Below are 56057 nucleotides of genomic sequence, written 5' to 3' on the forward strand. Positions count from 1 at the left end.
AGCGCGAGCACGTCGATGTGCTCGCGCAGCGGCGCAAGCAGCGTATCGAGATCGGCGGCAGTGGTCTGCGCAGCACACGCTGCGTTCCACAGGCCCATGTTGAAGGTCGTATGCTTGCCGCCCATGAAGCAGGCCGTACGCACGCCGTGGCTTTGGCGCAGCGAGAGCGGCAGCAGCATCAATGGCGTGTGATCGGCGTCGCGGCCGATCACGATGAAGGGCCGCGCGCCCTCGCGCTCGCCGACCAGTCGCTGCCAGGGGCTCAGCAGATCGAACCGCTGATAGGGCGTGAAGAGATGGCCGGGCTCCTCGAAGGCGCGCCAGACCGCCTCGGCGGCGCCGAGATCGGTGACGATATCGACATGCGCGATACGGCTCGCTTTCGACCGCGCTGGCGCTTCTGCCGTCCGGCTTTGCATCGCCGCAGCCATGGTCATTCGCGAAACCTGTCGAGAAATCAAATTAGACGTAATTCGGCCTGTGGCCGACCTTTGCAAAGAAATGTCAACAAAGGGTAAGGACAATGGAGAGGGAACGGGCGCCTTCAGGGCGCGAAGGGTCAAGATTTTGGCATCCGACGACAGATGGCTGGAACGGCTGCGCCTCGAGCTGGCCTGGTTCACCGGCCAGGCTGCGCTGCGCAGCCGCGGTGCCGGCGCCATCCTGCGCTTTGCGCGGGTGCGGCCACGGCGGCGCGGCGGGTTTCAGCCGCTGCGCGCGGACGAGGTCACGCCGCAATTTCTCGACCGCGCCATTCGCGCGTTGAAGCGCTGGAACTACGATTTTCTCGGCATGGACGAGGTCTGTCGGCGCGCGGTGACACTGCCGGAGAAGCGGCGTTTCGTGGCGCTCACTTTCGACGGCGCGAACAAGGATCTGATCGACTTTGCCTATCCGGTGCTGGCGCAGCACGCCGTGCCCTTCACGATCTACGTGCCCACCGCGTTTCCCGATGGCGTCGGGCAGGCCTGGTGGCTCGGGCTCGAACAGGTGATCGCGCGCGAGAGCCGCATCAATCTGATAATGGGTGAGAAGGAGCAGCGCTTCACCGTCACCGGCAATGCCGAGAAGCAGGCGCTGTTTTCGCATATCGAGAGCTGGCTGCGCTCGCTGTCGCCGGCGGATCTGTCGGCCGCGATCGCCGATCTCTGCACGCGCTACCGCATTGAGCTTGCCGCGCTCTCGCGCGAGGCGTCGATGGATTGGGAGGATCTGGCCAAGCTCGCCGCCGATCCGCTCGTCACGATCGGGAGCGCCACGGTGAACTATCCGGTTCTCGCCAACATGAAGGATACGGCAGCCTCGCGCGAGATGGCGATGGGCAAGGCCGTTGCCGAAGCGGCCTTCCGTCGCGATGTCAGGCATCTCGCCTTTCCGTTCGGCGATCGTACCTCGTTCCGGCGCAGCCATGTTGTGATGGCGGAGGAGGCGGGCTTTGCCAGCGCGGTGTCGACGATCCCGGGCATCGTGGACGCGGAGGGGCGGACCAATCTGCGCGCGCTGCCGCGGATTTCCTGGGATGGTCGCGTGCGCTCCCTGCGCATGCTGCGCGTACTGGTGTCGGGTGTTGCGTTTGCGCCGGTGAGGCCGACCGCTACGAGCCAGACTTGACGCGATCAGGTCGCTGCATCCAGCTCACGATCGGCATCGCCGGCAGCACCCAGCCCATGCCGACCACCACGTAATAGATCGCCTGCCGCCAGCCGGACTCGGCGATCCACGGCATCTGCGCCGCCGCCATGCCGAGCAGGGCCCAGACCGTGGCCAGCACCAGGAGCAGGATGGCGCCGAGGAACTTGCGGGTGCGGATCGTCATGGCTGACTATTACGGCCTTCGCGTAACTTGCGCTGCGGGAGCGGGGGACTATAAGGGGCACGCAGTCCGGTTCAAGCCCTGGTTTTAGCGCCTTGACGACGAATTCCGTTCCAACCAACTCGCATCGCGCCGTGCGCTGGTGGCTGATCTCCGTCGCCGCGCTGATCGCGCTGATGGTGCTGGTCGGCGGCGCGACGCGGCTCACGGAATCCGGCCTTTCGATCGTCGAATGGAAGCCGGTCACGGGCAGCGTTCCGCCACTGTCGGAGGCGCAGTGGACCGAGGCGTTCGAGGCCTACAAGAGAATCCCGCAATATCGCGAGCTCAACGCGGGCATGAGCCTGTCCGAGTTCAAGCAGATTTTCTGGTGGGAATGGAGCCACCGGCTGCTCGGCCGTTTCATTGGCGTCGCCTATCTCTTGCCGTTCCTGTTCTTCCTGTGGCGCGGTGGCCTGTCCGGTGAATTGAAACGTAGACTGTGGCTTCTATTCGCGCTTGGCGGGCTCCAGGGCGCGGTCGGCTGGTGGATGGTCGCCTCGGGTCTCACCGAGCGGGTCGAGGTGTCGCAATATCGGTTGGCGACGCATCTTGTGCTCGCGCTCCTGATCTTTGCTGGCATCGTCTGGACGGTGCGGCGGCTCAAGGAGCGGCCGCAGATCGCGGCGTCTGCGCGGTTGCGCTTCACGGGCGCGCTGCTCCTCGTCGTGACGTTCGTGCAGATCTATTTCGGTGCGCTGGTTGCGGGCCTGCGCGCCGGGCGCGCCTACAACACCTGGCCGCAGATCGACGGCGCGTTCATTCCCTCGGCCGAGCGGCTGTGGTTCGAGACCCCGTGGTGGCGCAACATGTTCGACAATGTGCTGACGGTGCAGTTCGAGCACCGCATGACCGCCTATGCGCTGTTCGCGCTGGCCGCGCTGCATGCGATCGACGCGGTGCGTTCGCGCGCAGGTGCGGCCGCAAGCGGCGCGCTCTGGCTGTTCGCGGCGGTGAGCCTGCAGGCGGTGCTCGGCATTCTCACGCTGCTCAACCAGGTGCCGATCGACCTCGCGCTGTCGCATCAGGCCGTCGCAATCGTCGTGTTGACGCTCGCGGTGATGCAGGTGGAGCGGCTCGCTTCGCGGCGATCTGCGGAGGCGCAGCCGCGTGCGGTTCCGATTAGCCAGCCCGGCTGATCAGCAATAGCCGTAGATGCCGCACGCGTAGGGTAGGCGCCAGAAATAATCGACCTGCTTCCCGCCGTAATACGCGCCCTGATAGTCGTAGCTCCAGGGGCGGCCGTAGTAGCCCGGCAAGGTGTGCGAGCCCGGCAGCAGCGGCGTGCCCGGCAGATTGCGGATATAGCTGCCGATGCCATAGGCCGGCGAGATCAGCGCATCCGGGTCGGTATCGACATAGACCTGCGGCGGCTCCTGTGGCGGAGCGGCGGCGCGCCGCTTCGGCGTGGCCGGCAAGTCAGCGGCAACGGCGGCTGAAACCGTCAGCATCGCCGCAAGGGCAGGCACCATCCAGCGCAGCATCGTCGGCTCCGAATCAAAAGGGCGATCCAAGGACGATGTATGGGGCAGATATGGTTAATGACTGTTAACCGGGACGTCATTCCGGGGCGCATTCAGGCGTCCCGGAATGACCGGGAAAGCTACGCCCCCAGCGCCTGTTCCAGATCGGCGATCAGGTCTTCCTTGTCCTCGATGCCGATCGAGAGCCGCACCACGTCGGGGCCGGCGCCGGACTTCACCTTGGCGGCGTCGTCGAGCTGGCTGTGCGTGGTGGACGCCGGATGGATCACCAGCGAGCGGGTGTCGCCGACATTGGCGAGATGCGAGAACAGCTGCAGTTTCGACACCAGGCTGACGCCGGCGTCATAGCCGCCCTTCAGGCTGAAGGTGAACACGGCGCCCGCGCCCCTCGGTGCGTATTTGCGCGCGAGCTGGTTATACTTGTCGCTTGCCAAGCCCGCATAGCTAACCGACGCCACCGCCGGATGGCCGGCGAGGAATTCGGCGATCGCTTTCGCATTGTCGCACTGCTTCTGCATGCGCAGCGGCAAGGTCTCGATGCCGGTCAGGATCATGAAGGCGTTGAACGGCGACAGCGCGGGGCCGAGGTCGCGCAAGCCCAGCACGCGGCAGGCGATCGCGAAGGCGAAATTGCCAAAGGTCTCCTGCAGGCGGATGCCGTGATATTCCGGCCGCGGCTCCGACAGCATCGGATATTTGCCGCCCGTCGACCAGTCGAAGGTGCCGGCATCGACGATGATGCCGCCGAGCGAATTGCCGTGACCGCCCAGGAACTTCGTCAGCGAGTGCACGACGATGTCGGCGCCGTGGTCGATCGGGCGGATCAGGTAGGGCGAGGCCAGCGTGTTGTCGACGATCAACGGCACGCCCGCCTTCCGCGCCACCGTCGAGATCGCCTCGATGTCGGTGATGCTGCCGGCGGGATTGGCAATGGACTCGATGAAGATCGCCTTGGTGCGCGGCGTCACCGCGCGCTCGAAGCTTGCGATATCGTCGGGATCGGCCCACACCACGTTCCAGCCAAAGCTCTTGAAGGCGTGCGTGAACTGGTTGATAGAGCCGCCATAGAGTTTTCGCGCGGCGATGAACTCGTCGCCGGGCTGCATCAATTGCTGCAACACCACGACCTGTGCGGCATGGCCCGAGGCCACCGCAAGCGCGGCCGTGCCGCCTTCGAGCGCGGCGACGCGCTCTTCCAGCACCGCGTTGGTGGGATTGCCGATGCGGGTATAGATGTTGCCGAACGCCTGCAGACCGAACAGCGAGGCGGCGTGGTCGGCATCGTTGAACACGAACGACGTCGTTTGATAAATCGGAGTCGCGCGCGCGCCGGTGGTGGGGTCGGGCTGTGCACCGGCATGCACGGCGAGGGTTGAAAATCCCGGAAGGCGATCGCTCATTGAGGGCGTCCTGTTCTCTTGGTCTGAAATCGCGCGGCATGCTGATGGGCGCCGCGCTCGGCGTCAAGGCGCCGTGTCACATCAAGACCATTTGGGAATGATCTTGCTACGCATTGTCGCGTTGGCAAAATGAATCCCTCGCAATTGCGTCAGCTTTGCTCGGTCTTGTTTTTGGCGGCACGATCGGAGGCCGCAGTGTCGCCGCCGCCGACGCTCATTCGATTGAGGGATAGCCGCATGCCTTGCGTCGGTGCCGGCGCGCGCTTGGAGCTGAGCGTGCGCGAATTCACGCCCATCCAGGAGATCTCGGACGACAGGCGGCCATATTCGATCTTGGGGCAGCGGTTCATCACCACCTTGATACCGACCGACTCGGCTTTCGCTGCCGCCACGTCGTCACGTGCGCCAAGCTGCATCCAGATCACCTTCGGCAGCGGGTCGAGCGTGAGCGCTTCCTCGACGACAGGCATGATGTGGCTGGAATTGCGGAAGATGTCGATCATGTCGATGGGACGGCCGATGTCGGACAGCGAGGCGATGAAGGGCTTTCCGAGCAGCTCCTTGCCGACATGGCCGGGATTGACCGGGATCATGTCGTAACCGCGCTGCGCCAGATATTTGAATGCGAAATAGCTCGGCCGCACATTGACCGGCGAGGCGCCGACCATCGCGATCGACTTCACGCTGTTGAGGATGGCGCGGATGTAATCGTCGGAATAGGAGTCGTGGTTCATTTGTTCTTTTTCCTTGTCATTGCGAGGAGCGAAGCGACGAAGCAATCCAGTGTTTTTCCGCGGAGGGATTTCTGGATTGCTTAGCTTCGCTCGCAATGACGAATTCTATTCATCCCGCCATGTCGGCGTGCGCTTCTCGATGAAGGCGCCGATGCCTTCCTCGGCGTCGCGCGCCATCATGTTCTCGGTCATCACCTCTGCGGCATAGCGATAGGCATCCGCAAGGCTCATCTCGGCCTGGCGATAGAACGCCTCCTTGCCGAGCTTGACGGTGTAGGCCGATTTCAGCGCGACCTGCTCCGCCAGCGCGATCGCGGCGTCGCGTTCGGTGCCGGCGGGCACCACGCGGTTGATGAGGCCGATCTCGCGGGCGCGCGCGGCCGTAACAGGCTCGCCCGTCAGCAGCATCTCCATCGCCTGCTTGCGCGGCACGTTGCGCGATAGCGCCACCATCGGGGTCGAGCAGAACAAGCCGATGTCGACGCCAGGCGTTGCGAATTTCGCGTCCTCCGAGGCGATGGCGAGATCGCAGCTGGCCACGAGCTGGCAGCCGGCCGCGGTCGCGATACCCCGGACGGATGCGACCACAGGTTTTGGCAGGTGCACGATCGCCTGCATCATCGCGCTGCAGGCGGTCATCATCTCGGCAAAGAAGGCGCGGCCACGATCGGGGTCAGTGCGGCGCGCGGTCAGCTCCTTCATGTCGTGGCCGGCGGAGAAGGCGGGACCGTTGGCGGCGATCACGACACCGCGGACGGCCTTGTCGCTGCTGATATCATTGAGCTCGGCATGCAGGCTTGCGATCATCGCCGCCGACAGGCTGTTGCGCGCGGCGGGGCGGTTCAGCGTCAGCACGGCGATCGGGCCTACGGTCTCGCGCAGCAGGATCGGCGGTTGCGGGGAGGGGGCGCGGGCAGCCTGGGCGGACATCGAAGCGTTTCCGTTGGATTATTGCATTTGAATGACGCAGATAACTTAATGTAACAGGGCAAGTGAAGCGAGGGTGGGGAACAGCATGGCGTTAGCGAAAATGAGCGTGGCAGAGGTCGAGCAGTTCCTCCGCCAGGAGTTTCCCCAGGCCTTCAGCGGCGACGACATCACGATCGAAAGCGCGGACGGCCAGACCTGCCTTTTGCGCCAGCGCTACAGCGAAAGGATGCTGCGACCGGGCGGAACCGTGTCCGGCCCGACGCTGATGGCGCTGGCCGATTTCGCGATGTACGTGGTCCTCCTGTCCGCGATCGGGCCGGTCGGGCTCGCCGTCACCACCAATCTCAACATCAACTTCCTGCGCAAGGGCGGGCCCGGGCAGGACGTGCTGGCGGAGGCGCGGCTGCTCAAGCTCGGCAAGCGGCTGGCGGTCGGGGAGGTGAAACTGTTGTCCGGCAGCTCGCCCGATCCGATCGCCCATGTCACCTCGACCTATTCCATTCCAAATGTTTGAGCTTTTTGCAGGTAATATAGCACCATATTTTTAAGTAATTGATGTTGCGGTACTAATTTCCGCTGCCGGGCATTGACCGTTGCGTGTCTCTTCTCTAGAAAACCGCGCAGTCCGGTGCGGTGTTCGCGCCGATGCTCCCCGTCCACGGAAACTCTGACATGAAAACCTTTTCGGCAAAGCCGGCTGAGGTGACGAAGAAGTGGGTGCTGATCGACGCCAAGGGTCTGGTCGTCGGCCGCCTCGCCACCATCGTCGCCATGCGCCTGCGCGGCAAGCACCTCCCGACCTACACCCCGCACGTTGATTGCGGCGACAACGTCATCATCATCAATGCGCAGCATGCGGTCCTCACCGGCCGCAAGCGCGAGCAGAAGACCTATTACAAGCACACCGGCTATGTCGGTCACGTCAAGGAGCGCACCGCGCGCCAGATCCTCGAGGGCAAGCATCCCGAGCGCGTGCTCGAGAAGGCCGTCGAGCGCATGATCCCGCGTGGCCCGCTCGGTCGCGTCCAGATGGGCAATCTCCGCGTCTATGGCGGCGCCGATCATCCGCACGAGGCACAGACGCCCGAGAAGATCGACATCGCCAAGTTGAACCGCAAGAACACGAGGGCCGCATAACATGGCCGAATCCATCCAGTCGCTCGACCAGCTCTCGCAGCTCAAGACGGCGGCGGCGCCCGATGCGCCCAAGCACGAGAAGAAGGTCGACAAGTTCAACCGCGCCTATGCCACCGGCAAGCGCAAGGACGCGGTCGCCCGCGTGTGGATCAAGCCGGGCGCCGGCAAGGTCACCGTCAATTCGCGCGAGGTCGAGGTCTATTTCGCCCGTCCCGTGCTGCGGATGATGATCGAGCAGCCATTCTCCGTGGCCGCGCGTTCGGGCCAGTACGACGTGATCTGCACGGTTGCCGGCGGCGGCCTGTCCGGTCAGGCCGGCGCGGTCCGTCACGGCATCTCCAAGGCGCTGACCTATTTCGAGCCGGAGCTGCGCTCTGTGCTCAAGAAGGGCGGCTTCCTGACGCGCGACTCCCGCGTGGTCGAGCGCAAGAAGTACGGCAAGGCCAAGGCCCGCCGGTCCTTCCAGTTCTCGAAGCGTTAATCGCTTCGGTCACATTCGCCGCGAAAGCGGCTTCAATGAGATGCAAAAGGGCGCTGATTTCAGCGCCCTTTTTGTTGTTCGTTTGTATGCAAATTGATGGCGTGTTTCCCGAAAACTTGGCCTCCCGCGAAAACCTGAATGGAACTCGCGCGACCTAGCGTCGCATTCGGAAGGGCGCGCAAATCGGCTGGGCCGGTCGCGTAACTGCTATGTTCTAGAGGGGGCCGACATGATGTCGCTCGATAGCATCACGCTCTATTTGGTCGCCACCATGGTTGCCGCACTGCTCGGCGCCATGATGGTGTTTTTCGGCAGGCAGGAGAACAGCCCTGCACTGAAATGGTGGGGCACCGCGTATCTGCTCGGTGCCGCCTCCGTCGCGCTGTGGACCGCGGCCGGCGACAGGCTGGGCCCGCATCTTTACCTTGCGCTGAACGCGGTCGGCTTCGTCGCCTGCGGCATGGTGTGGAATGCGGCGCGGGTCTTCCACGGCCGCAAGCCGAACTGGCCGGGTCTCGTGCTCGGCGCGCTCGCCTGGGTCGCCGCCGTCACGCTGCTCGACCCCGAGGCATCCATGTTGCGGATGATCATCGGCGCCGGCATCGTCTCGGTTTACGCGGCATTGACCGCCAGCGAGCTCTGGACCGAACGGCGCAAGAGCCTGCAGCGGCGCTGGCCGGCCTTCGTGATGCCGGTGATGCATGGCTGCGTGTTGATGCTGCCGGTCCTGATCGGCAGCTTCCTGCGTCCGCACGATGCCGGCTTCTCCCAGAGCATCTGGGTCAAGGTGTTCGCGGTTGAACTCATCCTCTACGCCGTCGGCACCGTGTTCGTGATCTTCATGCTGGTGTCCGAGCGCACCGTGACCGCGCACCGCACCGCCGCGTCGACCGATCCCCTGACCGGCATGCTCAACCGGCGCGGCTTCTCGGAAGCCTGCGGCCGCGTGATCGAGCGCGAGGCCAAGGCCGGACGTCCCGTGACCGTGATGATCTTCGACATCGATCACTTCAAGTCGATCAACGATCGTTTCGGCCACCCCGCCGGCGACGAGATGCTGAAACTGTTCTCCACCGTCGTCGTCAGTAATTTGCGCATCACCGACATGTCGGGCCGCATCGGCGGCGAGGAGTTCGCCGCGCTGCTGCCGTGCTCGCTGGAGGAGGGCGTGCTGGTCGCCGAGCGCGTGCGCGAGGCGTTCGAGACCTCCGGCGTCGTAGTCGACGAAGGCCCGGTCGACACCACCGTCAGCATCGGCGTCGCCGGCGGGCCCGCCGGCACCGAGCTCGAGGTGCTGCTGGCATCCGCCGACACTGCGCTCTACCAGGCCAAGCGCGGCGGCCGTAACCGCGTCGAGGCGGCGGAGGAGCTGCCGCTGTCGCTGGAGAACTGGCGCCGACAGAGCGCCGCGCGGATCAGTGCGCCGCAGCCGCGTCCGGCTACCGCCTGAGACGCAAGGCAGCACCCGCGGTAATCCCCTGTTTACCATTCGATCCCTACCATTGCGGTCATGGAATCGATCCGTCGACAGAACCCGCAAGCTGCCCTGATGTCGCTCGAAGCCGCTGCGGCCTCGGCACGCAGCGGCTTCGCCTGTCTGTTCTCCACTGCGGATGAATACGAGAGCGCGCTGATCACCGAGCGCCGCGCGCAGGGGCGTTACACGCAAGGCCGCCGCAGCTACTGGCCGCTCGCGCTGTTCATCGGCTGCGCCCTGATCGTGGCGGGCACCGTCCTGCTGCTGATCTGAGAGACCTGCATTTTTTGGCCGACCAGGGCGCCGTTTCGGCGCCTTTTTCTTTTTCGCCGGCTGCGCTAGACACGCCCATCGAACAAAAAGGGTGGAAACCGATGATCACCGAGATCGCGCAAATCGACGTCAAGCCGGGCAGCGAGAAGGACTTTGAGGCCGCCGTCGCCAAGGCCAGGGCCGCCTTCGGCCGCTCCAAGGGCTTTCACGGCTTCGAGCTGCACAAATCGATCGAGAAGCCGCAGCGCTACCGGCTGATGGTGAAATGGGCGACGCTGGAAAATCACACCGTCGATTTCCGCGGCTCGGAAAACTTCACCGAATGGCGGGGCCTCGTTGGCCAGTACTTTGCCTCGCCGCCCGAGGTGGAGCACACCGAGACCGTGCTGACGACCTGAGGGTTTATTTCTGGAGCATGATCTTATCGGAAAACCGCTGCGCACTTTTCCGGATCATGCTCTAGGCCGCTTCTGCCAAAGGCGGCGCCTCATAGGTCTTGAAATGGTCGATCATGACCTTGGCGATGGCGACCAGCGGCAGTGCCAGCGCCAGGCCCCAGATGCCGAACACGACGCCGAGCACGATCTGGAACGCGAACAGGGTGGCCGGCGGAATGTCCAGCGCCTGCCGCTGCAGGATCGGTGTCAGCACGTAGCTCTCCATGGCGTGCACGCCCATGAAGAGCAGAAAGGCCGATAGCGCCGGGATCCAGCCCGAGGCGAGGCTCGCCAGCACCACGACGACGCCGGCGATGATGGCCCCGATGGTCGGGATGAAGGCGAGCAGGCCGGCCTGAATTCCCAGGATGAACGAGCTGGGGATGCCGATGATGGCAAGCCCGATCCAGGTCACCACGCCGACCGCGAGCATGACGATGATCTGCGCGATCAGCCAGCGCTCCAGAGTCTCACTGATGCGATCGATGATGAGGGCGACGCGGGTGCGGTGCCTGGCAGGCGCCAGGAATAGCAGACCATCGTGATAGACGGCCGGCTGGGCGGCGAAGGCGAAGCCCAGGAACAGCACGATGAAGATGTTGCCGACACCGTGGATGGTGCCGAGCAGCAGCTTGAAAGTCTGGCTCACGATCGCCCCGCCACTGGAGGCCAGCGCGCCGGCGCCGGGCAGGGGACCGCGCGAGGGCGCTGCTGGTGCGGGCGCCGTCTCCGACGGCGCAGTGGCCGAGGCGTCGGTCGCGCCGTTGCCGAAATCGAAGAAGCTGGTGTCGATGCCGTGGTTGTCCAGGAAGGACTTCACGTTCCCGATCTGCGACTTGATGGTCTTGCTCAGCAGCGAAGCCTGTTCGGCAATGGTGGCGCCGCCGAGATAGGCGATGCCGGCCAGCATCAGGGCGAGCGCGGTGCAGACGATCGCGAGCCGCACCGGATGCGGCAGGGGCACGCGGCGGCCGAGCGCGCCTGTCAGCGCGTTGAGGCCGAGACCGAGCAGCATGCCGGTGAAGATCAGCAGCAGGGTGGCGGCGAAATACCAGGTGAAGGCGAGCAGCGCGGTGAACAGCACGACGCCGATGCCCCCGACCGAGATCGCCCAAGCGAGGTCGCCGCGGGTCCGGGAGCGTTCATCTTTGGACGACATGGTCACATCGGGTCCTTTTCAGCGCAATGCGCGCTGCACTCTCCGGGCAAACGCGCTTCGGATCAAGACCGCGTCAACACGCTGGTTTGACGTCGGCGTGCCGACGGTGCAGAGCGATGAGGAAAGAGCAATGGGGGCGGTTTGAGCTTCATCAGCAAATGGGCCGGTCTGCTCGGGCTTCTCGCCGTGCTCGTGGTCGGCGACCAGATCCGGATCAACCGGCCCGGCCACAAATTTCGTCTCACGGTCGAGGTCACGACGCCTGACGGGATCAAGGCCGGATCCGGCGTTCTGGCCGTCGTGCCCGACCGCAACTATAACCGTGGCGGCCGCACCACGATGCGCGGGGAGGCGGTGTTCGTCGATCTCGGTCAGAGCAAGAATCTGGTGGCATTGCTGGCGCACCGGCAGGACGCCAAGCTGGACTTCGACGACATCAACTATGTCGCGCTCCGTGCCTATGGCGCCGCGCGCGGCAACCGCGTCTCGTTCAACGATATCCACCGGCAGACCGGCGTTGTCCCGGTGCAGGCAGACCTCGTGCCGGTGCTCGTGAGCTTTGGCGATCCCAAGGATCCTAAGACGGCCCGCCTTGTCGCCGGCGACCATGCGGAGGCGGTTCTGGGCGAGGGCTATGCGATCCGGGGCATTACTGCCGAGGTCGAGCCCAACGGGTTCTGGCCGATCGATTTCGGTGGGGTGCTCGGAGAGCCCGTGACGCGCGGCATCGATGCGAAACTGCCCTGGCTGGCCGCCCCGGGCGATCCTGCCGCAACCGCACTGCAGGCCGCCGGGCTGCCCGCCGGGGGCGAGGCCCGGGAGGCATTTGCGCGAAAATAGCATTGCCGTCCCGCGATCCCTTCTGTTGAATTTGTTCCAGCCCAAGGGCATGTTTGGAGAATCTTCTTATCGGAGAGGCGCGGAACGACAGATGAGAAAGCCGGTCGTCGGCGTGATCGGGAATGCCTATCGCGTCGAAAATCGATTTCAGGTCCAGATGGTCGGCGAGCGCAATTTGCGCGCCGTGGCCGAGGTTTCCGGTGGCCTGCCGATGATGTTCGCGGGCGCGCCTGATATCACCGATATCGGCGCGCTGCTCGACGTGGTCGACGGCATCGTGCTCACCGGCGCCCGCGCCAACGTCCATCCGACCCGCTTCAATGTCGATCCCTGCGAGCGCCACGAGCCGTACGATATCCATCGCGACGAGGTGGCGCTGGCGCTTTCGGTCGCCTGCGTCGCCCGCGGTGTGCCGCTGTTCGGCATCTGCCGCGGCCTCCAGGAGATGAACGTCGCCTTCGGCGGCTCGCTGCATCCCGAGATCCGCGAAATTCCCGGCCGCATGAACCATCGCATGCCCAGGCTCGAGAACGGCGAGATCCACCCCGATCCGACCGTGGTGTTCGCCGACCGTCACGACGTCGAACTGACGCCGGGCGGGGCGTTCGCAAAACTGCTCGGCTGCGAGAAGATCAGGGTCAATTCGCTGCATGGCCAAGGCATCCTCGATCCCGGCAAGCGCGTGCTGGTCGAGGGCGTCGCCGAGGACGGCACCATCGAGGCGATCCGGATCGCGGAAGCCCCGACCTTCGCGCTCGGCGTGCAATGGCACGCCGAATACGATCCCCAGCGCAATCCGGTCAACCGCAAGCTGTTCGAAGCCTTTGGCGAGGCCCTGGTCGCGCGGCAACGCGCGGCGGCGTAGGGTACTCTCGTGTCCCGGACAAGCTGCAACGCGTATGCGTTGCGGCGCAGGGCCGGGACCCAGCGCCGCACCGCGCACCGTTGTGACGTGGGCCCCGGCTCTGCAGCGCACCGCTAAGGGGCGCTGCGCTGCGTCCGGGGCACGAGAGGCGGCTGAGGCGCTTTCTCCCACCGTCATTGCAAGCGTAGCGACTTGTCCGCCGAAGCCTTGGCGAAGGCGGAAGCAATCCAGAATCTTTCCGCGGTGGGATTCTGGATTGCTTCGTCGCAAGAGCTCCTCGCAATAACGGAGCAAGGTGCATCGTCGGCATCTCCACGCTCTCAGCGCAACTCGCAGACACGCCTTCGCGCTCTCGCGGCGCGTTTCGCCCGAGGCTTGCTGTCGTTCGCGCTCCTTGAAGACCAAAGGGCGCAGGGAAGGCCGGGCGCCGGCGGCACCCGCAAGTCCGTGCGCGACGAAGATGCACACGGGGTGGACCACAGGTGATGCCGGTCGCCCGGCCTTCCCTGCGCGGCTGGTTTTAACGGTGTCCTTCGTGCTCTCCTCGGGAGCGATGCACTATTGCCCCCGTCGCCTTGCGGGATGATCGATGCGCGTGCCCGGTCGGGCCGCCGCATCACCGCAAGCCTTGACGCACAGACCCCGGGCGTCAGGACCACACGACTTCTCCGTCCGCGGACGATCCCGCCGAAATCCCGGAAGGCTTGCGTGTGCTCGCCCTCTGGCATCGACGAAACCGCTGTGACCGCGCCGTGTCGTATCGCGTGGCCTGAGGACTCACGGTTGCCCGCCCTGTCATCATGCCGAGCCGCGCCGGCGCTACCGCGTCCACCGCCACCCGGCCCGCATCTCGTGACGATCGCGAAGCGCCCCTTTGGCAGGGGCCGGGATGGGCGAGGGTATGCCACAAATCCGAAATTCGGGAAAGCGGAATATTTTTGCGCCAAGGGCTTGACCGGGTGTTTTGCCCGACGCGTCTCGGGGAGTGATCCCCATCGCTGACCGAGCGGACCGGAAGGGATTGCGCTATCCCAATGCCGGTAGCTGCTTTATCGGGAAGACTTGTTTGGTGGATTTGGCAGATACAACTAAAGTTCTGCCCCAAGACGGAGGATGACCTTCATGAGCAGACCTGTGAAGACGGAAAGCGAACTGATCGCCATGGCGAAGGCCGAGTTGAAGGTCCACGCCGATTGTCCCGATGGAATGACAATCTCGATCCTCCGAGATGGTACTTCCTGGGAGTTTCGAGCCAGCGCGGACCAGGCCACCTCGGACCGGCCCGGCTACCCTGAATGCGTTGCCATGCTGGTCCAGATCGGTGATCACCTCTGCAAGCAGTACGACGTGGAAGGGTAGGCGCGCCCGCGCTTCGACCATGCCCCGCAGGTCAACCCGTTAAGCACTGCGACGATGTTTTAGACCCCGCTGCGGCAAACTGTCCAATTTTCCTGTTGACCCGGAATTGGGCGACGGTAATGGTGGCCTCGCTTCACGCGGCGGGCGAGACCTGAACGTGTCTTGTCTTGCCCAAAACAAGAACGGGCGGAAGCATCAGGAGGGGAACTAGCTCCCGCGCAGAAATGGAAGGCTGCTGCTGCAGCGCCATGGTCCTGCTCGCCTGGGGGGTAGCACTCAGCGAGCGGGGAAAAGGCATCGATGCGCCCATTGTTGGCGGTAAGTACGGCTATCGACTGGCTGAATGAAAAAGTCGGCAACGTCTGCAACGTTTTGGTGCTCGCGGCCTGCGTGGTCAGCGCTGCAAATGCGATGATCCGTTATGCCTTCAGTTACAGCTCCAACAGCTGGCTCGAGACGCAGTGGTATATGTTCGCCGTCGTCGTGATGTTCGGCTCGTCCTATACTTTCAAGCGTAACGAGCATGTGCGCGTCGAAATCATGTACCTCATGCTTTCCGAGCGCGGCCAGCTGTGGCTCGACCTGATCGGGACATTGGTATTCCTCGTCCCGGCGTGCCTGCTCCTCAGCTACCTCTCATGGGCGATGTTCCACAACTCGTTCATCATCGGCGAAATGTCCAACAATGCCGGCGGCCTCCTCCGGTGGCCGATCAAATTTGTCCTGCCTGCGGGATTCTTCATGCTGGCTTTGCAAGGTGTCTCGGAGGCCATCAAACGCATTGCGGCCTTGCGTGGTGAAGTCACGATCGATGCGAAATACGAGCGGCCGACCCAATGATCACGATTGAAATGATGCCGCCGATGATGTTCGGCGGGCTGGTCCTGGCCATGCTGATCGGATTTCCGGTCGCCTTCACGCTGGCCGCTCTCGGGCTTTCGTTCGGATTTCTCGCGATTCACGAGGGATTTTTCGGGTTCAGCTTCCTCCAGGCCATCCCGGAGCGCATCTACGGCAGCGTTCTGGCCAACGAGCTGCTGCTGGCAATTCCTTTCTTCACGTTCATGGGCTCGATCCTCGAACGATGCGGCCTCGCCGAGGATATGCTGGATTCAATGGGGCAATTGTTCGGTCCCATTCGCGGCGGCCTCGGCTATTCCGTGATCATCGTCGGCTTCATCCTCGGCGCCATCACGGGCACCGTGGCGGCGCAGGTCATCGCGATGGCGCTGATCTCGATGCCGGTGATGATCCGGTACGGCTACAACATGCGCTACATCACCGGCGTGCTCGCAGCCTCCGGCACCATTACCCAGCTGGTGCCTCCGTCGCTGGTTCTGATCGTGCTCGCGGACCAGCTCGGGAAGTCGGTCGGCGATATGTATCTGGGCGCCTGGGGCCCCTCGATCCTCCAGATCGCACTGTTCGCCGGCTACACGTTTGCGCTGAGCGTGATCAAGCCGGGCCACGTTCCGGCCGTGCCCAAGGAAGCAAGGACGCTCACTGGCTGGGCGCTCTGGCGCAAATGCCTTTTGGGCATCATTCCGTCCGCCGTTCTGATCTTCGTGGTGCTCGGCACGATGATGCTGGGCCTCGCCACCCCGACCGAAGCAGGCGCGATGGGCGCCGTCGGCGCGATCGTCCTTGCCGTCATCCATCACAAGGATTTCAGCCTGGCTGGCCGCAAGATATTGCTCGTCGGCGTTGCGGCGGCGGGTGTCGGCACCATCATCGGGATCTACTTCACGCCGAATCTGCCGTTCAAGATCGCCTTCGCGATTGCCTATCTCGCCGTCGCCTGGGTCTGCATCGAGGCGGTCAGGATTCCGGACCTGCGCACCCTGGTCAAGCAGGGCTACGAGACCACGATGCGCATCACCTGCATGGTGACGTTCATCCTGATCGGATCGACCTGCTTCTCGATCGTCTTTCTCGGTTGCAACGGTGGTGTCTGGCTGGAGCACATGCTGACATCGCTGCCGGGCGGGGTCTGGGGATTCCTGATCTTCATGAACCTGTTCATCTTCTTCATCGCCTTCTTCCTCGACTTCTTCGAGATCGCCTTCATCATCATCCCGATGATCGCGCCGATCGCGCAGAAGCTGCTCACTCCCGTCGTCGGGGCGGATGCTGCCTTGATCTGGTTCGGTGTCATGCTCTGCGTCAACATGCAGACCTCCTTCCTGCATCCGCCGTTCGGCTTCGCCTTGTTCTACCTGCGGGGTGTTGCGCCGAAGGAGGTTAAGAGCTCGGACATCTATTGGGGCGCTATGCCCTGGATCGGCCTGCAGGCGATCATGGTTGCGGTCGTCATCGCGTTCCCGATCACCGTCACCGGGCTGCTGGACGCTCCCAGGAAGGTGGATCTGGACAAGATCAAGATCGAAATTCCGGACATCGAGCTGCCGCCGCCGCTTGATTTCGGCCAGCCGAAGAATTGAGGAAGTATCTCCGCCCGGGGATTGATCCAAAGATATTGGAGGGCTGCCGGTGACCTGCGAACGCTGCCCTTGCACGGGGAGCGGCGGATCTCGATTGCGACGTCGCAACTGATCAGCAGGCTGGCGGAGTAGACGGTCGCCTCGCGCTGTGGCTAAGTCCGGGCCCAGAGCAGCGAAAGGGGCGCCCGATGCCGTATTCCCGTCTGGACAAGACCGAGACTTCCGCGTCTGCAAGGTGCTTGCCGACCTGTTTTGCGCAATCTTGCTCGGGACCTTTTCCATCGTCTTCTTCGGCTGGGTCGGCGGCATTGTCGCGTTCGTTGTCCTCGAAGTGTGCCTGATCGGGCTCGATTGGCTGATCCCGAGCACGAACGACGCGGCTGGCGTTGTTCGCTAAGGGCAGCGATGAAGCGCAGCGCCACCGTCACGGTCCTTCTCCTGCTCGCATCCTCCGCATTTGCCCAGAGCGGGCCGTAGGGCGGATTAGCCGAAGGCGTAATCCGCCATCTTGTCTTGATTGGGCAGCTTCAATGCCAAACTATCGCCGTGCATTTGTTCCGGGTGGTTGCTGGTTCTTCACGGTCAATCTTCTCGACCGCAAGCAGAGGCTGCTCGTCGAGCACATCGCAGCGCTGCGCGCGGCTGTTGCAGCGACGCGTCGGGACTATGCTTTCGCGATCGATGCGTTTGTCGTTCTTCCGGACCACCTTCATGCAGTCTGGACGCTTCCGGACGGCGATGCCGATTTTTCCATGCGGTGGAGATTGATCAAGACGCGCTTCGTGAAGACCTTGCCGAAGACGGAGCCTTTGACCGCGGTACAGATCGCAGGACGGGAGCGTGGCATATGGCAGAACCGATTCTGGGAGCACCTCATCCGCGACGAAACCGACTACGCACGCCATGTCGAGTATTGTTACATCAATCCCGTGAAGCATGGTTATGTGACCCGCGTGTTGGACTGGCCGCATTCGTCGTTCCACCGAGATGTCGAGGCGGGCCTGTTTCCTGAGGATTGGGCAGGAGAGAGCAGCACGGACGGTGACTTTGGCGAACGTGCATGAGCGTCACCAGCAGTCGGCGGATTACGCCTTCGGCTAATCCGCCCTACGTAAACCAATCAGTAGGAATTGCTCCGCCCTGATTTTTGCGGCTCTGATTTGTTCTTTGAGAACGAAGTGGAGTCGGATGCGGAACGAAAGCGGACGGCTCGAAGGCGTCTCACATCGTCCGCTCCATCCGTCGCGCGCGATAGGCCTGCGGTGACATCAAAGTGAGCTTGCGGAACGCCTTGCGAAAGCTGCTCTCGTCCTCATAGCCGGTCGTGCGTGCGATCGCCTTGATCGGCTGTGTCGTCGTCTCCAGCAACGTGCGCGCGTGCTCGACGCGGCGGCGCATGATGAAGGCCTGCGGCGGCTCGTGCGTGAGCTCCTGAAACCTCCGGTTCAGCGTCCGCTCGCTGAGGCCGAGCGCGTCGGCAAGCCGTTTGACCGTCATGGGAGCCTTGCCGGTGCGGCGAACCAGGAGGTCGGCCCTGGTCAGCAGCGGGTCCTGCGAGAGCAGATAGCCGACGGGCATGAAGATCGACTGGGTGCGCTGCGCGGTATCGATGACGACGTAGTCCGCGCATAGTTTTGCGGTCTCCTTGCCCTCGACCAGCTCGATCAGCCTGAGCAGCAGGTCGACCCACGACATCGGGCCAGCTGCGCAGACGATGCGGTCCGCAACCGTGATGACGGCGTCGGCGGCGAGGTCGATGGTGGGATGACGCTGCCGCAGTTCGCCCTGCAGCCACCAGGTGATGGTGGCGCGGCGGTTGTCGAGCAGGCCGGCGCCGGCCAGCAGGAACACGCCGCTGCAGAACGCGCCGATCAGCCGGCCGTTCGCGTGTTGCTGCCGGAGCCAGACGCCGGCCCGGGCATATTGCGGTTGCAGGCGCTCGGCCGTGACGTGATCGACGAGGTTACCGGGGACGAGGATCGCGTCGAAGCGAGTGCGTTGCCTGATCCCGCCATCGACCACGACCATCCGGCCGCCGCCGGCGCGCACGGGTTTGCCGTCGAGCGAAAGCGTCTGCCAGCTGAAGCGGGATTTTGCGCCGCTCTGCTGCATGACGTGATTGGCCAGCGACAGGATGTCGGCGACGCCGGCGATCGCCGAATGCATGCAGCCTTCCAGTGCCAGAATTGCGAGCTTCATGAGCCCCCCCGGGGTTGATGCCGCGATCCTATCCGATCGGGTCCGCGAGCGCGTGGCGGAAATTGCCTGATCTCTGTCTTATCCGCCACTGCCTTGCGGAGAGCGCCCGGTCCAATCTGCCGTCGTCGTCAACCGACATGATTGGAGAGAGACATGCCTTACGTCACCATTTCCACCGTCCGCGGCATTCTGGATGCCGCGCAGAAGAAGACGCTGCTCGAACGCGTCACCGACCTCCTGGTCGAGGTCGAAGGGCAGGGCAGCCCGGATTTCCGCCGCAACGTCTGGGTCAGGATCGAGGAGCAGGAGCCCTCGCACTGGTCGCTCGGCGGCATGCAGCCGACAGCTGAGATCATCGCGAGCACGTTCGGCCCGATCGGGACGGACGGGGTGCGGATCGCGCGGCGCTAGCAGCACGGAATGCGTGGGCGGATCAGCTCAAGGCATGGTCCGCCCGCCACCGCCCCGTGCTCAACCGATCTACGGGGCGGTTTCCATTGCATCGCACAATCAGGACAAGGGCCTGCACCAGCACACGGCTGCATTGAGGTTCGGGAGGCGAACACCATATGCTCTGCAAGGGAGCCCTGCCGTGCAGACCATGAAGGCGGCCCTCGTTGCGGCGATTGGCGTCGTGGCTTTGATCTGCTGCCTCCTTCCCAGTTCAGCGGAGGAGAACGGCCGTCTTGCACTGATTGTGTCGATCGACGGAGCCATCGGCCCTGCGTCGGCCAGTTACGTGAAGGAGGCCTTGGCCAAGGCAAGCGAACGGCGCGCCGAGGTCGTGCTTCTGAGAATCAACACGCCCGGCGGCCTCAATACCAGCATGCGCGAGATCATTGCGGATGTGCTGGCCTCGCCCGTCCCCGTCGTCGGTTACGTCGCTCCCTCCGGCGCCCACGCGGCGAGCGCGGGGACCTATATCCTTTATGCGACCCACATCGCGGCGATGGCGCCGGGCACCAATATCGGTGCGGCAACGCCGGTGCAGATTGGCGGACCGCTGCCGGGGCTGCCGGGCGGTACACCGGACAAGGGCGGCAAAGACAAGAAGGACGGCGACCAGCAGAGCGAGAAGGATCAGCCCAGAGATCAGCTCAAGGATGCGATGACGGCAAAGGTGACCAATGATGCGGTTGCTTTCATCCGCAGCCTTGCGGAGCTGCGTGGCCGCAATGTGGACTGGGCGGAGAAAGCGGTCCGTGAGGCCGCCACTCTCTCTGCCAACGGCGCGCTGCAGGCCCACGCCATCGAGCTGGTCGCGCGCGATCAGGCTGAATTGCTGAGGCAGCTCGATGGCCGTGTGGTCGAGGTTGCAGGCGGCAAGACGCAACGCCTCGCGACCAAGGATGCGGTCGTCGAAGCCATCGACCCCGGATGGATATCCCGCTTCCTGGCGGTCATCACCGATCCGAATGTGGCGTTCATTCTCCTGATGGTCGGCATCTACGGCCTGATCTTCGAGTTCATGTCTCCCGGAGCCGTCGCTCCCGGCGTGGTCGGCGCGATCTGCCTGCTGATCGGTCTCTATGCGCTCAATTTGCTGCCGATCAACTATGCCGGCCTTGCCCTGATGCTGGTCGGCATCGTGCTTCTCACCGTCGAAGCCTTCAATCCGACGGTGGTGATCGGTCTCGGGGGCATCATCGCTTTCGTGCTGGGAGCGCTGATGCTCTTCAGGGTCGAGGCGCCCGGCTACCACCTGTCGTGGTGGGTGATCGGCATCACGGCAGCCGTGTTCGCCGGCTTTGCTCTGGTCGTGCTCGGTTCGCTTCGGCGTGCCGCCCGGGCTCCGGAACGGGTCGGCGCGCAGGCGATGCGAGGCTTGCCCGCCGAGGTTCTCGACTGGAGTGGGAGCGAAGGTCACGTCTTCGCCCATGGCGAGCGCTGGCAGGCGCGTGGCGCCGAAACGTTCAAGCCCGGAGAGACGGTCGAAGTCGCGAACGTTGTCGACCTGACGCTGCTGATACGGCGCGCACCGGCCAGGACCGGTGAGGGAGGTACATCATGATGCTGGAATATCTGACCTATGCGGCGCTTCTGCTGCTCGTCATCATGTTTCTATCCCAGGCCATTCGGATCCTGCGCGAATACGAGCGTGGCGTCATCTTCACGCTCGGCCGTTTTACCGGCGTGAAGGGCCCGGGCCTCATCATCCTCATTCCGGTCGTGCAGCAACTCGTCAAGGTCGACCTCCGCGTGATGGTGCAGGTCGTGCCGCCGCAGGACGTGATTTCGCGGGATAACGTGTCCGTCAAGGTCAACGCCGTTCTGTACTTCCGCATCGTCGACCCCGAACGTGCCATCATCAAGGTCGGCGATTACATGGCCGCCACCAGCCAGCTCGCGCAGACCACGTTGCGCTCGGTGCTCGGCAAGCACGAGCTCGACGAGATGCTGGCCGAGCGCGACAGGTTGAACGCCGACATCCAGGAGATCCTCGACAAGCAGACCGACGTCTGGGGCATCAAGGTGACCGGCATAGAGATCAAGGACGTCGATATCAACGAAACCATGGTGCGCGCGATTGCCAAACAGGCCGAGGCGGAACGGTTGCGGCGCGCCAAGGTGATCAATGCGATGGGCGAGCAGCAGGCTGCCGAAAAGCTCGTCGAGGCCGGCCGGATTCTCGCGCAGGAGCCTCAGGCGATGCAGCTGCGTTATTTCGCGGCCCTGCACGATATCGCGGGCGAACGGTCGTCGACCGTGGTCTTTCCGCTGCCGACGGGCCTGCTCGACCATTTTATGCCGCGGCGGGACAATCCTTAGCGACAAGCAACAGGCTGACCCATCTTCGGCCCCATTGGGCGTGTCGAATGTCGATCCCAACTTGAACGGGAGGAGAATTCGATGACGCAGCATGCCGCCAGACCCGCAATCCCCCGCCGAAATCGGCCGTCGATCCTCGCCGTTCCGCTGATCGCCCTCGCACTTTGGTCGTGGGGGATCGCCGCGGCGCAGGCCGCCGAATCGGGCAAGGACGCGATGGCTGCCGGTCTGCCGCGCATTCTCGTGCTTGCGACCGGCGGCACCATCGCAGGCCAGGCCGACGCGCGTGCGACCGGCGCCTACAAATCCGGCCAGATCACGGGCGAGCAGCTGATGCAATCGGTGCCGGGCCTGGACAAGCTCGCAAAGCTGAACGCCGAGCAGATCTCGTCGATCGGGTCCCAGGACATGAACGACAAGGTCTGGTTTGCGCTGGCTCGTCGCATCCAGGAGGCCTTCGACAAGAACGAGGCCGATGCGGTCGTCATCACCCATGGCACCGATACGCTCGAGGAGACCGCGTTCTTCCTCGACAACGTGGTGCGCGGCGACAAGCCGGTGGTGATCGTCGGCTCGATGCGGCCGGCGACGGCCGTCAGCGCGGACGGCCCCGGCAATCTCTACGAGGCCGTGCAGGTGGCGGCCGACCCGCGCTCGCGCGGGCGCGGCGTGCTGGCGGTGCTGAACGACAAGATTCAGGGCGCACGCTCGGTCACCAAGACCAACACCACCAGCATCGAGACGTTCAGCTCGGCCAATGACGGGCCGGTCGGCTATGTCGACAGCGCCGGCGGCATTCGCTTCATGGCGCAGGCTCAAGGTCTCAAGCGCGCGACCTATCAGCTTCCAGCCGGCGAGCAATTGCCGCGCGTCGCGATCGTGTACTCGCACGCCAACATGGACGCCGTTCCGATCGAGGACGCCATCTCGCACGGCGCCAAGGGCATCGTGCTGGCCGGCGTCGGCGACGGCAACACCTCGAAGCCGGCGCTCGATGCGCTCGAAGCTGCGGCGAAGAAGGGCGTCATCGTGGTTCGCTCGACGCGGGTTCGGTCGGGCTTCGTGACGAGGAACGTCGAGGTCGACGACGACAAGAACGGGTTCGTCGTGTCCGAAGACCTCAATCCGCAGAAGGCGCGGGTGCTCACGCAATTGCTGATCGCGGGCGGCGTGACCGCGCCGGCAGAGCTGCAGAAGGCCTTTACGGCGACGTGGTAGCGGGCAGGTCGTACACCCTACGATTCAAACGAAAAGGCGCTCCTTGCGGAGCGCCTTTTGCTTGTCGGATACCTTCCGGGCCGTTTAGCCCGAATAGTACATCTCGAACTCGACCGGATGCGGGGTCATTTCGAAGCGGGCGACTTCGGTCATCTTCAGCTCGATATAGGCGTCGATGAAGTCGTCGTCGAACACGCCGCCGGCCTTGAGGAAGCCGCGGTCCTTGTCGAGGTTTTCGAGCGCCTCGCGCAAGCTACCGCAGACGGTCGGGATCTGCTTCAGCTCTTCCTTCGGCAGGTCGTAGAGGTCCTTGTCCATCGCCGGACCCGGATCGATCTTGTTCTTGATGCCGTCGAGGCCGGCCATCAGCATCGCGGCGAAGCCGAGATACGGGTTGGCCATCGGATCGGGGAAGCGCACCTCGACGCGCTTGGCCTTCGGCGAAGCGGTGTAGGGGATGCGGCACGAGGCCGAGCGGTTGCGCGCGGAGTAGGCGAGCAGCACGGGGGCCTCATAGCCCGGGACCAGGCGCTTGTAGGAGTTGGTCGACGGGTTGGTGAAGGCGTTGATCGCCTTGGCGTGCTTGATGATGCCGCCGATGTAGTGCAGGCAGGTCTCCGAGAGGTCGGCGTATTTGTTGCCGGCGAACACCGGCTTGCCGTCCTTCCAGATCGACTGGTGCACGTGCATGCCCGAGCCGTTGTCGCCGAAGATCGGCTTCGGCATGAAGGTGGCGGTCTTGCCGTAGATGTGCGCGACCTGGTGGATGCAGTACTTGTAGATCTGCATGTGGTCGGCCATCAGCGTCAGCGTGTCGAACTTCATGCCGAGTTCGTGCTGGGCGGAAGCGACTTCGTGGTGATGCTTCTCGACCTTGACGCCCATCTTGGCCATGGCGCCCAGCATCTCCGAGCGCATGTCCTGCACCGAGTCCTGCGGCGGGACGGGGAAGTAACCGCCCTTGGTGCGGATGCGGTGGCCGAGATTGCCGCCTTCATATTCGGTGTCGGAGTTGGTCGGCAGCTCCGAGGAGTCGAGGCGGAAACCGGTCTTGTAGGGCTCGGCCGAATAGCGCACGTCGTCGAACACGAAGAACTCGGCCTCGGGGCCGACGAACACGCTGTCGCCCACGCCCATCGACTTCACCATGGCCTCGGCCTTCTTGGCGATGCCGCGGGGGTCGCGGTTGTAGGGCTCGCCGGTGGTCGGCTCGAGCACGTCGCAGGTGATGACCATGGTGGTCTCGGCGAAGAACGGGTCGATCGTCGCGGTGACCGGATCGGGCATCAGGCACATGTCGGACTCGTTGATCGCCTTCCAGCCGGCGATCGAGGAGCCGTCGAACATCGTTCCTTCGGCGAAGATGTCATCGTCGATCATGCTGACGTCGAACGTCACATGCTGCCACTTGCCGCGCGGATCGGTGAAGCGCAGGTCGACGTACTTGACGTCGTTGTCCTTGATCGATTTCAGGACGTCTTTGGCGGTCTTCATGCATACCCCTTTTGGCTCTGCGGGTCGGTTTCCAGATGAGCAAAATTATTCTCGCTCGGGCGAGTTTTGCGCGACCGCACAAACGAAATCAGGCCGCCGAAGCAGCCTTCTTTCTAGTCGGAGTGTCGCAAAATTCGGGATAGCACCCGGCTCAGATAGCGTCCAGCCCGGATTCGCCGGTTCGGATGCGGATCGCCTCTTCGATGTTGGAGACGAAGATCTTACCATCGCCAATGCGTCCGGTTTGCGCGGCGCGGCGGATCGCGTCGATGGCGCGCTCGACCAGATCGTCGCCGATCACGATCTCGATCTTCACCTTGGGCAGGAAGTCGACGATGTATTCTGCGCCGCGGTAGAGCTCGGCGTGCCCCTTCTGCCGGCCAAAACCCTTGGCTTCGGTGACGGTGATGCCCTGAAGGCCGACTTCCTGAAGCGCTTCCTTCACCTCGTCGAGCTTGAATGGCTTGATGATGGCTTCGATTTTCTTCACTGCGCGCCTCCGGCCTTTCGATCAAATAGCAACGTCTTCGTCAGGATGCGCTTTTCTTAACGCACGATCTTGTCTTCGCTATGCCTGAAACCCTGACCAGTCCGGCAACAACGGCCGGCCACACCCTGATAGATGCCAGTGAGCACGACGAACCGAAGCGGCTTCCTCGAAAGCAGGGTCTATGCCAAGTTGCACATGTCCTGATTGTTGGAGCGTTATCAGCCTTTTAACGAGCATCTCTGAGTAGTGGTGCCGACCTGCACAAAATACCGAAGACTACGAAATAGGCAAACGGTTCAATAAGTGTGCAGATCGATGTTCCCCAGGGTGGGGCGGCGCGGCATGTGCCTGTTGAAAAGGCGTTTGGACCAGGGAAGTGGCATGGAAGTTCTGACCACCGCTGAAATGCAGCGCGCCGACCAGCTCACCATCGCGGCCGGCACGCCCGGTTTCAAGCTGATGCTGAGCGCGGGCCAGGCCGTCGCCGAGGCCGCCCAGGCGCTGGTGGAGGAGGGGCCGATCCTGATCGTGGCCGGCCCCGGCAACAATGGCGGTGACGGTTTTGTCGCAGCCGCCGAGCTCGCCGCGCAGGGGCGGGAGGTCTCGGTCATCCTGATGTGCGAGCGCGACCAGCTCCAGGGCGACGCGGCCTCCGCGGCGCGCGGCTGGAAGCATCCGGTGCTGCCGTTCAATCCACAGGCGATCGGACGCCCGGCGCTGATCATCGATGCGCTGTTCGGCGCAGGCCTCAGCCGTCCCGTCGATGGCGAGGCGCGCGCGATGATCGAGGCGATCAACGCCAACGGCGCCCCGGTGCTCGCGGTCGACCTGCCGAGCGGCATCAACGGCACCAGCGCGGCGGTGATGGGGGCGGCGGTGAACGCCACCGAAACCGTCACCTTCTTCCGCAAGAAACCGGCGCATCTCTTGCTGCCCGGCCGGATGCATTGCGGCCGCGTGCGCGTCGCCGACATTGGCATCGACGCGCAGGTGCTGGACGAGATCGCGCCGCAGACGTTCGAGGACGATCCGGATGTCTGGGGCGCCGCTTTTCCGGTGCCGCGCATCGACGGCCACAAATACGCGCGGGGGCATGTGCTGGCAGTCTCCGGCGATGCGGCGGCGACCGGCGCTGCGCGGCTCGCCGCGCGCGGCGCGCTGCGGGCAGGGGCGGGCCTTGTGACGCTGGCAAGCCCGCGCGATGCGCTCGCGATCAATGCGGCCGCGCTCACGGCGGTCATGGTTCGCCCCGTCGACACCGTCGTCGAGTTCGGCGAGCTGCTCGGCGACAAGCGCTACAACACCTGCATCATCGGCCCCGGCGCCGGCATCGGTGAGCGCACCTGCGATCTCGTCCACACCGCGCTCGGCGCGCAGCGTCGTCTGGTGCTCGATGCCGATGCCCTGACGAGCTTTGCCGCAACCCCCGAGCGCCTGTTCGAATCGATCAAGTCATCGCAAGACAACGCGGTGGTGCTGACCCCGCACGAGGGCGAGTTTCCGCGCCTGTTCTCGGACCTCAGCAACAAGCACCCGGGCCGCTCCAAGCTGGAGCGCGTGCGCGACGCCGCCGAACGCTCCGGCGCGGTGGTGCTCCTGAAGGGCCCGGACACCACCATTGCCGCCCCCGACGGCCGCGCCACCATCGCTGCCAACGCGCCGCCCTGGCTCGCCACCGCCGGCGCCGGCGACGTGCTCGCCGGCATCATCGCCGGCCTGCTGGCGCAAGGCGTGCCGGCCTTCGAAGCCGCCAGCATCGGCGTCTGGATGCATGGCGAGGCGGGACGAGAAGCCGGGCCGGGCCTGATCGCGGAGGATCTCACCGAGACGCTGCCGGCAGTGCACCGGCGGATCTATGATGCGCTGGGGGTGGAGTACTGAGCTGTTCGCTACGGCGGGTAGGACGGGTAGGGTGCAGCGAAACCGATCTTACAAAAGATCACTCCACCGCGTACCACCGCACCAGCCGTGGCGCGGCCCAGTCGGTTGCGACGGATTCGATCAGCCATTGTCCGGGGGAGGTCGCCGCGAAGGCGATGCGCTGGGTCTGGCCGGGCTCGATGGCGAGCGTGTCGAGCCAGTACGGCTTCCAGCCGTCGTCGAGCTTGTCGAGCAGGCGGAAGTGGTGGCCGTGGAGGTGGAAGACGGTCGTCACTGGGCCTGTGTTCTTGAGGGCCAGCACGACGGTGCGGCCCGCCTTGGCGCGGAGGGCCGGGGCGGAGGATCTGGAGAAGTCGGCACACCGTGCCCATCCAGCGTCGGCTGCGCCGAGCGCGACATCGAACCGCAGGGCGCCTCGGAGATCCAGCTTGTCGGGCAGGTCGTTGGAAGGGAGCGGCTGCGGCGGCAACAGCGGCGCGCGGCGCTCCAGTCTGCCGGAGACCGCAAGCGAGCCGATCCGGTGCGCCTCCTTGCCGTCATGGAGCAGAATCGGGGCCGAGCTGGCCGCATCCACAATGGCATCGGCACGCCCGCCCGGGGCTAGGACCAGAGCACCGTTGCGCGCCGGGAACGGTTCGGCTGGTTGTCCGTCCAGGGCCATTACCCGGACGTCGTGGTTTTCCAATTTGATCGCCAGAACAGTGCGTTGGGAGCCGTTGATAAAGCGCAGCCGCAAACGCTCGCCAGCTGCAGCTGAGAGTTCAAATGAAGTCTGTCCGTTAAGCGTATAGAGCGGCGTCGCGTCCTTTGGGGCCCGTCCCGGGGGGAGTGCGGTGCCGTCCGACCGCAACCGCCACTCCTCGATCAGCAGGACCTCGTCGCGATCGACCGCGCCAGCGTTTGCCTCCTGCGCGATGACCGGAAGCGGACGCGCAGGCCGCGTCAGGACGTCCTCGAAGAGGCGGAAGTCCGCCAGCAGGGTTCCCGCGCTTGGTACTGAAATAATTGAGGTTTCGGTCGCGCCCGGCGGAGCGGGCGCGCGCCCGCGCAGCGGGTCGGCCGCGGCCGGGCCATTGAGGCCGTACCAGGCTGGGGCAAGTGGGACAGGCAGGTCGTTGCGAAACACCACCTCGCAGCGGTCGCCGCGCTTGAGACGGACGCTCCCGAGGTGGCTTACGGCGGCCAGCTCCCAGATTGGTGTAGCTGGCTGACCCGGCCTGAGAGCCAGGGTTTGCGGCCTTGCCTGAAGGGAAAGCTGGGCGGTCAGGGCCGGGGCGGCACTGCTGGCGACCAACCCGGCCGCCGAGGCGCCAAGCCCGGTGCCAAGCCCGGCGGCAAGGCCGGCCAAAAGCTCACGTCGGGTCGGGTCGAAGAACCGCGTTTTCATGGGCCGATCCGGACCACGCTACGCTGGATAAGTCCAGCCGTCGTGCCTACGTAAAGCCTGCCTCCATCGGGCCATTTTTTTGCTGCGAACAGTCAGGCACATGTTATAAGCCCGGCCGCCCGCGGCATCGCGGCCGGTCTTGATGCAAATTTACGCGGGCGTGGCGGAACTGGTAGACGCGCTGGATTTAGGTTCCAGTGACGAAAGTTGTGGGGGTTCGAGTCCCTCCGCCCGCACCAAGCGCTTATCGCGTTTGCACGGATTACGAGACCTGCTTTCGCGCGGATGTTTGTCCGCCGGGAGCCGGTTCGATGAAGCACCGGCGTTGAGGCGTTTGCCTCGCGCCGGATCGATTAATGACAGCGTCCCGACGCATGCGCGCCGGGACCGAACGGGAAGAAGATTGGACGCCATGCAGGTCACAGAAACCCTCTCGGAAGGTTTGAAGCACGAGTTCAAGATCAGCGTTCCCGCGTCTGATCTCGACGCCAAGGCCGGCGCCAAGCTCGTCGACCTCAAGGACAAGGTCCGCATCAACGGCTTCCGCCCCGGCAAGGTGCCGGTCACTCACCTGAAGAAGGTCTACGGCCGCTCGGTGATGGCCGAGACCATCGACCAGACCATCCGCGACACCAATACGCAGCTGTTCTCCGAGCGCGGCTTCCGCCTTGCGACCGAGCCGAAGATCACCATGCCGAGCGAGCAGGCCGAGGTCGAGGAGCTGCTGAGCGGCAAGACCGATCTGACCTACACGGTCGCGATCGAGGTGGTGCCGGCGATCGCGCTCGCCGACTTCAAGACCTTCCAGGTCGAGAAGCCCGTGGCCGACGTCACCGACGCCGACGTCGACGAGGCGATCAAGCGCATCGCTGATACCAACCGCGGCTATGCGGCGAAGGCCGAGGGCGCCAAGGCCGAGTCGGGTGACCGCGTCACCATCAACTTCAAGGGCTCCATCAACGGCGAAGTCTTCGAGGGCGGCACCGGCGAAGGCATCCAGGTCGTGATCGGCTCCAACACCTTCATTCCCGGCTTCGAGGAGCAGCTGACCGGCATCGGCGCGGGCGAGACCCGCACGCTGAAGGTGTCGTTCCCGAAGAACTACATGAACGACAAGCTCGCCGGCCAGCCCGCCGAGTTCGAGACCACCGCGACCTCGATCGAGGCGCCGCAGGACATCGCGATCGACGACGAGTTCGCCAAGACGCTTGGCCTCGAATCGCTGGACAAGCTCAAGGAAGCCGCGCGCGAGCGTCTGAACGTCGAGTTCGCCGGCGCGACGCGCCAGCGCGTCAAGCGCGCACTGCTCGACCGCCTCGACGAAGCCCATCGCTTCGAGGCGCCGCCCTCGCTGGTCGACGAGGAGTTCAATCTCATGTGGAACTCGGTCAAGGCCGAGATGGACTCCGCGGGCAAGACCTTTGCCGACGAGGACACCACTGAGGACGCCGCCAAGGAAGAGTACCGCAAGATCGCCGACCGCCGCGTGCGGCTCGGTCTCGTGCTCTCCGAGATCGGCGAGAAGAACAAGATCACCGTGACCGACGACGAGGTCGGCCGCGCCGTGATCGAGCGCGCCCGCTCGATGCCCGGCCGCGAGAAGGAAGTCTGGGACTATTACCGCAGCAACGCCCAGGCGTTGGCCCAGCTCCGTGCACCGATCTATGAGGACAAGGTCGTCGACTTCATCCTCGAGCTCGCCAACGTGACCGAGAAGAAGGTCTCGCGCGAGGACCTCTACAAGGACGACGAGGCGGAAAAGACCGCAGCCTGAGGCCCGTTCCGATACCATCGGAATGGGGCTCTGAGGCAGCCATCCATTAAGGATGATCGGCAAAGAGGCCCAGCTAGCCAGATGGCCGGCTGGGCCTCTTCGTACGAATCAGCTTCAACTGCCCCGCGGATTAAGCCTTAATGCGCTCCGCACTTGTCAGGTGCGAATTGGGCTATATCTGTCGGTACGCCTTCTACCTCTACCAAGTTCCTGCATCACGGGACGTGCATCGGCCTTCAGCAGATCCAGCCCAAACTGGCAGTCAAGACTGGCGATGTCCGCCTCTTAAAAACCCTAGGTGACTCATGCGCGATCCGGTTGAAACCTACATGAACCTCGTGCCCATGGTGGTCGAGCAGACCAACCGTGGCGAGCGCGCCTACGACATCTTCTCGCGCCTCTTGAAGGAGCGCATCATCTTCCTGACCGGTCCGGTCGAGGACGGCATGTCGACGCTGGTCGTCGCACAGTTGTTGTTCCTCGAGGCGGAAAATCCGAAGAAGGAAATCTCGATGTACATCAACTCGCCGGGCGGCGTGGTGACGTCGGGCCTTGCGATCTACGACACCATGCAGTTCATCCGCCCGCCGGTCTCGACGCTGTGCACGGGGCAGGCGGCCTCGATGGGCTCGCTGCTGCTCGCCGCCGGCGAGAAGGACATGCGCTTCTCGCTGCCGAACGCGCGCATCATGGTGCATCAACCCTCCGGCGGCTTCCAGGGCCAGGCCACCGACATCATGCTGCACGCGCAGGAAATCCTGAACCTGAAGAAGCGGCTCAACGAGATCTACGTGAAGCACACCGGCCAGACCTACAAGGCGATCGAGGACGCGCTGGAACGCGACAAGTTCCTGACCGCGAACGACGCCAAGGAGTTCGGCCTGGTCGACAAGGTCATCGACAAGCGTGCCGAGGAACCGGCGGCGGCGAAGACCCCGTAGCACTACTGGGGCTGCGGCGATCCCTTACTCGACCCTCGGGCATCGCCGGGCACCATCAGGGCGGCGTTCACGTTTAGGACGCGTGTGCGCGTCGCAAAACGGTATTTTGCGCCCTGCGGCAAGCAGAAGGTTCCGCTTTCGTGCTTGTTTTTCGTGGCAATCCAGCAACGCCGGGGTGATTTCGATCACTTCGCCCGTGCCAAGACCGGAAATCACGGTATTGTCACGGGTAGCCGGCGACCCCCGATTAGCGAATTCTTGATAGTCGGGTGACAGCATGGTTGGCTACGAATGATCGGCTAAGATCGCGGAGAATCGAGTGACCGTGATTCGCACGGGATGTAACGCGTAGGGTCTTTTTTGGTACGGAATTTGCTCTACTTAAGCTTCATGCCGACCATCGTGTCGGAATGGAGCGATCGAGCGGAACGGGATCGAACCGCGGACGGAGACATGAATGAGTAAGGTCGGCACGAGCGACTCCAAGAACACGCTATATTGCTCGTTCTGCGGCAAGAGCCAGCACGAAGTCCGCAAACTGATCGCGGGTCCCACGGTCTTCATCTGCGACGAGTGCGTCGAGCTCTGCATGGACATCATCCGCGAGGAGAACAAATCCTCGCTGGTCAAGTCGCGCGACGGCATTCCGACGCCGAAGGAAATCTGCAAGGTCCTGGACGACTACGTGATCGGCCAGAGCCATGCGAAGAAGGTCCTGTCGGTCGCGGTGCACAACCACTACAAGCGCCTCAACCACCAGACCAAGCACAACGACGTCGAGCTCGCGAAGTCGAACATCCTGCTGATCGGTCCGACCGGCTCGGGCAAGACGCTGCTCGCGCAGACGCTCGCCCGCATCCTGGACGTGCCGTTCACCATGGCCGATGCGACGACGCTGACCGAGGCCGGCTATGTCGGTGAGGACGTCGAGAACATCATCCTGAAGCTGCTCCAGGCCGCCGACTACAACGTCGAGCGCGCCCAGCGCGGCATCGTCTACATCGACGAAATCGACAAGATCAGCCGCAAGTCCGACAATCCCTCGATCACGCGCGACGTGTCGGGTGAGGGCGTGCAGCAGGCGCTGCTCAAGATCATGGAAGGCACGGTGGCTTCGGTCCCGCCGCAGGGCGGCCGCAAGCATCCGCAGCAGGAGTTCCTGCAGGTGGATACCACCAACATCCTGTTCATCTGCGGCGGTGCCTTCGCCGGCCTCGAGAAGATCATCTCGGCGCGCGGACGATCGACCTCGATCGGCTTCGCAGCCCAGGTGATGGCGCCCGAAGACCGCCGGACCGGCGAGATCTTCCGTCACGTCGAGCCTGAGGACCTCCTGAAGTACGGCCTCATCCCCGAGTTCGTCGGCCGTCTGCCGGTCGTGGCGACGCTCGAGGACCTCGATGAGACCTCGCTGAAGAAGATCCTCACCGAGCCGAAGAACGCGCTGGTGAAACAGTACCAGCGGCTGTTCGAGATGGAGAACATCGAGCTGACCTTCGCCGACGAGGCGCTTGGCGCGGTTGCCCGCAAGGCGATCGAGCGCAAGACCGGTGCGCGCGGATTGCGTTCGATCCTCGAGGCGATCCTGCTCGAGACCATGTTCGATCTGCCGGGCCTGGAAGGTGTGGAAGAGGTCGTGATTTCGCGCGAAGTCGTGGAAGGAACGGCGCGTCCGCTCTACATCTACGCCGATCGGTCCGATCGCGCCGTCGAGAACGCCAGCGCCTGATCTTTCGGCGCTGGAACGCCCCAATTGTATCCTCAAAGTGGGCTGCGGAAGTGTATCTCCGCAGCCGATGTTGCGTCGCTTACCGCGTTGCGTAAGCGCCTGATGGCGCGCGTTTTTCAATGACTTGACACCCCCCGGGTCGATAGCCACCTAATGTCGGCGGCGAGCGAAAATTCTCTTCCAGATTCGCCTCAGTTCCGATCCGGCGAGCCGGTCCAACGCGAAAAACGGACCGATCGGTTTTGCGGATCACCTCGGCACCTTGTGGCGGTTGCGCAAGAGCATGGCGGGCTGCGTGCAAGGGGGCAAAGCAAAAGGAAAAGGCCATGACTAATCCAAAACCCAGGCCAACCATCGTTCATGGCGAAACGCACGCCTATCCCGTGCTGCCGCTGCGCGACATCGTCGTCTTCCCGCACATGATCGTTCCGCTCTTCGTCGGTCGCGAGAAGTCGATCCGCGCGCTCGAAGAGGTGATGAAGAACGACGCGCTGATCATGCTCGCGACGCAGAAGAACGCGTCCGACGATGATCCGGCGCCCGACTCCATTTACGAGACCGGTACGCTTGCCAGCGTGCTGCAGCTCTTGAAGCTTCCCGACGGCACCGTGAAGGTGCTGGTCGAAGGGCTCGAGCGTGCGCGCGTGCAGAAATACACCGATCGCGCCGACTATTACGAAGCGACCGCCATTGCGCTGGCCGACACCGATGCGAAGTCGGTCGAGGCGGAAGCGCTGTCGCGCTCGGTCGTGTCCGACTTCGAGAGCTATGTGAAGCTCAACAAGAAGATCTCGGCCGAGGTCGTCGGCGTCGTGCAGGCGATCACCGATTTCGCCAAGCTCGCCGACACCGTTGCCTCGCATCTCGCCGTCAAGATCGCGGATCGCCAGGGTATCCTGGAGACGCTGTCCGTCACCACGCGCCTGGAGAAGGTGCTGGGCCTGATGGAGAGCGAGATCTCGGTGCTGCAGGTCGAGAAGCGCATCCGCTCCCGGGTCAAGCGCCAGATGGAGAAGACCCAGCGCGAGTATTATCTCAACGAGCAGATGAAGGCGATCCAGAAGGAGCTCGGCGACGACGACGGTCGCGACGAGCTCGCCGATCTCGAAGAGAAGATCGCCAAGACCAAGCTCTCCAAGGAAGCGCGCGAGAAGGCGCAGCATGAATTGAAGAAGCTGCGGCAGATGTCGCCGATGTCCGCGGAAGCGACCGTCGTGCGCAACTATCTGGATTGGCTGCTGTCGATCCCGTGGAACAAGAAGTCCAAGGTGAAGAAGGACCTGGAATCGGCGCAGGCCATCCTGGACTCCGATCACTACGGGCTGGAGAAGGTCAAGGAGCGCATCGTCGAGTATCTCGCCGTGCAGTCGCGCGCCAACAAGCTCACGGGCCCGATCCTGTGCCTGGTCGGGCCTCCCGGCGTCGGCAAGACCTCGCTCGGCAAGTCGATCGCGAAGGCGACGGGGCGCGAATTCGTGCGCGTCTCGCTCGGCGGCGTGCGCGACGAGGCCGAGATCCGCGGTCACCGCCGCACCTATATCGGCTCGATGCCCGGCAAGATCATCCAGTCGATGCGCAAGGCGAAGTCGTCCAATCCGCTGTTTCTGCTGGACGAGATCGACAAGATGGGCGCCGATTTCCGCGGCGATCCGTCCTCGGCTCTGCTCGAGGTCCTCGACCCCGAGCAGAACGGCACCTTCAACGACCACTATCTCGAGGTCGACTACGATCTGTCCAACGTGATGTTCATCACGACCGCGAATACGCTCAATATTCCCGGGCCGCTGATGGACCGCATGGAGATCATCCGGATCGCGGGCTACACCGAGAACGAGAAGGTCGAGATCGCGCGCAAGCATCTGATCCCGAACGCGGTGTCCAAGCATGGCCTGGACTCCAAGGAGTTCTCGATCGACGACGACGCGCTGCTGCTTTTGATCCGCCGCTACACCCGCGAAGCGGGCGTGCGTAATCTGGAGCGTGAGCTCTCCACACTCGCCCGCAAGGCGGTGAAGGAGCTGATGATCTCCAAGAAGAAGTCGGTCAAGGTCACCGAGAAGACTCTGGAAGAGCTGCTCGGCGTGCCGAAGTACCGCTTCGGCGAGATCGAGAGCGAGCCGCAGGTCGGCATCGTCACCGGCCTTGCCTGGACCGATGTCGGCGGTGAGCTGCTCACCATCGAAGGCGTCATGATGCCCGGCAAGGGCAAGATGACGGTCACGGGCAATCTGCGCGACGTGATGAAGGAGTCGATTTCGGCGGCGGCGTCCTACGTCCGCTCGCGTGCGATCAACTACGGCATCGAGCCGCCGATGTTCGACCGCCGCGACATCCACGTGCACGTGCCTGAGGGCGCGACGCCGAAGGACGGCCCGTCCGCGGGCGTCGCCATGGCCACCGCGATCATCTCGGTCATGACCGGCATCCCGGTCCGCCACGATGTCGCGATGACCGGCGAGATCACGCTGCGCGGCCGCGTGCTGCCGATCGGCGGCCTGAAGGAGAAGCTGCTGGCTGCGGCCCGCGGCGGCATCAAGACGGTGCTGATCCCCGAGGACAACGCCAAGGATCTCACGGAGATTTCCGATGCGATCAAGGGCGGCATGGAGATCATCCCGGTCTCGCGCCTCGACGACGTCGTCGCCAAGGCGCTGGTGAAGAAGCCTGTGCCGATCGTCTGGGAAGAGGACACCAAGGTGACGGTGAAGCCGGACGGCGATGAAGCCGCCGGCGGCCTGACCGCTCACTGAGGTTCAGCGAAAAGATGATAGAACGGCGCCTTCGGGCGCCGTTTTTGTTTTGGGGGCAAGGGGAGGAGGGCGATGCACGTCGACGGGCAATGCCATTGCGGGACAATCACCTTCGAGGCCGAGGTCGATCCGGAGGAGGTCTCGGTCTGTCACTGCACCGATTGCCAGACGCTGACCGGCTCGCCGTTCCGGGTGACGGCCGTCTGCTCCGGCGTTGATGTCCGCCTGACCGGCGGCACGCCCAAGGTCTACGGCAAGCGCGGCGACAACGGCCGGATGCGCTTCCAGCACTTCTGCGCCGATTGTGGTTCCCCGCTGTTCACCAGCGGCGAGGGCGATGAGGCCGACGATTGGGGCATCCGCTGGGGCTCTATCCGCCAGCGCGACAAATTGCGCCCCGTCAGGCAGATCTGGTGCCAGTCGGCGGCGGTATGGATCGACGCGGTGCCGCTGCTGCCGGGGAGGCCGCAGGATTGAGGTTGGCTTGCCGAGCCGAAGCTCGCGGCTCAAAGCCCGCCTTCGCCCGTTGGGCTTCGGCGCGGCAGCCTTCGCTCACTTCGCGCCACGAGCACGAATGCTGGCCTGCCGAGTTGCCGGCTTGCCCAGCCGAAGCTCGCGAAGCGAGCGAAGGCTGGTGGGCGGTCACGGATTCGAACCGCGGACCCTCTCGGTGTAAACGAGATGCTCTAACCAGCTGAGCTAACCGCCCCACGGCGCCTCTTTAGCGCCTCGGCGGGTGTCGGAGCAAGGGCCGAGCGCGCCCGAGAAGGCGGCGATCGTGCTCGCCGCCGCTGCGCAACGCCTTGGCCCGGAACCCCGCCTGATTGTCAGGCTGTCTTGGTGAACATCGTCAGGACACCATCGGCGATGTTGATCGCGACGACTTGTGACGAGCTCAAGCCCTTGGCCTTGAGCACGGAGGCTGCTTGCGGTGTGGCGTCGATGGACTGCCGGAGCGACTGGATGTCCTTGTCGCTTGTGTGCGCCACGAGTTCATCGACCTTCGCGCGCACGGCCGGCTGCAATTCCTTGACGTCCACAACCTGTATGCTCCGGATCTCGGTGCTGGACTGCGTGGACGGCTGTTCCGCGCCGGGTTGCGACGATGCGCCCTGTGCCTGCACCAGAGCCGGTGTTCCGAGACAGAGAGCTGCAACGATGACGGATGCCGTGAAGCTGCGCATGGTCATGCCTTTTCCAGTTTGAGGAACGGCGAAACCTATCGACGAAATCTGGTTGGCATCTGATTCCGATGTGGCCGTTCGGTGAAACCAATGCGGCCGTAATGCGCACGGATGAGACCGGCTGCGCCGGGTCTGGTGATGTCTACGGCAAGGGGTTAGCTCAGCTGGTTAGAGCATCTCGTTTACACCGAGAGGGTCCGCGGTTCGATTCCGTGACCGAAAGTGAAGAACAGCCAACTCTGGGGCCGAAAAATTCGACCCGGCTAAACTCCTGAAGCTGTCGAAGAGTTAGGGACACACTTCCCTGTATCCGACCGATCCCGCACCCGACGAGCTCCCACTCTCGACCCGGCATCCCGATTTGACCGGACGACAGCCTGCGTTGCCGCATATAAGCTGCCCGCTTGCCTGAGGCTTGGATGGTTTGGCTTCCGTTTGCTTGCGCTCAGTATCCCGCTTCTTGGCGTCCTCGCGCGTCGCGACCGGCTTCTTGTCCTGCACCTTCTCACATTCATTGTCGTCATTGACGCGGTAGCCGGCGCGGCAGGCGATCTTGGTGCAGGTGTCGCCGTCTGCCCTGAAGCCGCGGTCGCAGATCAGCGGACAGACGCGGCCGGGCTTCGCCTTGATCGCGTCCAGCGCATCGAAGCTTGCAAGCTTGGCGTCGAATTTGGTGCCGGCATATTTGTTGAACAGCGCCAGCGAACGCTGTGATGAGGCATTCCAATCGCCCTCTGCGGAAGCTGTCAGACAGCCGACACGGCGGAGCTCCGACTGAACCAGCTTCGTCGTTTCCTGCGGCGACATTGTCGGCGGGGTCGAAGAGGGCGCTATCGCTGCGACCTTCTGCTCCGCGCTGGCAGAGGCTTGTTTCTCCGCGGCCAGCTTGGCGGCCGTCTCGGCGGTGGCCTTGTCGTTCGCCAGCTTCTCGGCGAGCGCCTTCTCCGCGGCCAGCTTCTCGGCGAGGGCCTTCGCCGCTGCCGCCTCGGCGTCCTTCCGGCGCTGCTCGGCTGCGGCGGCCTTGGCTTCCTCGACCTGCTTGGCCTTCTCGGCCGCAAGACGCTTCTCCTCGGCCGCCTTGGCCGCGGCCGCCGCCTTCTCCTGCTCGGCCTTGGTGGCGCGCTCGGCTGCGAGCCGGGCCTTCTCCTCTTCCGCCTGCCGAGCCTTGTCCGCCGTGGTCGCGCGGGTTTCTTCGGCAGCGATCTTGTTCAACTGGCCTTTGGCAAGATCGGTATAGAAGCTACTCGGAAAGCGGTTGAGGAAGGCTGTCCAGCCGTCACGCGTACCGAGCTGAAGCGCCAGTTCGTAGTCGCGCCGGATCTCACTGTCGGGGTTGGCCTGGGGGCCGGCGACGACCGGTTTCGTCGCAACCAGCGGCACGTCGTCGCCGCCCAGCGAGCCATAGACATAGGGCTCCTGCTTGTAGCCGGTGTTCTTGAGGACATCGTCGCGCACGAAGCCGAAGGCCTTGCGCAGGTCGAGCCCCGGCGTCGGCAGGCGTTCGACCAGCGCTGCGGCAAACGGGCTGTTTTTGGCGTCGCCGTCCGAAGCGGTCGAGCCCGCCTTCGCCGCGAAGGCGACCATGGTGTTCGGGCTGGTCGGCTCGACCTTGGCGAGGCCGCGGCCGATGGCGCGCGCGGCGATCGTGCGCTTCATGGTCTTGGCAAAGGGATTGTCGCGGCAGGCATCGAGAATGACGAGGCGAAGCTGCTTGGCCGGCTCGATGGCGAACAGCAGCCGATCGAGCGGGAAAGCCTCGTCGAAGACATCGGTATCGGTTTCCAGCGCGGCGTCGGTCGGAACGAGATAATTGTTGCCGTCCAGCTCGATCCCGTGGCCGGCATAATAGATGACGGCGACGTCGGCCTCGCGCGCCTTGCCGCCGAACTCGCGCAGGGCCTTGCGCATGTCGACGACGCTCAGGTCGAGCTTGACGTCCACGGTGTCGAAGCCGGCCTTCCTGAACATGCCTCCGACCAGCGAGGCGTCGTTCACCGGATTGGTCAGCCGGGGCACGCTCTTGTAGGCGGAATTGCCGATGACGAGAGCCACGCGCTTTTCAGCGTGCGCCGATCCGCAGCCCAGGCAGAATATCGTCAGAAAAAATAGAATCCGAATCGTGCCCATTGCAGCCCCAAATCGCAATGTGATCAGAGTAGTCGGAGTATGCCCTGGAGGCAAAGACGCCTAATGTGACGAACATCACAGGCGCCCGTGCGGGCAATAGGCCAATGTCCGCCCGCAAGTCACAACGGAGGGTTGGCCAATGTGTGCTCTGCTGGATCTCATCTACCGACATGTCTGCCGGGCGTGCCTGCGCGAAGCGCGTCGCATGAGCCGAGGCCGTTCGACCATCGCAATCTCGTAATTCCGGGCCCGGCGCGCGACCCGCCTTGACTCCTTGAAGGGGTGCGCCCGCCATCCCGACGTGGTATCGCCCCTGTGCGGTTGCAAAACCGACGGGATGGGCATCGCGAATGGGAATGACCGGGAACACCATGCAGCAGCCGAGCGGACACGAGCAAAACGCCGACCAGATCGCCTATTGGAACGGCCCGAGCGGCCAGCGCTGGGCCGATCGCCATGCGGCGCAGGAGAGCCTGCTCGGACCGATTGCCGCGGCGCTGATCGACCGCGCCAAGCCGAGGCCCGGGGAGCGCGTCCTCGATGTCGGCTGCGGCTCCGGTGCGACGACGTTCGCGTTCGCCAAGGCGGTGGCGCCCGATGGGTTTGCGCTCGGCCTCGATGTGTCCGAGCCGATGCTGTCCCAGGCGCGCGCGTTCGCGCCAAAAGGCCTGCCGCTCGATTTCGTGCTGGCGGATGCAACGGTGCATCCGTTCGAGCCGGCGAGCTTCGATCTTTTGGCCTCGCGCTTCGGCGTGATGTTCTTTGCCGATCCCATTGCGTCCTTCAGCAACTTGCGGCGCGCGTTGAAGCCGACCGGGCGGCTCGCCTTCGCCTGCTGGCGCGAGCCAAAGGAAAACCCGTGGATGATGGCGCCGCTGATGGCGGTCTACAAGCACGTGCCGAAGATGCCGCCGGTCGGGCCGGAGGAGCCGGGCCCGTTCGCGTTCGCCTCGGAGGAGCGTGTGATGCGCATCCTGAAGGGAGCGGGTTTCGTCGACATGGCGATGGAGCCGCATAATCTGGAGATGGATGTCGCGATCGGTGGCGGCCTCGATGCCGCGGTTGACGGTGCCCTGCAGATCGGTCCCGCCAGCCGCGCGCTGCAGGGACACCCGCCGGAGACGTATGCGGCCGCAAAAGCCTCGATCCGCGAGATGCTCGCGCCGTTCCAGAAGGAGCAGAGCGTCGCGTTGCAGGGCGCGATCTGGATCGTGACCGCGAAGGCGACGTAGTCGCCCCCAACTCCCGGTTGCGAGCATTGAAGATGAATCCAGCACTGAGCCAGCGCACTGGTCTTTGGTCCGCCTTGCCCCGGTGGGCAGTCTCTATTGCGTGGTTCTGGGTCTGGGTTTGCGCAATCGGCCTGGCCTTGATGGTTCATCTTGCTTTCCTGATGAACTGGCCGGATCACTTCATCCATGAGGACAGCGCGGCCTATATCATACAGGCCGAATCCATCCTGAGAGGACAATATCTCGAGGATATGATGAAGCGGCCGTACGGCGTGGCCGCCTTCCTTGTGCTGCTGTCAAAACTGTTCGGCCCGCACATCCTCGTCTTCGTCATCGCGCAGCACCTGATGAGCATCGGCACTGCGCTTTTCGTTGCAGGGATCGTGCGTTTTGCCGGCGCGCCGCGTTTCTTCGCGCTGTTGGCCTTTTGTCTTGCGACGTTGCACGGCCGCATCGTCCACTACGACAACACGATTGGTGCGGAGACGATCTCCAACTTCCTGGTCAGTCTTGCGGCCTTCATCGCCGCGGGCGTCGCATTGAGGAAATGGCCGGCGTTGCCGGCCGCAGCGGCCGTGGGCTTGACGCTCGGCGCCGTGATGACATGCCGGTCGGCGGCGATAGGTCAGGCCGGGGTCATTCTGTTGTGGCTGGTGGTGGTGCTGGACGCAGGGCTCCTGCGCCGGCTTGGCGTGCTTGCACTGGCAGGCTTTTTCGCTTCGGCCGTCTACCTGACGCCGGCGGCGATCAACTTGGCGATCGGCAAACGCCCCGCCGGCAACGAGATCGTGGCCGCGATGGCCTTCGTGGTCGGCTATTCCGGCGATTTCGAGCACGGCGTTCATCTCGACCGGAAGGCGCAGGCGCGGGGATACGTCGAGCAGATGCGAGCTGCGGACACTCCTCAGGGATGGCCCGACACCGGTGTCTATCAGTGGCCGTTCGGCGCGATACACCGGCTGGCGAAGCCCGGCGACAGCGAAGTGGATATCGAGCGGGTCGTGCGTGACATCTTCATCGAAACGCTGACGACGCCGTCGACGCTCTATCGACACCTCACGAAGCACTTTCTCCGGGAAATGTACTTCCTGCTGTTCGACGCAAATTCGGTTGCGCGGCGGACGCCCAATCCGCAGGGCTACGAATATTTCATGGACCGCGACAGGTTCCCGTTCTTTGGCAGCCCGACCGGGTTGAAGTCCGGACAGTTGGTTCACGACTACTACAAACCCTGGTGGCCACTGTCGCGGCTGCTCTCCGCGGATCGGCTTCAGCTCACCCTGAACCGCCTTTTTGCGCGTGGCTACGCGCCCAACTCGGAGCTGGTCGCGCTGTGCTGCGGGTTGCAGGTTTCGACCGAATACGACGATTTCCCGGGTCCGATCTGGTGGCTGTCCGCGGCGACACTCGGCCTCGCTCTCGTGCTTCTGATTGGCGTCCCTGCGAGCCATGCGGGTTTGGTGCGGTGGCCGACCGGCCGCCTCGTTGCCGGTGGCACATTGATGATCCTGCTGGCGATGGCCAGCGCCGCGTTTCCGACCTTCCTCGTTTATGGGCTCAATCGCTACGCGTACTACGTCATTCCCTTCCTCGCCGGCTCGAGCGCGATCCTGGGGAGTGTGCTGTTCGATTGGCTCAGGGCCGGAGCCAGGGCCAAGGCCGGCCGGGCCGGCGGCGGCGAGGCATAGACGCGGTCACACCACATCATCCGGTGCCAGCGCGCAGCCATTGTCCGGATGGGTCTCGACCTGAAGCGTGGTGTGGCCGATGCGATGGGCCGTCTTCAGGAGCTGCGCCGTCTCCATCAGGAAGGCATCGCCGGCCCCAGTGGGCATGACGAGGTGGCAGGTCAGCGCCGTCTCGGTGGTCGAGATCGGCCAGACATGGAGATCGTGGATCGCGGACACGCCGGGACGCGCGAGCAAGAACGACCTGATCGCGGCGAGGTCGGTGCCCTTGGGCGCTGCCGCCATCGACATGTCGATGGAGCCGCGCAACAGGCTGGTCGTGCTCCACAGGATGGTGGCGCAGATGACGAGGCTGGTGAGGGGGTCGAGCCAGAGCCAGCCGGTCCAGATGATCAGCGCCGCCGAGACCACGACGCCAAGCGAGACCGCTGCGTCGGCGGCCATGTGCAGATAGGCGCCTTCGACGTTGATGTCGTCCTTGCGGCCGCTCGCAAACAGCATGGCCGTGAAGCCGTTGATGAGGATGCCGATGCCGGCGACCACCATCACCGTGACGCCCGCGACCGGCTCCGGCTCGCGCAGGCGCAGGATCGCCTCCCAGCCGATTGCGCCGGTTGCGACCAGCAGGAACACCGCATTGGCCAGTGCCGCCAGAATGGTGGAGGCGCGAAAACCGTAGGTGAAGCGTCCGCTCGGCGCGCGCCGTGCCGCGATCGAGGCGCCCCAGGCCACGACCAGTCCGAGCACGTCGGACAAATTATGGCCGGCGTCCGCGAGCAGGGCGGTGGAATTGCCGAGATAGCCGTAGACCGCCTCGGCCACGACGAGGGCGGCGTTGAGCGAAATGCCGATCGCGAACGCCTTGCCGAAATTGGCGGGCGCATGGACATGGCCGTGACCGTGGTCGTGACCATGACCAGGACCATGGTCGGCGTGATCATGGTGATGATGACCGTGATGGTCGTGGCTGCCCAATTCTAGCGCTCCCCGGACGTCGCCAAATCAGCTGCCATTGTAGGCGTTTCGTTTGCGACGTCACGGCGGAACAGCACGTAGAGCGCGGGCAGCACCAGCAATGTCAGCACGGTCGAGGAGATGATACCGCCGATCACCACGGTCGCCAGCGGCCGCTGCACCTCGGCGCCGGCACCGGTCGCGAGCGCCATCGGCACGAAGCCGAGCGAGGCGACCAGCGCGGTCATCAGCACCGGGCGCAGCCGCGTCAGCGCCCCCTCGCGCACGGCGTCCGCGATGGGCCGCCCCTCGCTGCGCAGGCGCTCGATGAAGGCGATGATGACGAGGCCGTTGAGGACAGCGACGCCCGACAGCGCGATGAAGCCGACGCCGGCGCTGATGGAAAGCGGAATACCGCGCAGCAAGAGCGCGGCGACGCCGCCGGTCAGCGCCAGCGGCACGCCGGAAAACACCAGCGCTGCGTCCGCCGCCGACCCCATGCCCATGAACAGCAGCAGGAACACCAGCAGCAGCGCCACCGGCACCACGATCATCAGCCGTTTTGTCGCGGAGACCAACTGTTCGAACTGGCCGCCCCAGCCGATCCAGTAGCCGGGTGGCAGCTTGACCTTCTCCGCGACCGCCGTCTCGGCTTCGGCCACGAAGGAGCCGAGGTCGCGCGCGCGGACATTGGCCGTGACGACGATGCGCCGCTTGCCGTTCTCGCGGCTGATCTGGTTCGGGCCGGGCGTGGCATCCACGGTTGCGACCGACGACAGCGGCACATAGCGCATCTGGGTGAGCGGGGAGGCGGACAGCGCGGTGCGAACGGCCGTGCCGGTTGCTGCGTCCTCGCCGGGCGGCAGAGGGATCGGGATCGCCCGGATCGCCTCGAGATTGCCGCGTAGATGCTCCGGCAGGCGAACCACGATCTCGAAGCGGCGGTCGCCCTCGAACAGCTTGCCGGCCGACTTGCCGCCGACGGCGATCTCGACGATGCCCTGCACCTCACCGACGCTGAGGCCGTAGCGGGCGAGCGCCTGGCGATCGAGGCGGACGGTGAGGATCGGAAGCCCTGCGACCTGCTCGATCTTGACGTCGCTGGCGCCGCGGACGCCGCGGATCGCGGCCTCGACCTGCTTGGCGGCGCCTTGCAGGATGTCGAGGTCATCGCCGAAGATCTTGACGCCGACGTCGCTGCGCACCCCCGAGATCAGCTCGTTGACGCGGAACTGGATCGGCTGGGAGATCTCATAGGCGCTGCCGGGAATGTCGTCGGCGGCCTTGTCGATCGCTTCGATCACCTCCGATTTCGATTTGCCCGGGTCGGGCCATTCGGCGCGCGGCTTCAGCATGATGTAGCCATCCGTCTGCGCCGGCGACATCGGATCGGTCGCGATCTCGGCGGTGCCGATGCGGGTGAAGAACTCCTTCACCTCCGGAATCTGCGTGATGCGCTTTTCCAGCGCCTTCTGCAGGTCCAGCGATTGCGTCAGACTGGTGCCGGGAATCCGGATCGAGGCCAGCGCGACGTCGCCTTCGTCCAGGCTCGGAATGAACTCGCCGCCCATTCGCGAAGCGGCGATGCCGCTTGCGACCACGATGAATGCGGCCATGACGGCGACCGCGAGCCGGTTGTCGATGGCAAAGCGGAGCAGGGGGAGGTAGGCGCGCTTGGCCATGCGCATGAACAGGTTTTCGTGCTCGGACACCTTGCCGGTGACGAAGATGGCGACGGCCGCCGGCACGAAGGTGATGGAGAACAGCACCGCGGCGCCCAGCGCCATCAGCACTGTCAGCGCCATCGGCGTGAACATCTTGCCCTCGACGCCCGTCAGCGTCAGCACGGGCAGATAGACCACGGCGATGATCAGCGTTCCGAACAGGCTCGGCTTGATCACCTCGCTGGACCCGCGCAGGATCGCACGGAGCCGCTCAGAGGTCGTGAGCAGGCCGCCTTTCTCGCGCTGGGCCGCGGCCAGCATGCGCAGGCAATTCTCGACGATGATCACGGCACCGTCGACGACGATGCCAAAGTCGATCGCGCCGAGGCTCATCAGGTTCGCGCTGACTTTCGTCTCGACCATGCCGGTGATCGTCATCGACATGGACAGCGGAATGACGCAGGCCACCACGAGGGCGGCGCGGATGTTGCCGAGGATCAGGAACAGCACCGCCACCACCAGGGCGGCGCCTTCGAGGAGGTTGTTCCTGACGGTACGGATGGTGGCTTCGACCAGATCGGTGCGGTCGTAGACGGTTCGCGTCACGACGCCATCGGGCAGCGATTTGGCGATGTCCTCGAGCCGGGCCGCGACGCGGCGGGCCACTGTGCGGCTATTCTCGCCGATCAGCAGCATGGCGGTGCCGAGCACGGTCTCCTCGCCATCGCGCGTCGCCGCGCCCGTGCGGAGATCGCGGCCTTCCGTGACGGTCGCGACATCCCTGATCCTGACGGGATTTCCGCCGCGCGAGCCGATGACGATGTCCTGGATCTCGCTGATATTGCCGACCTGGCCGGGGGAGCGAACCAGATATTGCTCGCCGTTGCGCTCGATATAGCCGGCGCCGACATTGGCGTTGTTGGCGGCGAGCGCCGTCATGACGTCGCGAAAGCCGAGCCGGTAGGCCATCAGTTTGCCCGGGTCCGGCAGCACGTGGAATTGCCGCTCGAAGCCGCCGATGGTGTTGACCTCGATCACCCCTGGCACGTTGCGAAGCTGCGGCTTGATGATCCAGTCCTGCACGGTGCGCAAATCGGTCAACGAATAGTCGTGACCGCCTTGCGTCTTCGCGCCCGTCTTGGCTTCCACGGTGTACATGAAGATCTCGCCGAGCCCGGTCGAGACCGGGCCCATCGCGACCTCGACGCCAGCCGGAAGCTGGTCTTTCACCTGCTGGATGCGTTCGCCGACGAGCTGGCGGGCGAAAAAGATGTCGGTGCCGTCCTTGAAGACGACCGTCACTTGGCTGAGGCCGTAGCGCGACAGCGAGCGGGTATAGTCGAGCTTGGGCAGGCCGCCCATCGCGGTCTCGACGGGGAAGGTGATGCGCTGCTCGGTCTCGAGCGGCGAATAGCCGGGCGCGCGGGTGTTGATCTGGACCTGGATGTTGGTGATGTCAGGCACCGCGTCGATGGGAAGGCGCTGGAAATTCCAGGCCCCGAAAGCAATGGCGCCGAGCGCGAACAGGAGGACCAGCCAGCGCTGATGCAGCGAGACGGCGATGAGGCGCTCAATCATGTTCGGCCTCGCCCTTGCCCATCTCCGCCTTCACGACGAAGCTGTTCTCGGCGACGTAGTGCTCGCCGGCCGACAGGCCGGCCTTGATCTCGACATGGCGCGGATCGGAATCCCCTGTTTCAACCGGGCGTGCCTCGATCTTGTCGCCGTCCTCGCGGACGAACACGATGGTCCGGTTCTCCAGCGTCTGGATCGCGCTGCGGCGTACGGCGACCGCGACGTTGCGCGCGGCGAGGATCAGCCTCGCCGTGACGAACAGGCCGGGCCGCAGGCGGCCATCCGGATTTTGCAGCACCACGCGTGCAAGCGCTGTCTGGGTCTCGCTGGAGCCGATCGGCGCCATGTAGGAGATCGTGCCCTTGATCTCGCCGCGGCCATCGTCGGGATCGATCAGCACCTCGTCGTTGAGGTGGACGCGCCGGAGATCCTGCCGATAGATCGACAGGTCGACCCAGATGGTCGAGAGGTCGGCGACGACGAAGGCCGGCTTCTGTTCGGAGGCATATTCGCCGAGCGAGATTTGTCGCTCGATGATGGTTCCGGCAATGGGAGCTTTCAGCTCGTAGACGGTGAGGCTCTGGTTGCTCTCGATCGCGGCGAGCAGATCGTCCTTGCCGACCTTGTCGCCGATGCGCTTCTGGATCGATTTGGCGAGGCCCGGAAAGCGCGGCGTCACCTGCACCACGGCTTCCTGGTTGGCACGCAGAATGCCATTGAAGGCGAGCGTGTCGGTCAGGGTCGCGCTCGCGGCCTCGGCGAGCGTGACGCCCGCGGCCGCCAGCTTGACGTCGGAGATGCGGATGCGGTCGGCACCATGCTCATCCTGCTCGACATGGTCGTTCGGCTTCTTTTCGGAATGCTCAGTGTGCTCGGTATGCGCGGGCGTGGCCGGCGCGAGCAGGGAATAGCCGTAAGCGCCGAGCGCGGCGGCAACGATGGCGACGAGAATGGTGGAGGACGTCTTCATCGTGCGCTCTCCCGCGCCAGCGTGAAGGGATTGCCGACGAGACCTTCGATGGTCGCAACGCCTGCGTGGAAATTCTGAAGCGCCTCCTGCTCGCGCAGCCGCGCCTGGGTGACGCTCGCCTCGGCGTCGAGTACCTCGAGCAGGGTGAAGCGGCCCTGGCCGTAGCCTTGCGAAATCGCCTCGGACGCCTCGACGGCCTTGGGAATGGCGGTCTCACGCAGCACGGCGAGCTCGCGCAGCGAGCCCTGCAACGAGTCGTAGGCGCGGCCGGCAATCACGATCAAGGTGTTGCGGTTGGCCTCGCGCTCGGCCTTGGTCTTGGCGAGGCTTTCCTGCGCCGAGAGGATATTGCCCTGGTTCTGGTCGAACACGGGGATCGGCACCGAGAGGGAGAGCCGCACCGCATCGTCATTGGTCTCGTTGAAGTGGCGCCAGCCGGCGGCGATCCGCACGTCCGGATAGGGCTTGAGCCGGGCCAGCAGCAGCTCGGCATTGCGCTGGGCGAAGACGGCGGTCCAGCGCACCAGCTGCGGATTGGCATCGATGGCGGCGACCACCGACTGGAACGTCGGCGGCTTGCCCATGGTGTCGAGACGGCCGGAGACCTCGCCGAATTTCGCGGATGCGTCGCCCATCAGCACGGCAAGCTCGCGCCGGGCGCTGGCCAGCGTTGCCTTGAAGCGTTCGCGGTCGGCCTTCACCAGGGCTGAGGCCACTTCGGCGCGGCCAGTCTCGGCCGGCGAGGAGGCGCCGGCCTCGACGCGGCGGCGCAGGAGCGGCGTCAAGCGGTCGATCGCCGCAATCTGCTCGTCGAGGATCTGGATGCGCCGCTGCGCGCCGAGCACGCTGAGGAAGGCGATCGCGGTCTCCGACAGCACCTCCAGCCTGACCGCCTTGCGCTGGATCGCGGCGACCTCGATCCCGGCCGCGCCGGCCGCGATCCGCGCGTCGCGCTTGCCGAACAGCTCAAAGGCCTGGCTGATCTGGAGCGTGGTCTCGGCCGATCGGGTCCCGCGATATTTGCCGGAGCCGAATGAATCGTCCTGCTCGTAGGACAGTTCCGGATTGAGCAGGGCGCCCGCCTGGATGCGCTGGCCCGTGGCGATGCCGACGTCGCGCTCCGCCGCAGTCAGCCGTGGGCTCGCGGCCAGCGCGCGCGACAGCGCGCTCCGCATCGTCAAAGTCTGGGCGTGCGACGGCGCAATCGCCGATCCAGCAATCAGACACGCCACCGCGCACGCCAGGCGCGCGGCCATTCTCCTGCGCAACATAAAACCGACCTGTGAAGGATGAACCTAATGGGCGCGGACGCCCCGACCAATCCGTTCAGGCAATATGTTTGGGAGGCGGGGAATCGGTATCGGGGGTAATTCCGGCGAGCCGGGGTGCAGGCTGCGGGCTGGATGCGGATGCAAGCGCGACCGAAACGGCCGCCGGCGCCGGCTGTGTCACCGTCAGCGAGAAGCAGCCATGGCAATGATGTCCGCCGATGGCCTTGTGGTCGCTGTGGCCCGTGGGGCCATCGAGGACCGCTGCGATCTCCGAGCCGCCGCCCGGCGTGGTGACGTCGATGTCGTGCGAGCCATGCAGCGCGCTCGCCAGCAGGTAGACAGCCGCGATCAGCACAGACAGCAGCCCGCGCCAGTTGCGCCGGCGGCAAGTTCCTGAGGGCTGGCGGTTCGCGGGCACGACGTCACTCTGGCGGTCTGTGCCCGGCCTAGCATGGGGGTGGGAACAGTGTCGACCTGCAACATTGTTACGTCCCTTGAAGAATTGCCGCAGTGCTGGCCGCAAACGCCAACACGCGTCTCATTGGCGCGTGATCAGGCCCAGTTGAGCGTCGGCTGCTGCTTCGCATGCCACCTCTGGAAAATCGCCGGTGTCGCCGGCTTCGGCCGAGACGATTGCGCAACGGCCGGCTTCCATCGCCCGCTCCAGCCATTTGATGGCTTCATTGACCCATCTGTCGTGCTGCTCGGGATCGGCGATCGCCTTTTCCCGAAATGCATCTGCCTGATGAAGGCACGCCGTTCTGCGGTCCACGCGGCTCTCCCCGATCCGGAGGTTCCGCCCCGGTGGCATCCTTTATGATCGCAGAGCCGGCGTCGCTAACATAGGACAGGAAGCGCAAAAGGAAGGCCCCAGCCCGGGGCTGACCGGCTGAGGCCTTCGTGCTCACAATCTTCATCCTTGGGACTCGAACAGGCAACGCCCGTCTCGCCGGTTCGTTCCGCAATTGATGCCGAATTAGGAACGTTCCTCATATCTCGCGATTTAGCGAGCAGGAGAAACTGAGGAGGACGGGACTATGGACGGACTGATTTATCTCATCGGCTTGATCGTCGTGGTCATGGCGATCCTGTCGTTCTTCGGCCTGCGCTGAGAGAACGGCAATGGAAACCCTCGTACGCGACAACATGATGGAGCACGGTGCCACGGCTGCCGACGACCGCCGGACCATCCAGTGGAGCTCGGTGCTCGCAGGCGCTCTCGCCGCCGGCGCAATGTCGTTCATTCTGGTCGGCTTCGGTGTCGCGGTCGGCTTGGGTGTCAGTTCGGCCTCGCCGACTTGGCGCGATGCCTCGGCGGCGCTGGCGCTGCTCTCCGGGCTCTATCTGATCGTCCAGGCAATCATCAGCTTCGGCTTCGGCGGCTACATCGCTGGCCGGACGACGCGACCGGCGCCTGCGCTTGCAACGATCGAGGATGATGGCGAGCGGCGCGACGGGCTGCATGGCCTGACCGCCTGGGCATTGGCCGTGCTGGCTGGTGCAGCTCTGCTGGCGCTTCTTGGCGCTGCTGCGATCGACCGTTCGCCGATGCGCAGCTCGGCGAGCAATACCTCCGCGGCCGAGCCGCTGCTGAGCTATGAGCTCGACAAGCTGTTCCGCGCGCCCCGCCGCGCGCCAAACACGGATCTGAGGGAAGCCCGCGCCGAAGCGGGGCGTGTCCTCATGACGTCATCCAGCCACAGCGGCGTCAGCGCCGATGACCGGACCTACCTCGTGCAGCAGGTTGCCGCAGCAACGGGACTGGCGGCCCCTGACGCCGAACGGCGCGTCGATGTGCTGATCGCAGACTCGAAGACGGCCATCAACCGCGCGCGGCGCAACGCGATCATCGTGGCCTTCTCGGTCGCAGCCGCGACCCTGATCGGCGCCGCGGTGGCTTGGGCTGCGGCTGTCGCTGGCGGACGGCATCGTGACGGAGAGCCGTTGCCGAACTGGATGGCGAGCTCAAATCGCTTCCACCGCAGCCCGCGCGCAATGCCGGTGCCGTAGGTTCCAAAACAAATGGCCGGGCGCAAACCCGGCCATAACGGACGCCTGCAGGAAGTTTCAGGCTTTCTCCTCCCAGATCATCGCGAGATGCACGATGGTCTGCACGGCTTTTTCCATGTCCTGCCGGCTGACCCATTCGAGCCGCGAATGAAACGCGTGCTCGCCGGCAAAGATGTTGGGGCAGGGCAGGCCCATGAAAGACAGGCGCGAGCCGTCGGTGCCACCGCGGATCGCGGTGCGCATCGGGCGCAGGCCGGCGCGGCGGATCGCCTCGATAGCGTATTCGAGCACGTGCGGGTGACGGTCGATCACCTGCTTCATGTTGCGGTACTGCTCCCGCACCTCGAACGTGTAGGTCGAGCGCGGATAGTCCTTCATCACGTCCTTGACGATGGTCTCGAGCAGGACCTCCTTCTCCTTCAGCCCTTCCTCGGTGAAGTCGCGGACGATGAACGAGAGCCTCGCCTGTTCCAGCGCACCCTCGATGCCGATCGGATGCAGAAAGCCCTGCTTGCCCGAGGTCGTCTCCGGCGAGCAGCCTTCCTTCGGCAGCCGCTCGACGATGGCGGCCGCGATCTTGATCGCGTGCTCCATCTTGCCCTTGGCGTAGCCGGGATGGGCGCTGACGCCGTTGATGGTGATGGTGGCGCCGTCGGCCGAGAAGGTCTCGTCCTCGACGCAGCCGGCGCTTTCGCCGTCCATGGTGTAGCCGAAATCGGCACCCAGCTTGTTGATGTCGACATTGTCGACGCCGCGGCCGATCTCCTCGTCCGGCGTGAACAGGATCTTGATGGTGCCGTGCTTCACATCGGGATTGTTGATGAAGAAGTGCGCTGCATCCATGATCTCGGCAACGCCCGCCTTGTTGTCGGCGCCCAGCAGCGTGGTGCCGTCGGTGGTGATGATGTCGTTGCCGATCTGGTTCTTCAGCGCGGGATGCTCATTGAAGCGGATCACTTGGCTGGCATCGCCCGGCAGGGTGATGTCGCCGCCGCGATAGTTCCTCAGAACTTGCGGCTTCACGTCCTTGCCGGTGACGTCGGGCGAAGTGTCCATGTGCGAGCAGAAGCAGATCACCGGCACCTTCTTGTCGGTGTTGGCCGGGATCGTTCCGTAGACGTAGCCGTAATCGTCGAGATGCGCGTCCGCGACGCCCATGGCCTTCAGCTCGGCGGCGAGCACGCGGCCGAGATCCTTCTGCTTCTCGGTCGAGGGCGAGTGAGGGGATTCCGGATCGGACTGGGTGTCGATGGTGACGTAGCGCAGGAAGCGCTCGGTCACGGTATGCGAAAAGGTGAGGGAGGACATTTCTGGTCAAACCGCCGGGGTCAGGGAAGCAGCCGGTATACCAGAAAAGCGGGCCGCGTTGCGGCAGGAAGGAGGTGGGATCAGGCTTAACGAAGAGTAGCCTCAGATCGCCTCTTTCAGTTCCTTGACCGGGCGGAAGGTGACCTTCTTGCTGGCCTTGATGTGGATCGGCTCGCCGGTGGCGGGATTGCGGCCGGTTCGGGCGGCGCGCTTGCGGACCTGGAGGATGCCGAGCCCGACGATGCGGACCCGGTCGCCCTTCCTGAGGTGCTTGGCGATCAAGTCGACCATGTCGGTCAGGACCGCCTCGGCGTGCTTTTTCGACAGATCCTGGCTCTCGGCGATATCGGCGGCGAGCTGCTTGAGCGTGATGGTGGCGGGAGCGGCTGCCTTCTTCGCCGAATCCTTCTTGGCCGAATCCTTCTTAGCCATGACTGGCCTCCCCGGTTGTCCAATGACAGGGAATCCCTGGAAAAGCCGAGAATGCGTGGGGATCCCTCTAAGTCCTTTGAGACGTAGACGATTCGGGCGCGGGCTGACTATGCCGAGAGTTCCCGCCAGCGGCAGGGAATCGCCGGCGCAGATGCGGCAGAAGTCGAGAAGTTCAAGCTAAGACTATGAAGGGGTTGCCAAAATGGCGCGAGAGACGGGGCTCGAACCCGCGACCTCCGGCGTGACAGGCCGGCGCTCTAACCAACTGAGCTACTCCCGCGTGGTTCGCTCGATGCGCGCGGAACGAGGGGGGAATTAAAGGCGGGGCTGAGTGAAGTCAAGGACGTTGCGCTGGCACGGTGTATCTCGGCTAAGCATTGCTCTGGAAAACGAAAAGGCCGCCCGGAGGCGGCCATCGGTCAGCCCGGAAGAGGACCTTTCAGCGAATCTCGGACGTGCCGGCGCTCGTCACCACCACCGGCTTGCCGGCCTTGATCACGTGGGTGGACTGGGCGGACTGGCTGTAATCGGCATTGGTGCGGGCTGCGATCCCGAAGGCCGCCACTGTGATGCCAGCCACCAGCGCCACCACCACGATCTTCAGGTGGGTCGCACGATCAGCAGAGTGAATTGAGTGGTTCATCTGAGCCTCCCGACGGGCTTTGCCGCCGTCTATGGGCTCATGTCTTAAGGACCATCTGTTTCCGGATGGTTTCGCGGGTTCCGCAAAATGGTTTCATCTCGCCGCCCGGCCTGTTTCGCCGGGCGGGCCCAACCGGGCCGGTCTCAGGCCGCGGCACGGCCGATGTCGTCCCGGATCGCGCGGGCGGCCCAGATGAACAGGAGTGCGCCGAGCGTGGTCGTGACCGCCGCCGAGAGCAGGGAATAGCGCACGGCCTCTGCGCCATAACTGCCCTTCAGCGCGTCATTGACCATGCCGACCGCGAGCGGGCCGACGCCCTGGCCGAAGCAGGTGGCGGTGAGCGCAATCAGCGCGGAGGCGAGCGCGCGCATGCTGGGCTTGGCCACCGTCTGCGCGATCGCGAAGATCGGGCCGAGATGGAAGCCGACCAGGAACGAGGTCAGCGCGAGCATGGCGACCATCATCGCGAAATCCTGCGTCAGCATGCACAGCGCGAACACCGGCCCGGCGAGTCCCGAGGTGATCGCGGGCGCCCACAGCTTCCAGCGGTCGTCGCGGCGGCTGACCTGCGCCACGACGAAACCGCCGAGCAGGGTACCGGCCATGCCGGCCAGGCCCTTGAAGGTGCCGGCATAGGTGCCGATCTCGGCGCTCGACAGATGATGCACGCGGGCCAGGAACGGCGGGATCCAGGCCGCGGTCGCGTAGTTCGTGTAGGTGGTGAGGCAGAAGCCGATCAGGACGATGATGAAGCTGCGCTGCGAGGCGAGAAAGCGCAGCGTCGGCCCGAGCGGCTCGGGCACGAAACTCTCCTGCATCGCGCCGCGCTTCGGCTCGGAGATCGTCAGCCACAGCACCAGTGCGAGCAGGATGCCGGGCAGGCCAGCGACATAGAAGGCCATCCGCCAGCCATAGTGCTGGTTGACGTAGCCGCCGATGAAATAGCCGAGGAAGACGCCGAGATAGGTGCCGATGGCGTAGATGCCGAGCGCGCGCGGGCGCTCATTCTTGGCGAAGAGGTCGGCGACGATCGATTGCGAGGCCGGCGAGCCCGCGGATTCGCCGACGCCGACGCCGATGCGCGCCAGCGCCAGCGAGGTTACGCTGGTGGCCGCGCCGCACAGCGCGGTCATCGCGCTCCAGAACGCAAAGGCCAACGCCACGATGTTGCGGCGGTTGAGCCGGTCGGCAACACGCGCAATGGGAATGCCGAGCAGGGAATAGAACAGCGCAAAGCCGAAGCCCGCGAGCAGGCCCATCATGGTGTCGCTGAGGGCGAACTCCTTCTTGATCGGCTCGATCAGCACGTTGAAGATCGTGCGGTCGAGGAAGTTCAGCGCGTAGATGATGGTGAGCAGCCCCAGCACGTAATAGCGCCGCGCCGGGGGCTTTGCCGCGGCAGCCGTTTGCACCGACATCTGTGACGTCACATCGACCATCGCTTCCCCCAATCTGTCGTTGTTATCGTTGTCGGTCCAGCTCCGTTTGGAGCTGGTAGATCAGCCTTCGCGGATGTAATTCCCCGCTTCGAATGCGACCGGAGGCGCGCCGGCATCGAACGAGACGCCGATCGGATCGCGGCCCGCGGCGAGCGCATCGAGCTGGTCGCTCAGCATGCGCCGGATCAACAGGATGCCGCGGTCGCTCTGGCCGAAATGCTCCTCGGAATGAACGGTGACCTCGCCCTGGCCGACCTGGGCCTCGTAATCGCCCGGAAATTGCTGGTGCTCTTGCTCGGTCATGTCCCACCAGAACTTGCCGTTGAACTTCGAGCGCATGCGGCTGATGTCGCCGGGAGCCTGGACGCGGCCGGCGACATAGATCCGGAAGGAGCCGTCGTCGATCGGAAGGACCCAGCCGATCGACTCGACGCGCGCGAACTGCGCGACGCGCGGGTTCGGCACGACGCGTAAGGTCGGCAGCGCAGCCTCGCTGACGCGATAGAATACCTTGCCGTCGTCCTGCTTGCGCTCGGAGCGGACCAGGACGCCGCGCGGCGATTTCTCGAACGTCACCTCCGGGATCGACGCCATCATGTTGGTGAATTGCGGGCCCGAGAACGAGCCGTGCAGCACCGGCACGTGATAGGGATCGACCACGTTCTCGAAATGCTGCAGCCAGTTGCACGGAATGATGGCGGGGCCACCGCCGCCGATCGAGGAATCATCGGCCTCGACCAGCTCGCCGTCGTCCATTGTCTCCAGGCATTCGTAAGCCGGCAGCACCGGGCGTTTCTCGGCCGGGCCCATATAGGCGAAGATCAGTCCGTAGCGTTCCTCGACTGGATACCAGGGCTGGCGCACCTTGTCCTTGAACTGGCCGCCGTCGGGCTCGCAGGGCTGCTCCAGGCAGTGGCCCTCGGTGTCGAACTTCCAGCCGTGATAGCAGCAACGGATGCCGTCCTCCTCGACCTTGCCATAGTAGAGCGTAGTGCCGCGGTGGCAGCAGCGGGCGTGCAAGAGGCCGGCGCGGCCATGCTTGTCGCGGAACAGCACCAGATCCTCACCCAGAGCGCGCACCTTCCTCGGTGTGTCGGTGGCGTCACCGACGAGCCCGACCGGGTGCCAGTAACGGCGCAGCAGTTCGCCCATCGGCGTGCCGCGCACGACCGAGGTCAGCTCGGTGCGGGTGTGCGCCGGCTTCATCGCATAGGCCGTGCCGAGATCACGATCCCGCTGGGTGATGGTCATGCTGGTCCTCCCGCTTTGGCCGTGATGGCCGGGCCTTTTCGATGCCTTGGATCCAGTGAAAGATAATTCGATGACAATGTCAACGATCTTCCAAATGCCTCTTAGTCGCATTTGATGAGGTGGCCGGCCGGGCTTGGCAGGCTCGGGCTCGCAGGCCCAGACTTGTAGGCTCGGACTTGGCAGGCTCGGGCTTTCTTGGCAGAGGTGGATCATGAGCCAGACCGAGAGCAGGGGCGGGGCGACGTCGCCCGCAGACGAGAGCGAACCGTCGGCCCCGATCACCGTGATGCTGTCGTCGCGACTGATGGTGCTTGCCAATCTGCTCAAGCGCGGTGCGATCCTGCGCTACAAGCGCCTCACCGGATTGTCCTCGGTCGAGTTCGGTCTCGTCGCCTCGCTCGGCCGCCGGCCGCCGATGAGCGTGGCGCGGCTTGCCGAGGCCGTCGGCCAGGACAAGGGACAGATCAGCCGTGCGCTGGCAAATCTGCTCTCGCGCAAGCTGATCGTGAAATCGGCTAATCCGAAAGATAGCCGCGAAGTGCTGATCTCGCTGACGGCGGCGGGCCTTGCAGCGCATGATGCGATCGTCGACGGCGCGCAGGAGCGCAACCGGCGTCTGCTGGAACAGCTGAGCGAAGCCGAGTTCCACACGCTGCTGGGTCAAGTCGATCGGCTCACGGCGATCGCCGCCGAGATGCTCGAGAGCGAGAAGAACGCACGCTGATCTCGCAGCGCTCTCTCGACAGGTTGGATCCCTTCTAAGAGTCCTTCTAAGAAGCTTTCAATTAGGGAATTCTCGCGCCCTCCC

53 protein-coding genes and 3 tRNA genes (1 of these 56 only partly in view) are annotated in these 56057 nt (G+C 64.5%); 30 read left to right on the forward strand and 26 right to left on the reverse strand.

Annotation, left to right across the window (positions count from 1 at the left end; all coding sequences use genetic code 11):
- Positions 1-437, reverse strand: the beginning of a protein-coding gene (locus CIT37_RS18805; RefSeq protein WP_038948768.1) for a GNAT family N-acetyltransferase. It extends 745 nt beyond the left edge of the window; 437 of the gene's 1182 nt are visible here — the first part of the coding sequence; the start codon lies at positions 435-437; its stop codon lies off the left edge, out of view.
- A 130-nt stretch (positions 438-567) separates the two neighbouring features.
- On the opposite strand from CIT37_RS18805, the gene CIT37_RS18810 reads away from it, so the two are divergent.
- On the forward strand, positions 568-1611 hold the full coding sequence (locus CIT37_RS18810; RefSeq protein WP_095425423.1) for a polysaccharide deacetylase family protein: 1044 nt from the start codon (positions 568-570) through the stop codon (positions 1609-1611).
- Here CIT37_RS18810 and CIT37_RS18815 read toward each other — a convergent pair.
- A complete protein-coding gene (locus CIT37_RS18815; protein WP_018320088.1) occupies positions 1595-1816 on the reverse strand; it encodes a DUF2842 domain-containing protein in 222 nt (73 codons plus the stop codon). The genes CIT37_RS18810 and CIT37_RS18815 overlap by 17 nt on opposite strands.
- A 92-nt stretch (positions 1817-1908) precedes the next feature.
- Between CIT37_RS18815 and CIT37_RS18820 the strand changes: the two genes are divergently transcribed.
- Positions 1909-2991, forward strand: a complete 1083-nt coding sequence (locus CIT37_RS18820) for a COX15/CtaA family protein (protein WP_095425422.1) — start codon at positions 1909-1911, stop codon at positions 2989-2991.
- Here the strand turns inward: CIT37_RS18820 and CIT37_RS18825 are convergent, their stop codons facing one another.
- The 4 genes from CIT37_RS18825 to CIT37_RS18840 all read right to left on the reverse strand — a co-directional run bounded on the left by CIT37_RS18825 (position 2992) and on the right by CIT37_RS18840 (position 6400).
- On the reverse strand, positions 2992-3336 hold the full coding sequence (locus tag CIT37_RS18825) for a hypothetical protein (protein ID WP_028141414.1): 345 nt from the start codon (positions 3334-3336) through the stop codon (positions 2992-2994).
- A gap of 119 nt (positions 3337-3455) precedes the next feature.
- Positions 3456-4736 carry an O-acetylhomoserine aminocarboxypropyltransferase gene (locus tag CIT37_RS18830; RefSeq protein ID WP_028141415.1) on the reverse strand — a complete coding sequence of 427 codons (1281 nt, stop codon included), beginning with the start codon at positions 4734-4736 and terminating at the stop codon, positions 3456-3458.
- A 149-nt stretch (positions 4737-4885) separates the two neighbouring features.
- Positions 4886-5470, reverse strand: coding sequence for a CoA-binding protein (locus CIT37_RS18835; protein WP_095425421.1), 585 nt, complete (start codon positions 5468-5470; stop codon positions 4886-4888).
- A gap of 105 nt (positions 5471-5575) precedes the next feature.
- A complete protein-coding gene (locus tag CIT37_RS18840; protein ID WP_038973476.1) occupies positions 5576-6400 on the reverse strand; it encodes an enoyl-CoA hydratase in 825 nt (274 codons plus the stop codon).
- 85 nt (positions 6401-6485) lie between these two features.
- Here CIT37_RS18840 and CIT37_RS18845 point away from each other — a divergent pair, with 85 nt between their 5' ends.
- The 6 genes from CIT37_RS18845 (at position 6486) to CIT37_RS18870 (ending at position 10166) form a co-directional block, all read left to right on the forward strand.
- On the forward strand, positions 6486-6914 hold the full coding sequence (locus tag CIT37_RS18845) for a PaaI family thioesterase (RefSeq protein ID WP_038973475.1): 429 nt from the start codon (positions 6486-6488) through the stop codon (positions 6912-6914).
- Positions 6915-7072: 158 nt separating this feature from the next.
- A complete protein-coding gene (gene rplM, locus CIT37_RS18850) occupies positions 7073-7537 on the forward strand; it encodes a 50S ribosomal protein L13 (RefSeq protein ID WP_008137961.1) in 465 nt (154 codons plus the stop codon).
- Position 7538: 1 nt separating this feature from the next.
- Positions 7539-8018: a 30S ribosomal protein S9 gene (gene rpsI / locus CIT37_RS18855; protein ID WP_008547917.1), complete on the forward strand. Its 480-nt coding sequence runs from the start codon at positions 7539-7541 to the stop codon at positions 8016-8018.
- A gap of 229 nt (positions 8019-8247) precedes the next feature.
- A complete protein-coding gene (locus tag CIT37_RS18860) occupies positions 8248-9468 on the forward strand; it encodes a GGDEF domain-containing protein (protein WP_028141419.1) in 1221 nt (406 codons plus the stop codon).
- Positions 9469-9528: 60 nt separating this feature from the next.
- Positions 9529-9768 (forward strand): hypothetical protein, encoded by a 240-nt coding sequence (locus CIT37_RS18865; RefSeq protein WP_038948765.1) that lies wholly within the window; start codon positions 9529-9531, stop codon positions 9766-9768.
- Positions 9769-9869: 101 nt separating this feature from the next.
- On the forward strand, positions 9870-10166 hold the full coding sequence (locus tag CIT37_RS18870; RefSeq protein WP_028141421.1) for an antibiotic biosynthesis monooxygenase family protein: 297 nt from the start codon (positions 9870-9872) through the stop codon (positions 10164-10166).
- 61 nt (positions 10167-10227) lie between these two features.
- Here CIT37_RS18870 and CIT37_RS18875 read toward each other — a convergent pair whose 3' ends face one another.
- A complete protein-coding gene (locus CIT37_RS18875) occupies positions 10228-11364 on the reverse strand; it encodes an AI-2E family transporter (RefSeq protein WP_085968110.1) in 1137 nt (378 codons plus the stop codon).
- 141 nt (positions 11365-11505) lie between these two features.
- Here CIT37_RS18875 and CIT37_RS18880 point away from each other — a divergent pair, with 141 nt between their 5' ends.
- From CIT37_RS18880 to CIT37_RS18910, 7 genes are all read left to right on the forward strand, one after another.
- The gene (locus tag CIT37_RS18880; RefSeq protein ID WP_038948763.1) at positions 11506-12204 is read left to right on the forward strand and encodes a hypothetical protein; all 699 of its coding nucleotides are present in this window, start codon (positions 11506-11508) and stop codon (positions 12202-12204) included.
- A 91-nt stretch (positions 12205-12295) separates the two neighbouring features.
- Entirely contained in the window at positions 12296-13069 is a 774-nt protein-coding gene (locus tag CIT37_RS18885; protein WP_161966431.1) for a gamma-glutamyl-gamma-aminobutyrate hydrolase family protein, read from the forward strand.
- Positions 13070-14191: 1122 nt separating this feature from the next.
- Complete coding sequence (locus CIT37_RS18890; RefSeq protein WP_028141426.1) at positions 14192-14428, forward strand: hypothetical protein; 237 nt, start codon at positions 14192-14194, stop codon at positions 14426-14428.
- A gap of 300 nt (positions 14429-14728) precedes the next feature.
- On the forward strand, positions 14729-15268 hold the full coding sequence (locus CIT37_RS18895) for a TRAP transporter small permease subunit (RefSeq protein ID WP_028141427.1): 540 nt from the start codon (positions 14729-14731) through the stop codon (positions 15266-15268).
- Positions 15265-16869 carry a TRAP transporter large permease gene (locus CIT37_RS18900; RefSeq protein ID WP_028141428.1) on the forward strand — a complete coding sequence of 535 codons (1605 nt, stop codon included), beginning with the start codon at positions 15265-15267 and terminating at the stop codon, positions 16867-16869. Before CIT37_RS18895 ends, CIT37_RS18900 begins: the two co-directional genes overlap by 4 nt.
- A 235-nt stretch (positions 16870-17104) precedes the next feature.
- Positions 17105-17266: a hypothetical protein gene (locus CIT37_RS18905; RefSeq protein WP_167456568.1), complete on the forward strand. Its 162-nt coding sequence runs from the start codon at positions 17105-17107 to the stop codon at positions 17264-17266.
- A 133-nt stretch (positions 17267-17399) separates the two neighbouring features.
- The gene (locus CIT37_RS18910) at positions 17400-17933 is read left to right on the forward strand and encodes an REP-associated tyrosine transposase (RefSeq protein ID WP_095425430.1); all 534 of its coding nucleotides are present in this window, start codon (positions 17400-17402) and stop codon (positions 17931-17933) included.
- Positions 17934-18090: 157 nt separating this feature from the next.
- Here the strand turns inward: CIT37_RS18910 and CIT37_RS18915 are convergent, their stop codons facing one another.
- Positions 18091-19068 carry a GlxA family transcriptional regulator gene (locus tag CIT37_RS18915; protein WP_038971407.1) on the reverse strand — a complete coding sequence of 326 codons (978 nt, stop codon included), beginning with the start codon at positions 19066-19068 and terminating at the stop codon, positions 18091-18093.
- 153 nt (positions 19069-19221) lie between these two features.
- Here CIT37_RS18915 and CIT37_RS18920 point away from each other — a divergent pair, with 153 nt between their 5' ends.
- The 4 genes from CIT37_RS18920 to CIT37_RS18935 all read left to right on the forward strand — a co-directional run bounded on the left by CIT37_RS18920 (position 19222) and on the right by CIT37_RS18935 (position 23055).
- Complete coding sequence (locus tag CIT37_RS18920) at positions 19222-19479, forward strand: tautomerase family protein (protein WP_028141432.1); 258 nt, start codon at positions 19222-19224, stop codon at positions 19477-19479.
- A gap of 181 nt (positions 19480-19660) precedes the next feature.
- On the forward strand, positions 19661-21079 hold the full coding sequence (locus CIT37_RS18925) for an NfeD family protein (RefSeq protein ID WP_095425431.1): 1419 nt from the start codon (positions 19661-19663) through the stop codon (positions 21077-21079).
- Positions 21076-21837, forward strand: coding sequence for a slipin family protein (locus CIT37_RS18930; protein WP_018320108.1), 762 nt, complete (start codon positions 21076-21078; stop codon positions 21835-21837). Before CIT37_RS18925 ends, CIT37_RS18930 begins: the two co-directional genes overlap by 4 nt.
- Positions 21838-21918: 81 nt before the next feature.
- Complete coding sequence (locus CIT37_RS18935; protein ID WP_095425432.1) at positions 21919-23055, forward strand: asparaginase; 1137 nt, start codon at positions 21919-21921, stop codon at positions 23053-23055.
- Between the two features lie 84 nt (positions 23056-23139).
- Here CIT37_RS18935 and glnA read toward each other — a convergent pair whose 3' ends face one another.
- Together glnA and CIT37_RS18945 are read right to left on the reverse strand one after the other, a co-directional pair.
- Positions 23140-24549 (reverse strand): type I glutamate--ammonia ligase, encoded by a 1410-nt coding sequence (glnA, locus tag CIT37_RS18940; protein ID WP_018320110.1) that lies wholly within the window; start codon positions 24547-24549, stop codon positions 23140-23142.
- A gap of 151 nt (positions 24550-24700) precedes the next feature.
- The gene (locus CIT37_RS18945; protein ID WP_007603495.1) at positions 24701-25039 is read right to left on the reverse strand and encodes a P-II family nitrogen regulator; all 339 of its coding nucleotides are present in this window, start codon (positions 25037-25039) and stop codon (positions 24701-24703) included.
- 381 nt (positions 25040-25420) lie between these two features.
- On the opposite strand from CIT37_RS18945, the gene CIT37_RS18950 reads away from it, so the two are divergent.
- Positions 25421-26920, forward strand: a complete 1500-nt coding sequence (locus tag CIT37_RS18950) for a bifunctional ADP-dependent NAD(P)H-hydrate dehydratase/NAD(P)H-hydrate epimerase (protein WP_028141435.1) — start codon at positions 25421-25423, stop codon at positions 26918-26920.
- Positions 26921-26978: 58 nt separating this feature from the next.
- Here the strand turns inward: CIT37_RS18950 and CIT37_RS18955 are convergent, their stop codons facing one another.
- Entirely contained in the window at positions 26979-28307 is a 1329-nt protein-coding gene (locus CIT37_RS18955) for a multicopper oxidase family protein (protein WP_095425433.1), read from the reverse strand.
- A 154-nt stretch (positions 28308-28461) separates the two neighbouring features.
- Here CIT37_RS18955 and CIT37_RS18960 point away from each other — a divergent pair.
- The 6 genes from CIT37_RS18960 (at position 28462) to CIT37_RS18985 (ending at position 35978) form a co-directional block, all read left to right on the forward strand.
- Positions 28462-28546, forward strand: a tRNA-Leu gene (locus tag CIT37_RS18960).
- Positions 28547-28719: 173 nt separating this feature from the next.
- A complete protein-coding gene (tig, locus tag CIT37_RS18965) occupies positions 28720-30081 on the forward strand; it encodes a trigger factor (RefSeq protein ID WP_028141437.1) in 1362 nt (453 codons plus the stop codon).
- A 305-nt stretch (positions 30082-30386) separates the two neighbouring features.
- A complete protein-coding gene (locus CIT37_RS18970) occupies positions 30387-31022 on the forward strand; it encodes an ATP-dependent Clp protease proteolytic subunit (protein WP_018320117.1) in 636 nt (211 codons plus the stop codon).
- Positions 31023-31479: 457 nt separating this feature from the next.
- The gene (gene clpX / locus CIT37_RS18975) at positions 31480-32751 is read left to right on the forward strand and encodes an ATP-dependent Clp protease ATP-binding subunit ClpX (RefSeq protein WP_018320118.1); all 1272 of its coding nucleotides are present in this window, start codon (positions 31480-31482) and stop codon (positions 32749-32751) included.
- 326 nt (positions 32752-33077) lie between these two features.
- Positions 33078-35501 (forward strand): endopeptidase La, encoded by a 2424-nt coding sequence (lon, locus tag CIT37_RS18980; RefSeq protein ID WP_028141439.1) that lies wholly within the window; start codon positions 33078-33080, stop codon positions 35499-35501.
- 72 nt (positions 35502-35573) lie between these two features.
- A complete protein-coding gene (locus tag CIT37_RS18985) occupies positions 35574-35978 on the forward strand; it encodes a GFA family protein (protein WP_038948754.1) in 405 nt (134 codons plus the stop codon).
- A 155-nt stretch (positions 35979-36133) separates the two neighbouring features.
- On the opposite strand, the gene CIT37_RS18990 is transcribed toward CIT37_RS18985, so the two are convergent.
- From CIT37_RS18990 to CIT37_RS19000, 3 genes are all read right to left on the reverse strand, one after another.
- Positions 36134-36210, reverse strand: a tRNA-Val gene (locus tag CIT37_RS18990).
- 118 nt (positions 36211-36328) lie between these two features.
- Positions 36329-36691, reverse strand: a complete 363-nt coding sequence (locus CIT37_RS18995) for a hypothetical protein (RefSeq protein WP_018320121.1) — start codon at positions 36689-36691, stop codon at positions 36329-36331.
- A 282-nt stretch (positions 36692-36973) separates the two neighbouring features.
- A complete protein-coding gene (locus tag CIT37_RS19000; RefSeq protein WP_095425434.1) occupies positions 36974-38812 on the reverse strand; it encodes a caspase family protein in 1839 nt (612 codons plus the stop codon).
- A gap of 371 nt (positions 38813-39183) precedes the next feature.
- On the opposite strand from CIT37_RS19000, the gene CIT37_RS19005 reads away from it, so the two are divergent.
- Both CIT37_RS19005 and CIT37_RS19010 read left to right on the forward strand, forming a co-directional pair.
- Entirely contained in the window at positions 39184-40044 is an 861-nt protein-coding gene (locus CIT37_RS19005; protein ID WP_028141440.1) for a class I SAM-dependent methyltransferase, read from the forward strand.
- Positions 40045-40184: 140 nt separating this feature from the next.
- Positions 40185-41732, forward strand: coding sequence for a hypothetical protein (locus CIT37_RS19010; protein ID WP_028141441.1), 1548 nt, complete (start codon positions 40185-40187; stop codon positions 41730-41732).
- Between the two features lie 6 nt (positions 41733-41738).
- Here the strand turns inward: CIT37_RS19010 and CIT37_RS19015 are convergent, their stop codons facing one another.
- The 6 genes from CIT37_RS19015 to CIT37_RS19040 form a co-directional block, all read right to left on the reverse strand.
- The gene (locus CIT37_RS19015; protein WP_028141442.1) at positions 41739-42707 is read right to left on the reverse strand and encodes a cation diffusion facilitator family transporter; all 969 of its coding nucleotides are present in this window, start codon (positions 42705-42707) and stop codon (positions 41739-41741) included.
- Positions 42708-42709: 2 nt separating this feature from the next.
- A complete protein-coding gene (locus CIT37_RS19020; RefSeq protein WP_095425435.1) occupies positions 42710-45928 on the reverse strand; it encodes an efflux RND transporter permease subunit in 3219 nt (1072 codons plus the stop codon).
- Complete coding sequence (gene ihpB / locus CIT37_RS19025; RefSeq protein WP_028141444.1) at positions 45921-46895, reverse strand: divalent metal ion exporter adaptor subunit IhpB; 975 nt, start codon at positions 46893-46895, stop codon at positions 45921-45923. The genes CIT37_RS19020 and ihpB overlap by 8 nt, the downstream gene beginning before the upstream one ends.
- On the reverse strand, positions 46892-48166 hold the full coding sequence (gene ihpA, locus CIT37_RS19030) for a divalent metal ion exporter subunit IhpA (protein ID WP_028141445.1): 1275 nt from the start codon (positions 48164-48166) through the stop codon (positions 46892-46894). Before ihpA ends, ihpB begins: the two co-directional genes overlap by 4 nt.
- A gap of 55 nt (positions 48167-48221) precedes the next feature.
- Positions 48222-48584 carry a hypothetical protein gene (locus CIT37_RS19035; protein WP_028141446.1) on the reverse strand — a complete coding sequence of 121 codons (363 nt, stop codon included), beginning with the start codon at positions 48582-48584 and terminating at the stop codon, positions 48222-48224.
- Between the two features lie 120 nt (positions 48585-48704).
- Positions 48705-48938 carry a hypothetical protein gene (locus tag CIT37_RS19040; RefSeq protein WP_028141447.1) on the reverse strand — a complete coding sequence of 78 codons (234 nt, stop codon included), beginning with the start codon at positions 48936-48938 and terminating at the stop codon, positions 48705-48707.
- Between the two features lie 350 nt (positions 48939-49288).
- On the opposite strand from CIT37_RS19040, the gene CIT37_RS19045 reads away from it, so the two are divergent.
- Positions 49289-50176, forward strand: coding sequence for a hypothetical protein (locus tag CIT37_RS19045; protein WP_095425436.1), 888 nt, complete (start codon positions 49289-49291; stop codon positions 50174-50176).
- Between the two features lie 57 nt (positions 50177-50233).
- Here CIT37_RS19045 and pepT read toward each other — a convergent pair whose 3' ends face one another.
- The 6 genes from pepT to CIT37_RS19075 form a co-directional block, all read right to left on the reverse strand.
- Complete coding sequence (gene pepT / locus CIT37_RS19050) at positions 50234-51484, reverse strand: peptidase T (RefSeq protein ID WP_028141449.1); 1251 nt, start codon at positions 51482-51484, stop codon at positions 50234-50236.
- Between the two features lie 102 nt (positions 51485-51586).
- Positions 51587-51916 (reverse strand): HU family DNA-binding protein, encoded by a 330-nt coding sequence (locus CIT37_RS19055; RefSeq protein ID WP_028141450.1) that lies wholly within the window; start codon positions 51914-51916, stop codon positions 51587-51589.
- 203 nt (positions 51917-52119) lie between these two features.
- Positions 52120-52196 (reverse strand) — tRNA-Asp (locus CIT37_RS19060).
- A 159-nt stretch (positions 52197-52355) separates the two neighbouring features.
- Complete coding sequence (locus CIT37_RS19065; RefSeq protein ID WP_028141451.1) at positions 52356-52559, reverse strand: hypothetical protein; 204 nt, start codon at positions 52557-52559, stop codon at positions 52356-52358.
- A 143-nt stretch (positions 52560-52702) separates the two neighbouring features.
- Positions 52703-53998, reverse strand: a complete 1296-nt coding sequence (locus CIT37_RS19070) for a spinster family MFS transporter (RefSeq protein ID WP_028141452.1) — start codon at positions 53996-53998, stop codon at positions 52703-52705.
- Positions 53999-54058: 60 nt separating this feature from the next.
- Complete coding sequence (locus CIT37_RS19075) at positions 54059-55249, reverse strand: aromatic ring-hydroxylating dioxygenase subunit alpha (RefSeq protein WP_028141453.1); 1191 nt, start codon at positions 55247-55249, stop codon at positions 54059-54061.
- 211 nt (positions 55250-55460) lie between these two features.
- Between CIT37_RS19075 and CIT37_RS19080 the strand changes: the two genes are divergently transcribed.
- The gene (locus tag CIT37_RS19080; protein WP_038948739.1) at positions 55461-55973 is read left to right on the forward strand and encodes a MarR family winged helix-turn-helix transcriptional regulator; all 513 of its coding nucleotides are present in this window, start codon (positions 55461-55463) and stop codon (positions 55971-55973) included.
- Positions 55974-56057: the final 84 nt, after the last annotated feature.

It is taken from the genome of Bradyrhizobium ottawaense, assembly GCF_002278135.3.
Lineage (GTDB): Bacteria > Pseudomonadota > Alphaproteobacteria > Rhizobiales > Xanthobacteraceae > Bradyrhizobium > Bradyrhizobium ottawaense.

Coding starts and splice junctions, on each gene's coding strand:
- CIT37_RS18815 (WP_018320088.1), bottom strand. CDS start 1,816: ATGACGATCCGCACCCGCAAGTTCCTCGGCGCCATCCTGCTCCTGGTG.
- CIT37_RS18825 (WP_028141414.1), bottom strand. CDS start 3,336: ATGCTGCGCTGGATGGTGCCTGCCCTTGCGGCGATGCTGACGGTTTCA.
- CIT37_RS18830 (WP_028141415.1), bottom strand. CDS start 4,736: ATGAGCGATCGCCTTCCGGGATTTTCAACCCTCGCCGTGCATGCCGGT.
- CIT37_RS18835 (WP_095425421.1), bottom strand. CDS start 5,470: ATGAACCACGACTCCTATTCCGACGATTACATCCGCGCCATCCTCAAC.
- CIT37_RS18840 (WP_038973476.1), bottom strand. CDS start 6,400: ATGTCCGCCCAGGCTGCCCGCGCCCCCTCCCCGCAACCGCCGATCCTG.
- CIT37_RS18845 (WP_038973475.1), top strand. CDS start 6,486: ATGGCGTTAGCGAAAATGAGCGTGGCAGAGGTCGAGCAGTTCCTCCGC.
- rplM (WP_008137961.1), top strand. CDS start 7,073: ATGAAAACCTTTTCGGCAAAGCCGGCTGAGGTGACGAAGAAGTGGGTG.
- rpsI (WP_008547917.1), top strand. CDS start 7,539: ATGGCCGAATCCATCCAGTCGCTCGACCAGCTCTCGCAGCTCAAGACG.
- CIT37_RS18860 (WP_028141419.1), top strand. CDS start 8,248: ATGATGTCGCTCGATAGCATCACGCTCTATTTGGTCGCCACCATGGTT.
- CIT37_RS18865 (WP_038948765.1), top strand. CDS start 9,529: ATGGAATCGATCCGTCGACAGAACCCGCAAGCTGCCCTGATGTCGCTC.
- CIT37_RS18870 (WP_028141421.1), top strand. CDS start 9,870: ATGATCACCGAGATCGCGCAAATCGACGTCAAGCCGGGCAGCGAGAAG.
- CIT37_RS18875 (WP_085968110.1), bottom strand. CDS start 11,364: ATGTCGTCCAAAGATGAACGCTCCCGGACCCGCGGCGACCTCGCTTGG.
- CIT37_RS18885 (WP_161966431.1), top strand. CDS start 12,296: ATGAGAAAGCCGGTCGTCGGCGTGATCGGGAATGCCTATCGCGTCGAA.
- CIT37_RS18890 (WP_028141426.1), top strand. CDS start 14,192: ATGAGCAGACCTGTGAAGACGGAAAGCGAACTGATCGCCATGGCGAAG.
- CIT37_RS18895 (WP_028141427.1), top strand. CDS start 14,729: ATGCGCCCATTGTTGGCGGTAAGTACGGCTATCGACTGGCTGAATGAA.
- CIT37_RS18900 (WP_028141428.1), top strand. CDS start 15,265: ATGATCACGATTGAAATGATGCCGCCGATGATGTTCGGCGGGCTGGTC.
- CIT37_RS18910 (WP_095425430.1), top strand. CDS start 17,400: ATGCCAAACTATCGCCGTGCATTTGTTCCGGGTGGTTGCTGGTTCTTC.
- CIT37_RS18915 (WP_038971407.1), bottom strand. CDS start 19,068: ATGAAGCTCGCAATTCTGGCACTGGAAGGCTGCATGCATTCGGCGATC.
- CIT37_RS18920 (WP_028141432.1), top strand. CDS start 19,222: ATGCCTTACGTCACCATTTCCACCGTCCGCGGCATTCTGGATGCCGCG.
- CIT37_RS18930 (WP_018320108.1), top strand. CDS start 21,076: ATGATGCTGGAATATCTGACCTATGCGGCGCTTCTGCTGCTCGTCATC.
- CIT37_RS18935 (WP_095425432.1), top strand. CDS start 21,919: ATGACGCAGCATGCCGCCAGACCCGCAATCCCCCGCCGAAATCGGCCG.
- glnA (WP_018320110.1), bottom strand. CDS start 24,549: ATGAAGACCGCCAAAGACGTCCTGAAATCGATCAAGGACAACGACGTC.
- CIT37_RS18950 (WP_028141435.1), top strand. CDS start 25,421: ATGGAAGTTCTGACCACCGCTGAAATGCAGCGCGCCGACCAGCTCACC.
- CIT37_RS18955 (WP_095425433.1), bottom strand. CDS start 28,307: ATGAAAACGCGGTTCTTCGACCCGACCCGACGTGAGCTTTTGGCCGGC.
- tig (WP_028141437.1), top strand. CDS start 28,720: ATGCAGGTCACAGAAACCCTCTCGGAAGGTTTGAAGCACGAGTTCAAG.
- CIT37_RS18970 (WP_018320117.1), top strand. CDS start 30,387: ATGCGCGATCCGGTTGAAACCTACATGAACCTCGTGCCCATGGTGGTC.
- clpX (WP_018320118.1), top strand. CDS start 31,480: ATGAGTAAGGTCGGCACGAGCGACTCCAAGAACACGCTATATTGCTCG.
- lon (WP_028141439.1), top strand. CDS start 33,078: ATGACTAATCCAAAACCCAGGCCAACCATCGTTCATGGCGAAACGCAC.
- CIT37_RS18985 (WP_038948754.1), top strand. CDS start 35,574: ATGCACGTCGACGGGCAATGCCATTGCGGGACAATCACCTTCGAGGCC.
- CIT37_RS18995 (WP_018320121.1), bottom strand. CDS start 36,691: ATGACCATGCGCAGCTTCACGGCATCCGTCATCGTTGCAGCTCTCTGT.
- CIT37_RS19000 (WP_095425434.1), bottom strand. CDS start 38,812: ATGGGCACGATTCGGATTCTATTTTTTCTGACGATATTCTGCCTGGGC.
- CIT37_RS19005 (WP_028141440.1), top strand. CDS start 39,184: ATGCAGCAGCCGAGCGGACACGAGCAAAACGCCGACCAGATCGCCTAT.
- CIT37_RS19010 (WP_028141441.1), top strand. CDS start 40,185: ATGGTTCATCTTGCTTTCCTGATGAACTGGCCGGATCACTTCATCCAT.
- CIT37_RS19020 (WP_095425435.1), bottom strand. CDS start 45,928: ATGATTGAGCGCCTCATCGCCGTCTCGCTGCATCAGCGCTGGCTGGTC.
- ihpB (WP_028141444.1), bottom strand. CDS start 46,895: ATGAAGACGTCCTCCACCATTCTCGTCGCCATCGTTGCCGCCGCGCTC.
- ihpA (WP_028141445.1), bottom strand. CDS start 48,166: ATGTTGCGCAGGAGAATGGCCGCGCGCCTGGCGTGCGCGGTGGCGTGT.
- CIT37_RS19045 (WP_095425436.1), top strand. CDS start 49,289: ATGGAAACCCTCGTACGCGACAACATGATGGAGCACGGTGCCACGGCT.
- pepT (WP_028141449.1), bottom strand. CDS start 51,484: ATGTCCTCCCTCACCTTTTCGCATACCGTGACCGAGCGCTTCCTGCGC.
- CIT37_RS19055 (WP_028141450.1), bottom strand. CDS start 51,916: ATGGCTAAGAAGGATTCGGCCAAGAAGGATTCGGCGAAGAAGGCAGCC.
- CIT37_RS19065 (WP_028141451.1), bottom strand. CDS start 52,559: ATGAACCACTCAATTCACTCTGCTGATCGTGCGACCCACCTGAAGATC.
- CIT37_RS19070 (WP_028141452.1), bottom strand. CDS start 53,998: ATGGTCGATGTGACGTCACAGATGTCGGTGCAAACGGCTGCCGCGGCA.
- CIT37_RS19075 (WP_028141453.1), bottom strand. CDS start 55,249: ATGACCATCACCCAGCGGGATCGTGATCTCGGCACGGCCTATGCGATG.
- CIT37_RS19080 (WP_038948739.1), top strand. CDS start 55,461: ATGAGCCAGACCGAGAGCAGGGGCGGGGCGACGTCGCCCGCAGACGAG.